Below are 56,627 nucleotides of genomic sequence, written 5' to 3'. Positions count from 1 at the left end.
GCGTCCCCGTGGCGATCTGCGCGGCGACCTCGCGCGCCGCCACCTCCGCCTGCAAGCCCGCCTGCTCCTGGAGATTGCCCCGCAGCACCAGCAACACTGCGGTACCCGCCGCGATCAGCGCCAGCGCCACCACCACGGTCGCCCCGGCCGCGGCCCTGGCCCGTACCGAACCCGGCACGCCGGGGCGCGCCCTACCCACCGGCCACCAGCCGGTACCCCGCGCCGCGCACCGTCACGATGTGCTCCGCACCGAGCTTGCGCCGCAGCGCGCTCACATAGACCTCGATGATGTTGACGTCGCCCTCGTAGGCGAAGTCCCAGACGTGTTCCAGGATCTCGGCCTTGGAGACCACCTCGCCCGGCCGCACCGCCAGTTGCTCCAGCACGGCGAACTCCTTGGCGGTCAGCGCCACTTCGACACCGTCCCGCTCGACCCGGCGGGCCCCCTGGTCGACGGCGAGCGGCCCCACCCGGAGCACCGGCGGCGCACTCCGCCCGCGGCGCCGCAGCAGGGCCTTCACCCGTGCCACCAGCACCACGTACGCGAACGGCTTGGTCAGGTAGTCGTCGGCCCCGGTGTCCAGGCCCTCGGCCTCGTCGTACTCGCCGTCCTTGGCGGTCAGCATCAGGATCGGCACGTCGTTGCCGGCCGCGCGCAACGTCCCGCAGACGCGGTAGCCGTTCATGCCCGGCAGCATGATGTCGAGCACGACCAGGTCGTAGCCGCCCGCACCCGCCCGGCGCAGCCCCTCCCGGCCGTCGTGCACCACGTCGACCGCGTACCCCTCGGCCGTCAGGCCCCTGGCCAGCGACAGGGCCAGCCGCTTCTCGTCCTCCACGATCAACAGGCGAAAGGGGCGGCCCGCAGGGCGGGACGGGTGGTGAGGGTGGGTGTCGGGTGGGCGCATGACAGTACCTTCGCAGGCCGAACCTGAAGGATTCTTCAGCCCCTTCAGCTTCCCTTCAGCCTCGGTCGGTCACGGTGTGGACACAGCGTTCGCACCACGCTGGCACCGCCAGCCGACCACAGGGGAGACACCACATGAAGCGCCACCTCGTCATCGCCACCGCCGCCGCGGCCGCGCTGATCGCCGGCACCGCCGTCACCGCCGTCGCGGTCGGCGGCGACGCCCCCCAGGGCGGACGGGCCGGCGTCCAACCGCGGGCCGCGGGCGACCACGACCGGGGCGACCGCGGCCAGGTGCGCGACACGGAGGACGCCCGGGAGGCCGCCGCCGCCCGGGTGACCGCGCCCGAGGCCGCGGCCGCCGCCCTGAAGGCCGTCCCCGGCACCGTGACCGGCCTCGATCTGGACCGGGACCGCCCCGGTCTGGTCTGGGACGCCGACGTGCTGGGCAAGGACGGCGCCCGGCACGAGGTCACCCTGGACGCGCGCACCGGACGGGTTCTGGACCGGCACACCGACCGCGGGGACGACGACGATCACGCCCGCGAGCGGGCCGCCCTGTCGTCCGCCCGCACCGACGCCGCGGGGGCCGCCCGGAAGGCCGCGGCACACGGCACGGTGACCTCCGTCGAGCTGGACGGCGACCACCGGGCCAGGGCCGTGTGGGAGGTCGAGACCGTCACCAGGGACGGCAGGGAGCACGCACTGCTGGTCGACCCGCAGTCCGGCGCGCTGACCGCCGCCCCGGCCCGTGACGCGGACGACGACGACAACGACGGCACGGACGACTGAGGCACGACGGACGGCTGAGGCACGACGACCGGCCGGGGGCCGCGCGAGCGGCCCCCGTGCCCCGGAGGGGTCCTCACCCCCCGTTCGTCAGGCCGTCCACCAGCTCGTCCGCCGCCCGGTACGGGTCCGTCTCGCCGGCGACGATGCGCTCGGCGAGGGCGTCCAGCCGGCGGTCACCGCTGAGGTCGCCGATCCGGGCCCGCAGCGCGGTCACCGCGATCGTCTCGACCTCGTGGGCCGCCCGGGCGCGCCGGCGCTCGGCCAGCACGCCGTGCTCCTCCATCCAGGCCCGGTGCTTCTCCAGGGCCTCGACGACCTCGCCGATGCCCTCGCCGCGGGCCGCGACCGTCTTCACGATCGGCGGGCGCCAGTCACCCGGGGCCCGGGACTCGCCCAGCCCCAGCATGTGGTTGAGCTCCCGGGCGGTGGCGTCCGCCCCGTCCCGGTCCGCCTTGTTCACGACGTAGACGTCGCCGATCTCCAGGATGCCGGCCTTGGCGGCCTGGATCCCGTCGCCCATCCCCGGTGCGAGCAGCACGACGCTGGTGTCCGCCTGCGAGGCGATCTCCACCTCGGACTGCCCGACGCCGACCGTCTCGACGAGGATCACCTCGCACCCGGCCCCGTCCAGGACGCGGATCGCCTGCGGCGCCGCCCAGGCCAGCCCGCCCAGGTGACCCCGGGTGGCCATGGAGCGGATGTAGACGCCGGGGTCGGAAGCGTGCTCGCTCATCCGCACCCGGTCGCCGAGCAGCGCACCGCCGGAGAACGGCGAGGACGGGTCGACGGCGAGCACGCCGACCCGTTTGCCCGCCTTGCGGTACGCCGTCACCAGGGCGGAGGTGGTGGTGGACTTTCCTACGCCGGGCGAGCCGGTGAGGCCGACCACATAGGCGTTGCCGGTGAGTGGCGCCAGCGCGGCCATCACCTCGCGGAGCTCCGGTGCCGCCCCCTCCACGAGGGAGATCAGCCGTGCCACCGCCCTCGGCCGGCCCTCCCGGGCCTGCTCCACCAGCTGGGGGACGTCCACCATTGCTGCCCGTCTCCTTCGGCTCACTCGTCAGCGCCCGGCCCGCCCGGGACGCGCTTACTTACCCGGTACGCGAATGATCAGTGCGTCACCCTGGCCACCGCCACCGCACAGCGCGGCGGCACCCACGCCACCGCCCCGCCGGCGCAGCTCCAGCGCCAGGTGCAGCACGATGCGGGCACCGGACATCCCGATGGGGTGGCCCAGTGCGATCGCACCGCCGTTGACATTCACCTTTTCCGGGGATACCCCGAGATCCTTCATTGACTGCACGGCGACCGCCGCGAAGGCCTCGTTGATCTCGATCAGGTCAAGATCCTCGACCGTCAGGCCCTCCTTGCCCAGCGCGTGGTCGATGGCGTTGGAGGGCTGGGACTGGAGCGAGTTGTCGGGGCCCGCGACGTTGCCGTGCGCGCCGATCTCGGCGATCCACTCCAGGCCCAACTGCTCGGCCTTGGCCTTGCTCATGACGACGACGGCGGCCGCACCGTCCGAGATCTGCGAGGACGTGCCGGCGGTGATCGTGCCGTCCTTGGCGAACGCCGGGCGCAGCTTGGCCAGCGACTCCACCGTGGTCTCCGCGCGGATGCCCTCGTCCTTGCTGAAGACGACCGGCTCGCCCTTGCGCTGCGGGATCTCCACGGGGGTGATCTCGGCCTCGAAGAGCCCGTTCTTCTGGGCGGTGGCGGCCCGCTGGTGGGAGCGCGCGGCGATCTCGTCCTGCTCCGGTCGGGCGATGCCCAGCCGGGTGTTGTGCTTCTCGGTCGACTCGCCCATGGCGATGCCTTCGAAGGAGTCGGTGAGGCCGTCGTGGGCCATCGCGTCGAGCATCTCGACGGCGCCGTACTTGTAGCCCTCCCGCGACTTGGGGAGGAGGTGCGGGGCGTTGGTCATGGACTCCTGGCCGCCGGCGACCACGATGTCGAACTCGCCGGCGCGGATGAGCTGGTCGGCCAGCGCGATGGCGTCCAGGCCGGAGAGACAGACCTTGTTGATGGTCAGCGCGGGGACACTCATGGGGATGCCCGCCTTCACGGCGGCCTGGCGTGCCGGGATCTGCCCTGCCCCGGCCTGAAGCACCTGGCCCATGATCACGTACTGCACCTGGTCGCCGCCGATCCCCGCCCGGTCCAGCGCGGCCTTGATGGCGAAGCCTCCCAGGTCGGCGCCGGAGAAGGTCCGCAGGGAACCCAGGAGCCGCCCCATCGGGGTGCGTGCGCCTGCCACGATCACTGAGGTGGTGCCGTTGGTTTCAGACATGCGATGCGGCCTTCCTTTGCAGGGAAGTTAACGAGGGTTCCCGTCAATGTACTGAGCGGTACCCGCCGGGTCACCGGGAAGCAGGTGTGATCGCGCGCACGTTGCGTAACCAGCCATGCGAGGGGTGCACTGGAGCCATGCTGACGCGTATCGACCACATCGGGATCGCCTGTTTCGACCTCGACAAGACTGTCGAGTTCTACCGTGCCACGTACGGCTTCGAGGTGTTCCACTCCGAGGTCAACGAGGAGCAGGGCGTCCGGGAAGCCATGCTCAAGATCAACGAAACCTCGGACGGCGGCGCCTCCTACCTCCAGCTGCTGGAGCCGACCCGGGAGGACTCCACGGTCGCCAAATGGCTGGCCAAGAACGGTGAGGGCGTGCACCACATCGCCTTCGGCACGGCCGACGTCGACGGCGACGCGGCGGCCATCCGCGACAAGGGCGTCCGGGTCCTCTACGACGAGCCCAGGACCGGTTCGATGGGCTCGCGGATCACCTTCCTGCACCCCAAGGACTGCCACGGCGTGCTCACCGAACTCGTCACCGCCGCGCCCTCCTCCGCGACGGACCACTGACCTTCACGTTCCCCGGCCGGTAGAGTGCAGCTTCGGCCGGGGTACGGGAGTGGGGCTCGGTCCATACTCTGCCGATGATCTGACACCATTTCTTCGGAAGGGTCGGCTCCAAAGGGTGCGAGACCGGTACGACGTGACGTGTACGGGACGACCGCCGCAGGACCGGAGCCGGCCGCCACCATGACCAGGGGACGGATGGGACCGCGCAGTGCGGGGCAACGAACGCCAGGAGCGTAAGTGGGCTGAGGCCGACCACCTCTCGCAGTTCGAAGCCGAGATGGAGCGGCTGAAGACCGAGCGGGACAAGGCCGTCCAGCACGCCGACGACCTCGGCTACCAGGTCGAGGTGCTGCGCGCCAAGCTGCACGAGGCGCGCCGCAACCTCGCGACTCGCCCTGCCTACGACAACCTCAGCCACCAGGCCGAACAACTGCTGCGCAATGCGCAGATCCAGGCCGACCAGCTGCGCTCGGACGCCGAGCGGGAGCTGCGTGAGGCGCGGGCGCAGACCCAGCGGCTGCTCCAGGAGCAGGCCGAGCGGCAGGCCCGGCTGGAGGGCGAGCTGCACGCCGAGGCGGTCGCCCGCCGCCAGCGCCTCGACGAGGAGCTCAACGAGCGCCGGCAGACCGTCGAATCGCACGTCAACGAGAACGTCGCCTGGGCGGAACAGCTGCGCGCCCGTACCGAGTCGCAGGCCCGCCGGCTGCTGGAGGAGTCCCGGGCGGAGGCCGAGCAGGCGCTGGCGGCCGCGCGGACCGAGGCGCAGCGGCTGGCCGAGCAGGCCCGCCAGCGACTCGGCACGGAGGCCGAAGAGGCCCGTACCGAAGCGGAATCCCTGCTGCGCCGGGCGCGCACGGACGCCGAGCGGCTACTGAACGCCGCCTCCAACCAGGCCCAGGAGGCCACCGATCAGGCCGAGCAGCTGCGCGCCTCGGCCGGCACCGAGTCCGAGGAGGCGCGCCGGCAGGCCGCGGAGCTGACCCGCGCCGCCGAGACCCGGGTCCAGGAGGCGGACGCCGCGCTGCGCGAGGCGCGCTCCGAGGCGGAGAAGCTGGTCGAGGAGGCGCAGCAGAGCGCCACCAAGCGGCTGTCGGCGGCCGAGTCGGAGAACGAACAGCGCACCCGTACCGCCAAGGCGGAGATCGCCCGGCTGGTCGGCGAGGCCACCAAGGAGGCCGAGGCGCTCAAGGCGGAGGCCGAGCAGCTGCGGGCCGACGCCCGCACGGAGGCCGAACGGCTGGTCTCCGAGGCGCAGGAGTCCGCCCGGTCGAGGGCGGCCGAGGACTCCGCGGCACAGCTGGCGAAGGCGGCGCGTACCGCCGAGGAGGTGCTGACCAAGGCGTCGGAGGACGCCAAGGCCACCACCAAGGCGGCGGCCGAGGAGGCCGAGCGGCTGCGCCGGGAGGTCGAGGCCGAGGCGGACCGGCTGCGCGAGGAGGCGCACGACACCGCGGCGCAGCTCAAGGGCGCGGCGAAGGACGACACCAAGGAGTACCGCGCCAAGACCGTCGAACTCCAGGAGGAGGCACGGCGGCTGCGCGGCGAGGCCGAGCAGTTGCGCGCGGACGCGGTCGCCGAGGGCGAGCGGATCCGCAGCGAGGCCCGCCGGGAGGCGGTGCAGCAGATCGAGGAGGCGGCCGGGACCGCCGAGGAGCTGCTGGTCAAGGCCAAGTCCGATGCCGAGGAGACCCGTTCGGGTGCGGTTTCGGAGAGCGAGCGGGTGCGCACCGAGGCCATCGAGCGGGCCTCGGCGCTGCGTCGGCAGGCCGAAGAGGCGCTGGAGCGGTCCCGCAAGGAAGCCGAACAGCTGCTGACCGAGGGCGCCGAGGCCGCCGAGTTGGTCACCACCGAGGCCGAGCAGGCCGCCGCGCGGCTGCGTGCGGAGGCCGAGGAGGCCGCGGAGGAGCGTCGCGCCGAGGCGCGGGCGGAGCTGGACCGGCTGCGCGGCGAGGCGGAGACCAGGGTCACCGCGGCCGAGGAGTCGCTGCGCGAGGCCCGCGCGGAGGCGGAGCGGCTGCGCCGGGAGACCCAGGAGGAGGCGGCCCGGCTCAAGGCCGAGGCCACCGAGCGGCGCCGGGCGCTCCAGCAGGAGGCCGAGGAGGAGGCCGAGCGGCTCCGTGCGGAGGCGTCGGCGGATGCCTCGACGGCCCGTTCCGAGGGCGAGTCGGTCGCGGTACGGCTGCGCGGTGAGGCGGCGGCCGAGGCGGAGCGGCTGAAGACGGAGGCGCAGGAGACCGCCGACCGGGTGCGCGCGGAGGCGGCGGCCGCCGCGGAGCGCACGGGTACCGAGGCCGCGCAGGCGTTGGCCGAGGCCCAGGAGGAGGCCGCGCGGCGGCGCCGGGAGGCCGAGCAGCTGCTGGGCGAGGCCCGCGAGGAGGCCCACCAGGAGCGCACCTCGGCGCGCGAGCAGAGCGACGAGCTGCTGGCCTCTGCCCGTACGCGGGTGAGCGAGGCGCAGACCGAGGCCGAGCGGCTGGTCGAGGAGGCGGACCGGCGCGCCGGCGAGCTGGTGGCGGCGGCCGAGCAGACCGCGCAACAGGTCCGGGACTCGGTCGCGGGGCTGCACGAGCAGGCCGGCGAGGAGATCGCCGGGCTGCGGTCGGCGGCCGAGCACGCGGCCGAGCGGACGAAGTCGGAGGCGCAGGAGGAGGCGGACCGGGTCCGCAAGGACGCCTACGACGAGCGGGAGCGTGCCTCGGAGGACGCGGCGCGGATCCGGCGCGAGGCGCAGGAGGCGTCGCAGGCCGCGAACTCCCTTGCCGAGCGGACGGTTTCGGAGGCCATCGAGGAGGCGGAGCGGCTGCGCAACGAGGCGGCCGGGCTGCTGGACGAGGCGCGCCGGGACGCCAACGGGGCGCGGACCGAGGCCGCCGAGCAGGCCGACCGGCTGGTGTCGGAGGCGACCGCCCAGGCCGACAAGCTGGTCACGGACGCCACGGCGAAGGCGCAGCAGCTGCGGACGGACGCCTCCGATGCGCTGGCGTCCGCCGAGCAGGACGCGGCCCGGAGCCGTGCCGAGGCGCGCGACGACGCCAACCGCATGCGTTCGGACGCCGCGGAGCAGGCCGACCGGTTGGTCTCCGAGGCCCGCGCGGAGGCCGAACGGATCGTCAACGAGGCCACCGAGCTGACCTCCTCGGCGCAGGACGACGCGGACCGTACGGTCGCCGAGGGCCGGGAGACCGCCGAGCGGCTGCGCGCCGAGGGCGAGCAGCAGGCCCGGGCGCTGATGTCGGAGGCCACCGACGCCGCCGAGCGGCTGCGGGCCGAGGCGGCCGAGGTGCTGGAGAGCGCGCGCAAGGACGCCGAGCAGACCAGCGACGAGGCGCGCACGGCGGCCAACAAGACCCGTTCGGACGCCGCTCAGCAGGCCGACGAGCTGGTCTCGGAGGCCGCGACCGAGGCGGAGCGGCTGCGCAACGAGGCGGCCGAGACCACCACGGAGGCCGAGCGGGAGGCGGACCGCACCCGGGCCGACGCCCGCGAGCAGGCGGACCGGATGATCGCGAAGGCCACCGCGGAGGCGGACCGGCTGCGGGCCGAGGCGGCCGAGACGGTCACCGCCGCACAGGAGCACGCGGGCCGCACCCGCAACGAGTCCTCGAAGATCAAGGAGGACGCCGAGGCCGCCGCCGAGCGGACCCGTACCGACGCCCAGGAGGAGACGGACCGGCTGCTGGACGAGGCCCGCAAGGACGCCGCCAAGCGCCGCGGGGACGCCGCGGAGCAGGCCGACCAGCTCATCGCCAAGGCCCAGGAGGAGGCCCTCAAGGCGGCCACCAACGCCGAGGAGCAGGCCGACACGATGGTCGGGGCGGCCCGCAAGGAGGCCGATCGGATCGTCGCGGAGGCCACCGCCGACGGCAACGCCCGGGTCGAGAAGGCCCGTACGGACGCGAACTCGCTGCTGGAGGAGGCCCGTGGGGACGCCACCGCCATCCGGGAGCGCGCCGAGGAGCTGCGCCAGCGCATCGAGTCCGAGGTCGAGGAGCTGCACGAGCGGGCCCGCCGGGAGTCCGCGGAGGCGATGAAGAACGCCGGCGAGCGGGTCGACAAGCTCATCGCGCAGGCCACCGCGCAGCAGGTGGCGGCCGAGGAGAAGGCCGACCGGATGGTGGCGGACGCGAACAGTGAGGCGAGCAAGGTTCGGATCGCGGCGGTCAAGAAGGCCGAGGGCCTGATCAAGGAGGCCGAGAACAAGAAGGCCGAGGCGGTGCGCGACGCGGAGCGGAAGCGCGGCGAGGCCGAGGCGGAGGCCGCCCGGATCGTGGAGGAGGGCAAGAGGGAGCTGGAGGTCCTGGTGCGCAGGCGGGAGGACATCAACACCGAAATCTCCCGCGTTCAGGACGTTCTGGAAGCCCTGGAATCGTTCGAGGCACCCGGTGGGGGCGCAGAAGGCAAGACCAACGGGGTGAAAGCGGGCGCGGGAGCCGGTGCAACTCGTTCGAGTGGCAAGTCCTCTGAAGGGTAGCCACTCAAATGAGGGGTCATTCTCCAGATCAAACGGGCAATGACTCGATGACACGCCGTTATGACCCCTAGGATTCTCCTTATCACCTCACCGGTCTCTTCGACAGGAACCCCATGAGCGACACTTCCTCCCCCTTCGGCTTCGAGCTCGTGCGGCGTGGGTACGACCGCGGTCAGGTGGACGACCGCATCACGAAGCTCGTCGCCGACCGCGACAGCGCGCTGGCCCGCATCACGTCGCTGGAAAAGCGGATCGAGGAGCTGCACCTCGAAACGCAGAACGCCCAGGCGCAGGTCAATGACGCCGAACCGTCCTACGCAGGCCTCGGAGCGCGGGTCGAGAAGATCCTCCGGCTCGCCGAGGAGGAGGCCAAGGACCTGCGTGAGGAGGCCCGCCGGGCCGCCGAGCAGCACCGTGAGCTGGCCGAGTCGGCCGCCCAGCAGGTCCGCAACGACGCGGAGACGTTCGCCGCCGAGCGCAAGGCGAAGGCGGAGGACGAGGGCGCCCGGATCGTCGAGAAGGCCAAGGGCGAGGCGTCCACGCTGCGGGCCGAGGCCCAGAAGGACGCGCAGTCCAAGCGTGAGGAGGCGGACTCCCTCTTCGAGGAGACCCGTGCCAAGGCCGCCCAGGCCGCCGCCGACTTCGAGACCAACCTCGCCAAGCGCCGCGAGCAGTCCGAGCGCGACCTCGCCTCCCGCCAGGCCAAGGCCGAGAAGCGGCTCGCGGAGATCGAGCACCGCGCCGAGCAGCTCCGCCTGGAGGCCGAGAAGCTGCGTACGGACGCCGAGCGCCGGGCCCGCCAGACGGTGGAGACCGCGCAGCGCCAGGCCGAGGACATCGTGGCGGACGCCAACGCCAAGGCGGATCGTATCCGCAGCGAATCCGAGCGCGAGCTGGCGGCACTGACCAACCGTCGCGACTCGATCAACGCGCAGCTGACCAACGTCCGCGAGATGCTGGCGACGCTGACCGGCGCGGCGGTGGCTGCGGCCGGCGCCCCCGGCGACGAGGAGACCATCTCCCGCGGCGTCCCGGCCCAGCAGACCCGCTGAGCCGTCGGAAGGTTTCACCTCCGTACGACCGCGCCCCCGTACCGCACTCCGCGGCGGTACGGGGGCGCGGTCGTACGGAGGTCAACCGGGCGGCCCCGCCCCGGTGGCACGGCCCATGGCCCGCACCTAGCGTGCCGTACATGATCGAGCTCGACGGTCTGACCAAGCATTACGGCGACAAGGTCGCCGTCGACCACCTCACCTTCACGGTGCGGCCCGGCATCGTCACCGGCTTCCTCGGCCCCAACGGCGCGGGCAAGTCGACGACCATGCGGATGATGCTCGACCTGGACAACCCGACCTCCGGAACGGTCCGGATCAACGGCCGGCACTACCACCAGTTGCACGACCCGCTCCGGTGCGTCGGCGCACTGCTGGAGGCGAAGGCGGTGCACGGCGGACGGACCGCCGCCAACCACCTCCTCTGCCTGGCGCAGAGCAACGGCATCCCGCACGGCCGGGTCGCCGAGGTCCTGCACACCGTGGGGCTCACCGCGGTCGCCCGGAAACGCGCCAAGGGCTTCTCCCTCGGCATGAGCCAGCGGCTCGGCATCGCCGCCGCCCTCCTCGGCGACCCCCAGGTCCTGCTCTTCGACGAGCCGGTCAACGGCCTCGACCCCGAAGGCATCCACTGGATCCGCAACCTGATGCGGAACCTGGCCGCCCAGGGACGTACCGTCTTCGTCTCCTCCCACCTGATGAGCGAGATGGCGCTGACCGCCGACCACCTGGTGGTGATCGGTCAGGGCCGGCTGATGGCGGACACGTCGATGAAGGACTTCATCCACCGGAACTCGCGGTCGTACGTCCGGATGCGCTCCCCCGAGCAGGAGAAGCTGCGCGACGCGCTGAGCGGAGAGGGCATCCACGCGGTGGCGGTCGGCAACGGATCGTTGGAGATCGACGGGGTGTCCGCGGAGCGCCTGGGCGAACTGGCCGCGGCCCATGACCTGGTCCTGCACGAGCTGAGCCCCCAGCAGGCCTCCCTGGAGGAGGCGTTCATGCGGCTGACGGCGGGGTCCGTGGAGTACCACGCGCACGACGACGACACCGTACCGGCACGGCCCGGTCCCGCCCCGAACGGCCGCCCCCGCCAGGCACCGCCGCCGACCGGGGCGCGACCGGGCGAGCCGCAGCCGACCGGCTGGGGCACGGACTGGCAGAGGAAGAAGGGCTGACGGATGGCGGTGGTCGGGCAGGTCATTCGGTCGGAGTGGACCAAGATCAGGTCGGTGCGATCGACGGTGTGGACACTGGGCGTCGCCGTCGTGGTCACCATCGGGTTGGGTGTGCTGATCTGCATCCTGGCTCGCAAGGACTTCGGCTCGATGCCGGCCAGCGAGCGGCTGTCGTTCGACGCCACGAACATCAGCTTCGCCGGGATGGGCCTGGGCCAACTCGCGATGATCGTCTTCGGGGTGCTGGTGGTCTCCAACGAGTACAGCACCGGCATGATCCGCGCCTCGCTCGCCGCCGTACCGCAGCGCGGCACCTTCCTCTTCTGCAAACTCGCGGTGGCCACCGCCCTGGTATTCGTCGTCGGACTGGCGACCAGCTTCCTCACCTTCTTCACCGGACAGGCGGCCCTCGGCGACCTCCGCGTCTACCTCGGCGACCCCGGCGTACTGCGTGCCGTGATCGGCGGCGGCCTCTACATGACCCTGATCGCACTCTTCTCGATGGCCGTCGCCACGATGCTGCGCAGCCCGATGCTCTCGCTGGGCATCCTGATGCCGTTCTTCTTCCTGATCTCCAACATCCTCGGCAACGTCTCGGCGACCAGGAAGATCGGCCGCTACCTGCCGGACCAGGCGGGCTCGAAGATCATGCAGGTGGTCCCCCGGGCCAGCGACGACGTGCCGTACGGACCGTGGGGCGGGCTGGCGATCATGATCGCTTGGACGGTGGTGGCGTTGGTGGGGGGGTATGTGGTTTTGCGGCGCCACGATGCGTAGCGCTGCGCTTGGCTGGCTTCCCACGTTGTTGGCTGTCCCGCCGTGGGGGTTTCTCGCCGTTGCGCCTGCGGCGGGCGTGGGTTGTCGGGTGCGGTGACGGTCCTCCGGGGCAGGGTTTCCGGACTGCTTCGCTTTACGTCCGGAAACCCTGCCCCTCCGGCCCGTCACCTCCCGTGAGTGGGAGGGAAAACGGTCGTGGGGGTGCAGACGGGTGGTCCGAGCCGGGGATTGGAGGGAACCGTCAACCGGGCGATAGCCTCCTAATCCTCACGGGGGTACGACGGCGGCGCCTCTGCCCCGAAACTTTTCGCGAGGGGCGGAGAATGATCGAGGCAGTCGGCCTGACGAAGCGCTACGGCGCCAAGACGGCCGTGTACAACCTGTCGTTCCAAGTGCGGCCCGGCACAGTGACCGGCTTTCTGGGGCCCAACGGTTCCGGCAAGTCGACGACCATGCGCATGATCCTGGGCCTGGACACACCGACGTCGGGGCACGCGACCATCGCCGGGCGGCCGTTCCGCAGCTCGCCCAACGCGCCCCGCCAGGTCGGTGCCCTGCTCGACGCCAAGGCCGTGCACGGCGGGCGCAGCGCGCGCAACCACCTGCTGTGCCTGGCGCAGCTCTCCGGCATCCCGGCCCGCCGGGTCGACGAGGTGCTCGGTGTGGTCGGTCTACAGGACGTCGCCGGCCGGCGCTCCAAGGGCTTCTCGCTCGGTATGGGCCAGCGCCTGGGCATCGCCGCGGCGCTGCTCGGCGACCCGCAGGTGCTGCTCTTCGACGAGCCGGTCAACGGCCTCGACCCGGAGGGCATCCTCTGGGTGCGCAATCTGATGAAGCAGCTGGCGGCCGAGGGGCGTACGGTCTTCGTCTCCTCGCACCTGATGAGTGAAATGGCGCTCACCGCCGAGCACTTGATCGTGATCGGCCGTGGCCAGCTGCTGGCCGACATGCCGGTCAAGGACTTCATCTCGGCCAACTCCGCCGATTTCGCCCGGGTCCGTACCCCGGACACCGAGCCCGAGCAGCGCGAGAAGCTGACCGCCGCGATCGCCGAGGCGGGCGGACAGGTGGCGCCGGAGGAGGACGGTGCGCTGCGGGTGACCGGGCTGCCGCTCCCCCGCATCAGCGACCTCGCGCACCAGGCCGACGTCCGGCTGTGGGAGCTGTCGCCGCACCAGGCGTCGCTGGAAGAGGCGTACATGCGGATGACGCAGGCCGCCGTGGACTACCGCTCGACCGCCGACCCCCGGGCCGGCTTGCAGCAGGCCCCCGCCGGGTACGCGCCGCAGGGGTACGGCGCGGGGTACGCGGGCGGTCAGCCCGGCGTTCCCGGCCAGGTCCCGGCCGGTGTGCCCGCCCAGGGGCAGCCGAACCCGTATGCGCAGCCGGCTCCGGGGGCGGGCTATCCGCCGCCCGCGCAGGGCCACCCGTACGGGGCACCTGCGCCGTACGGTGCGCCGAACCCGTACGGGCAGCAGCCCGCCGCGCCGATGCAGCCCGCGCCTTCCGCCGCCCCCGTCGACTCTTCCACGCCGCAGATCGAGGACGCCCGATGACCAGCCCTCAGCAGCCGCAGCCTGAGCGCGGACCGCACGACACCGGCGCCCAGCCGATGCCGTCGGCCGCACCGCCCATGCCGCCGACCGCGCCGGCACAGCAGCCCGGCGAGCAGCCGGTGCCCGCCCAGGAGGGCGGCACGATGATGCTCCAGGCCCAGGGACCGGCCGCGGCAGCGCAGCAGCCGCCGGCCCCGGCCCCCGCCCAGGCACCGGCACCGGCACCGGCACCGGCCAGGGAAGCCGGCACGATGATGCTCCAGGCCCAGCCGATGCCCGAGCCGCAGCCGCTCGCGGCGCACGGTCCGGGCAAGGACGCCGGCACGATGATGCTCCAGGCGCCGGTGCCGGCCGCCGCGGTAGCACAGCAGCCGCCCGCCCAGGCTCCCGTTCCGCCGCAGCCGGGCCCGATCAGCATGGGTGGTGCCGGCGGTTACGTATCGCCCATCCCGGTGCGCCCCACCCACCTCGGCCATGCGCTGACCTCCGAGTGGACGAAGATCCGCTCGGTGCGCTCGACGATCTGGACGCTGGGCGTGATGGCCGTCCTCGTCCTCGGCATCGGCACGCTGGTCGCCACGGGCGTGTCGAGCAGCGACACCATCGGCCGGGTTTCGCCGCTGTTCTTCGGGTTCTTCGGGATGCTGCTGGGCATCCTCTGCGTGCTGCCGCTCGGTGTGCTGGTGACGTCCTCCGAGTACGGCACCGGCATGATCCGTACGACGCTGACCGCCTGCCCCGCCCGGGGCAGGGTGCTGGCGGCCAAGGCGATCGTGTTCCTCGCGCTGACCTTCGTCGTCACCACCGTCGTCGCCGGGCTCGTCGCGGTCACCGACAACGGCATGCTCGGCGACCTCAGCACGGCGGAGGTCGGCGCCGGCGAGTGGCTGAAGTCGACCGTGGGGATCGGCCTCTACGTCTCGTTCCTGGGGCTGCTGGCGCTCGCCGTCGGCTCGCTGATCCGGCACTCCGCGGGCGCGATCACGATCATGATCGGTGTCGTCCTGCTGCCGTTCGTGCTGTCGATGTTCATGCTCACCGAGAGCCTGGACGACCTGCGGAACTTCCTGCTCGGCTACTCGATCCCCAACCAGCTCACGGTGATGTACGGCAACAAGTTCCCGTTCGTGGAGGGCGGCCCGTCCGGCTGGCAGCCGCTGTGGGTCGTGATGGGGCTCGCCGCCCTCGCCCTCGGCGGTGCCTACGCCGCGATGCGGCAGCGCGACGTGTAGACGCTCAGTACCTGGGTGCATTGCGGGACCGCTGGAGCCGTACGCTCCGGCGGTCCCGTGCGTTCCAGCACGCCTTGTGCCAGTGCCGGCGGTCATCCACCCCACCGTGCTGCGGCCAGGCGACGACATGCGGGACCCCCGGCGGGATCTCCTGGTCGCAGCCGGGGCAGCGGTAGTGCTTGGCCGCGCCGCCGCCCCCGACCTGCCGCACGACCCAGTCCTCGCCGCGCCACTCCGCGGTCTGTTCCAGGCCGTAGCGGCTGCCGCCCGTGCGGTCGACGGGCTTCTCACCGCGCTGGCGGTTTCGACGCGGGGACACAGAACACCTCGGGATGCGTACGGGGTCACAGGCCGTCACCAGCGTACGCGGCGCGCCCGAGGGGAAGCGCCGCTCGGCCAGATCCTGCGATCATCGGGAAATTTCGCAGCAGGCCGTGCCCTTGGCACGTGTCGACCGTTGTTGCCTATGAAGGGGAGTCGCGTCGGCTGCGAGGAGGCAGAAGAGCGATGCGCGTTGGGGCTTTCATCCTGGCCGCTCAATTCCCCGGTCAGGGACAGGGGGAGGCACTGCACCGCGCGGTGCGCGCCGCGGAGGTCGCGGAGGAGGCCGGGCTCGCCGATGTCTGGTTGGCGGAGCACCACTTCGTACCGTACGGCGTCTGCCCGAATGCGGCCACACTGGCCGCGCTGCTGCTGGGCCGCACCCGCCGGATCGGGGTCGGCACGGCGGTGAGCGTGCTGCCCACCCAACACCCCGTGGCGCTCGGCGAGCAGGCGGCACTGCTGCACCTCACCTCCAACGGGCGGTTCACGCTGGGGGTCGGCCGGGGCGGTCCCTGGGTGGACCTGGAGGTCTTCGGCTCCGGACTCGCCGCTTACGAGCACGGCTTCCCCGAATCGCTCGATCTGCTGCTCCGCTGGCTGCGTGAGCCGCGGGTCGGCGCACAGGGCGAGCGCTACGCGTTCCGGGAGGTGGCGGTGGTGCCGCGACCGGACCAGGCGCTGGGCGATCCGGACGATCCGTGCGCCGGCCCCCCGGGTCCGCCGGTGGTGGTGGCCTGTACGTCGCCCTCGTCCGTGCGGATCGCCGCCGAGCGCGGGCTGCCGATGCTGCTGGGCATGCACTGCGGTGACGAGGAGAAGGCGGAGATGGTCGCGCTGTGGCGGACGGCCGCCCGTGAGGCCGGCCGGGACGGCGACGAGATCGCCTCGGCCGGACATGTCTCGGCGGGCCTGGTGCAGATCGGGGACGACCGCGCCGGCGCCACGGAGACCCTGGCGAAGGCGATGCCCGGCTGGCTGCGGCAGGGCCTGGGCGCGCATGTGACGGTCGACGGCCGCTATCGCGCCATGCGCGATCCGGTGGCCTATACGGAGCTGTTGTGCGGGCTGCATCCCGTCGGCCCGCCGCAGCGTTGCGTGGACAGGCTGGCGGCGAGCGCGGAGCGTACCGGCATCACCCGCTTCGCGCTGCTGGTCGAGGGCTCCGGCGATCTCGCGGCGACGGAGGAGAACGTCCGCCGGTTGGGCACGGAGGTCCTGCCGCAGCTGGGGTGATCGCGCCCGGTGCGGCGGGCGGGGTGCGGGTACCCCGGTCGTGCGGTGGCGTGTGCGGTGCCGTGGTGTGCTGCCGCTGGCGCACCGTCGCGGAGCGCGCCCAACTCCCCGATACGCAGCGGCAGCAACTTCGTTCAGCAGTCGCGGAGTTCGGGCGACTGGTTCAGCAGCTGGCCCCGGATCGAGGTGAATCTGGCCAGGCGGTCGTCCACCGCCGGGTCGAGCGGGAAGACCGCGACCCGGTGGCAGTTCTGGAAGGCGAGCCGCACACCGAAGTGGCGCTCCAGGGAACCACGAATGGCGTCACTCGCCAGCGCACGCAGCAGCTGGCCGCGCGCCTGCTCGTCCGGCGGCGGCGTCTGATTGTCGGCGAACTCTCCGCCGTCCACCTTCAGCTGTGCCACCAGAGAGCTGATCATCCCCCATGCGTAGGGCAGGGAGTTCCGGACGCAGTCGACAAAAGCGGCTTCGTCGACCTCGCCTCGCTCGGCCTGTTCGAGGAGGGCCGGTGAGACGTCGAGCGACATGAGGTTCTCCTCTCGCGGCCCCGCCGGGACGGACAGGGCCTAGGGACGGGACTAGGGGTTCCGCGACGGAGCGTGTTCGCCTCACAACCCCCCGCTTCAACGGTATGCCGCGCAAGAGGCCCGCACCAGGAGATTGCACATACAACCGGCCAATGGTGAGCGCCTGGGGTGCGGGGATTTCCCCCGTAAAGGCACCCCGGTCCAGGGCGAATCGCGCGGTGGGCCTCCGGTCGAGTAGCGTGGCGCACCATGCGTCTCGTCATCGCCCGCTGCTCCGTGGACTACGCGGGCCGGCTCACCGCCCATCTCCCCTCCGCCCCTCGTCTGATCCTGGTGAAGGCGGACGGCTCGGTCTCCATCCACGCCGACGACCGGGCCTACAAACCCCTGAATTGGATGTCCCCGCCCTGCACCCTCAAGGAGGGTGACGGGGACGTGTGGACGGTGGAGAACAAGGGCGGCGAGAAGCTCATCATCACCCTTGAGGAGGTCATGCACGACTCCTCGCACGAGCTCGGTGTCGACCCGGGGCTCATCAAGGACGGTGTGGAGGCCCACCTCCAGGAGCTGCTCGCTGACCGGATCGAGACCCTCGGTGAGGGCTACTCCCTGATTCGGCGTGAATACCCCACTGCCATTGGCCCGGTGGATATCTTGTGCCGGGACGCCGACAACCAGACCGTTGCCGTCGAGATCAAGCGCCGTGGCGAGATCGACGGGGTCGAGCAGCTCACCCGCTATCTCGAACTCCTCAACCGCGACCCGCACTTGGCCCCGGTGAAGGGCATCTTCGCGGCGCAGGAGATCAAGCCGCAGGCGCGGGTACTGGCCACCGACCGCGGTATCGGCTGTGTCGTACTGGACTACGACGCGCTGCGCGGCATCGAGGACGACAAGCTCCGGCTGTTCTGACCCCCGGCCAACCCGGCGGACGGCACAACGACACAGCAGTACAACGGCGCAACGGCCCGGTCATCGCTGACCGGGCCGTTGCGCCGTTGTACTGCCGGGCGTCAGGCGGTGGGGGTGCTCTCCGTGCCGGAGGGCGTGCCCGCACCCTGCGAAGGGCTGCTGGCCGCGGACGCGGAGGTGCTCTGCGACGGGTTCTGCGTCGTCGGCTTGTCCGTGGGGTCGGAGGTCGGCGTGGGGTCGGTGGGCTCGTCGGTCGGGCCGGTCGGGGTCGGGTCGGTCGGCTCGTCGGTCGGCGGGTGAGTGGGCCGGGTCGGCCGACCGGTGGGGCTGGTCGGTCGGCCGGTCGGCTCGGTCGGGTCGGCCGTGGGGTCCGTCGGCCCGGTGCTCGGGCCGGTCGGCGAACCGCTGGTGGCGGGGCCGCTGCTGGACGGGGACGGGCTGCCGGAGCGGGCCGGGGTGCCGGGCTTGGCGGTGCCGGGGTGACCGGAGGGCCGGTCGGTGCCGCCGGGCTGTTCGGCCGGCAGGTCCGGGGAGCCGCCGTCGTCCGTGGTCTGCTCGGTGCTGACCTTGTTGTCGTGGGTGTCCCCGCCGCCGGACGTGGCGCCGAGGGTGACGATGGTGCCGAGGACGGCCACCAGCAGCGCGCCGGCGCCCGCCGCCACGAGGTTGCGGCGGGTGCCGCCGACGAACGCCCGCCTGACGCCCTTGTGGGACGCCGCTGCGGCGGCCGGGACGGCCGTGGTGGCGGCGGTCTGCGCGGCGCCCGGGGTGAGGACCGTCTCCGCGGTCGAAGCGGCCCCCGTTACCCGCAGTTTGGCCGTCGACACCGCGTCGGACGAGCCGGCGCGGTCCTTCGGGGCGTCCGGTTGCCGGGCGCCGGCGGCGGCGATCTGCGGCACGGCCGTGGTGACCGCCGAGGCCGCCCGCGAACGGTCGGTGACCAACGCCAGCGCCCGGCGGCCGGCCACCGCGCCGTTGCGGTCGGACAGCACCCCGCGCAGCCCGATGGACGCCTCCAGCTCGGCGCGGGCCCGGTCGAGGCTGCCGGTGCACAGCGCCAGTACGCCCAGCTCGTGGTGGAAGTAGGCCTCCTCGGCCACCTCGCCGGCCAGCCGCGCGGCCTCCTGGCCGTGCCGCAGGCTGCGCTCCCAGGCGCTCCAGTGCAGCGCCGCGGCGAACGCCGGAGCGGCCGTACGGGCGAGCAGCACGGCCGCGCTGGCGTGCCCGCTCTCCCGGCTGGAGGTCAGCGCGCCCATCGCGGCCAGCGCCACGTCGGCCTCGGCGGCGGCCCGCTCCGGGGTGACCGAGGGGTGGCCGGCCCACCAGGCGTAGTGCTGGGCGACGGTGTGCGCCCGGGCCGCGGCGCCCTCGGCGTAGCCGGCTCCGGTCAGCTGCTCCTGGACGGTGGCGGCCAGCCGGTAGTGGCCGCCCACGGGGCTGATCAGGCCGCAGGCGAGCAGCTCGCCGAGGGCGGCGTCGGCGTGGGTGTCCTCGGTGAGGGCCGGCAGATGGGCCTGGTGCGGCAGCTCGCCGCCGAGCGCGACGGCGAGGCGCAGCGTCTCCTTGGCGGCCTCGCCGAGCCGGGAGGCGAGCAGCGGGGCGGGTGCGGCGGCCTCGCCGAGCGACGGCAGCGGCAGCTCGGGCCGGTCGCCTTCCCCGTCCCCCTCCCCCTCTGAAGCGGCGTCCGCGTCCGGCGTCCCCTGCGTCTCCTCGGGGAAGAGCCCGTATCCGTCGTCCATGGCGCCGGGCAGGCCGTGCATCCGGTCGCGCTGTCGCAGCAGGGTGGCGGCCTGCACGAACCGCAGCGGCAGCCCCTCGGACTCGAACCAGAGGTCGGCGGCCCAGGCCTCCTCGTCGTCGGTGAGCGACCGGTCCACGGCGCGCTCCAGCAGCCGTACGCAGCCGGCCCGGCCGATACCGCCGAGGAAGATCTCTTCGAGGTGCGAGCCGGCGCTGGGGGCCGCGACGTCCGGGGTCGCGGCGATCAGGAAGGCACACTCGGGGGTGGCGTCGAGCAGTTCGTCCAGCGCGGCGCCGCCGAACTCCAGGTCGTCCAGGACGACGATCGCGCCGATCTCGGCGACCATGCGCAGCAGCTCGGGCCGGTCCGGGCGGTGCCGCGGGGCCCGATACACCGCGGCGAACAGCGCGTACAGCAGGTCGGTGGCGGTGCGGTGGTAGCCGGAGAGCCGGACCACGCCGTCGGGGGCGAGGTCGGCGCAGGCGGTGGCGACGGCGTCCAGCAGCCGGGTGCGACCGGAGCCGGCGGGGCCGGTGAGGCGCACCGAGCGGCCGCGGGAGAGCAGCCGGACCAGGCGCTCGGTGTCCTCGGTGCGCTCTTCGAGCGGGGCCTCGTGGCCGGCGAAGCCGGGCGGTCCCGAGGGGAGCGGGGGCGCGGCGGCACGGGCGGCCTCGGCGCGCTCCTGCGGATCGAGCTTGTCGGGGGCGGCGGGGCGCTCTCCGGGCGGGCAGGGTTCTATCTCGCTGCCGTCGACGGGGTTGACGGTGACGAGGTAGCTGCCGGAGACCAGCCGGACGACGCGGGCCAGCCCGCCGGAGCCGCCCTGCGCGCCGCCGAACGCGGGGGCCGGGGGCTGGACGGGCTCGCCCTGCTCGCCGTACTCCTCAGGTCCCCGGTGGGTGTTCGGGTCCATGCTGCAAGCTCCCAGAGATGTGCTGTGCCGAATGCGCTCCGGCCGTCCGCACTCCGCCGGCTACGGCGGGTCGCCCTCAGCCGTCGCGTCTGGTCCGGTGCCCGCCGCGGATGATGGCATACGGGCGGGAACCGAACCTTAGACCTGGGGAGCGGGGCGTCGCACCGGCGGGGGCGGGTGCTGACCGGAACTTCCTTGATTGGCCGGAATCACGTGGTTTACGACATTTCCAGCGGCCCGGCCGACCCCACCGGGTGACCATGGTCGCATCGTTCCCGCTGCGACCAGGGGACACCCCGGTCCCGTGCACGGCCTTGGGGCGGCCGCAGCCCGTGTCTCACACGCGAGGAAGCGATTCCGCTTCGATACCGCCCTCGATGGCGAGGATGCGGTGGAGCCGGGTGGCGACCAGCAGGCGCTGCATCTGGGGCGGCACGCCGCGCAGCACCAGCCTGCGGTTGACCCGGCCGGCCCGGCGATGTGCGCCCATGATCACGCCGAGGCCGGTGGCGTCCCAGGAATCCAGCTCGGTCAGGTCCAGCACCAGATCGCCCCGACCGGAGTCGACGGCGGTGTGCAGGGCCGTGCGGGCGTCCGCCGCGCTGCGGACGTCGAGGCGGCCCTCGACGACCAGCTCGGCGTGGTCGCCCCTGATGTGCATATGCGCTCCCCTGTGTCATGGGTTCGTGCATGGACGTCTACAGATCTGACTGCCTCTCATGCGGCGAAGTTGCCGCCTGTAAGCGAACCGACACCGCATTTCACCCCGCAGGGTGATCCGTTCGGGCCTATCGCCCCTGACGCGGTATCAGTGCTCGTAGAACCCTTGCCCACTCTTGCGTCCGATATCGCCCGCGTCGACCATGCGCCGCATGATCTCCGGCGGCGCGAACTTCTCGTCCTGGGACTCGGTGTAGATGTTGTCGGTGGCGTGCAGCAGGATGTCGATGCCCGTCAGGTCGGCGGTGGCCAGCGGTCCCATCGCGTGGCCGAAGCCCAACTTGCAGGCGGTGTCGATGTCCTCGGCGCTGGCCACACCGGACTCGTAGAGCTTGGCGGCCTCGACGACCAGCGCCGAGATCAGCCGGGTGGTGACGAAGCCGGCCACGTCGCGGTTGACGACGACGCAGGTCTTGCCGACGGACTCGGCGAACTCCCGGGCCGTGGCGAGGGTTTCGTCACTCGTCTTGTAGCCGCGGACCAGCTCGCACAGCTGCATCATCGGCACCGGCGAGAAGAAGTGCGTGCCCACCACCCGCTCGGGACGGGAGGTGGCCGCGGCGATCTTGGTGATCGGGATGGCGGAGGTGTTGGAGGCCAGCACCGCCTCGTCCTTGACGAGCTTGTCCAGCGCCTGGAAGATCTCCCGCTTGACCTCGATCCGCTCGAAGACCGCCTCGACGACGATGTCGGCGTCGGCCGCGGCCTCCAGGTCGGTCGTGGTGGTGATGCGGGCCAGCGCCTGCTCGGCGTCGGACGCCGCCAGCTTCCCCTTGGAGACGAACTTCTCGTACGAGGCCTCGATGCCGCCCTTCCCCCGGGCCAGCGCCTCGTCCGTCACATCGCGGAGGACCACGTCCCAGCCCGCCTGGGCGGAGACCTGCGCGATGCCGGACCCCATCAGTCCGGCTCCGATGACGGCGAGCTTCTTTGCCACTGCTGTCCCCTCACACCCTGTGCATTTGAACGTCCGTTGGTCTTCGGGTGACGTTAGCGGTCGTTGGCGATCCTTTGGTGGGTAAGAGATGCGCGTCACTTCTCAAATGACGGACATCACACCCATGGGCCGCCGGACGTCAGCGCCCCGCCCTCAGCCGGCCGGTCGTACGGCGTAGTTGAGGACCCTCCCGCCGAGCAGTCCCTCCGCCTCGTCCAGCAGGACGAGGGCCGCACGGGAGACCTCGGCGGGCTTGCGGCCGGCGATCATCTCCTGGGCGAGGGCGGTCATCAAGGCCTGGTGGGCCCAGTTGATCTGGCCGCCCATCAGCCCGGGCGCCGGGGCGTCGTCCGCGGCGCCGGATCTCCTCCCGGAGGGTGGCCTCCAGGTTCCCTTACCGCTCCCGCTGCACATGCCACAGGCGGGCCCGGAGGGTCGGCGAGCCCTGGACGACCTCACAGAGAAGTGTCGGCGAGCCGTGGACGACCTTCATAAAACGGTCGTAGCCCTCGATGAGGCCCACCCGGGGCGAACACCTCCTCGGCCCTGCTCCACGGCGTCCTGGTGGCGGTCGCCTTCCACGCGCTCGCCGTGACGTTCGGCACGCGCCTTCCGGAAGGCCGCGGCGTAGGCTCGGCCCCATGGTGAATCTGACGCGCATCTACACCCGTACGGGTGACAAGGGCACCACCGCGCTGGGCGATATGAGCCGTACCGCGAAGACCGATTCGCGGATCGCCGCGTACGCGGACGCCAACGAGGCCAATGCGGCGATCGGCGTGGCCCTGGCGCTCGGCTCGCTGCCGGAGGAGGTCGCCGCGGTGCTGCTGCGGGTGCAGAACGACCTCTTCGACGTCGGCGCGGACCTGTCCACGCCGGTGGTGGAGAACCCGGAGTTCCCGCCGCTGCGCGTCGAGCAGAGCTACATCGACAAACTGGAGGCCGACTGCGACCGGTTCCTCGCGGAGCTGGAGAAACTGCGCAGCTTCATCCTCCCCGGCGGCACCCCCGGTGCGGCCCTGCTCCACCAGGCCTGCACGGTCGTCCGCCGCGCCGAGCGCTCCACCTGGGCCGCCTTCGAGGAGCACGGCGAGACGATGAACCCGCTCACCGCCACCTACCTCAACCGCCTCTCCGACCTGCTCTTCATCCTCGCCAGGACCGCGAACAAGGACGTCGGCGACGTGCTGTGGGTACCGGGCGGGGAGCGCTGACCCGGGACGGACCGGCGCCCGACCGGGGAACCGGGCGGGCGCTACGGGCGGGACTCAGCGGAGGCTGCCGGGTCGGGCCGGCTCCTCCACGGTGGTGGTCCGCCCCCGGTCCGGGTCCTTCTTCTGCCAGATGAGGTAGGACACCGCGATCACACCGTGGATGATCAGGATCTTCAGCGAGGTGCCCTGCCAGCCGCGCAGCGAGGCGGTGTCGCCGTCGTCGCCGACGTACCAGATCGCGATTTGCAGCAGCGCGGCCGAGACGGCCACCCACAGCACCGTGCGCAGCCAGAGCATCCCCTCGTGCTTGGCGCGGGCCATGCCGTAGCGCGGCGGCTTGACCGGTGGCGGGCCGCCCGCGAAGCGGTGGGAGAAGTGCCCGTCGACCCAGGTGATCGTGTAGTGGCCGTAGGCGACGGTGTAGCCGATGTAGAGGGCCGCCAGGCCGTGTTTCCAGTCCGCGGAGGCGCCGTTCTTGAGGTCGATCGCGGTGACGATCAGCAGCACCAGCTCCAGCACCGGTTCCATCAGCAGCACCGCCGCTCCGGTGCGCGGCATCCGTGCCAGGTAGCGCAACCCGAGGCCGGCCGCCAGCAGCACCCAGAAGCCGACCTCGCAGGCGATGATCAGCGTGACGACCACGACTGTCTCCTTTCAGGACCCTCCATCGAACACCTCCAGGCTCCCAGCCGATATCGCCCGGAACGTCGTCGCACGTGACGATCCGGCACTGCATCTTTTGATGTAGCCCGCGCCGTGCGCGGATGACGTGGACGTGGACGCAGCAGGGCCCGGCGCCGTGTTTGATGGAGGGGTGACCGCCAGATCCCTCGCCGCCGTCGGCCGGCCGCATCGACTCGATGTGCTCATCGCGGGTGGCGGGCTGCTCTGCGGGCTGCTGCTCTGGTCGTTGGATCTGCACGGCGGACCCCCGCAGCTGGGGTTACCGCCCTCGCTGACGCTGGTCTCGCTCACCGCGATGTCGGGCGCGGAGCTGCTGCGCCGTACGGCCCCGATGACGGCGCTGGCCGTCGCGGTGCCGGCGCTGGCGCTGGACATCTGCGCCGGCACGCTCGTCGCCACCGTCCTGATGTTCACCGACGTGCTCTATGCGGCGGTGCTCTACGGCCCGGCCGGCGCGGCCCGACGGATCCCGCTGCACTCGGTCCTGGTCACGGTCGTGGCTGCCATCGCGCTCACCGCGCTCTGGCAGAACCCGCAGGTGGTGATGGCCGTCATCGGCATCGCCCTGATCACCATCGCCCCCGCCTGGACCGGCATCATCACCCGCAACCACCGCGACGCCGCGCAGTCCGCCCGGCTGCGGGCCGAACAGATCGCGCTGCTGGCCGAGATGGACCGCGCCCAGGCGGTGGCCGGCGAGCGCGCCCGCATGGCCCGCGAGCTGCACGACATGGTCGCCAACCACCTGTCCGCCATCGCCATCCACGCCACCGCCGCACAGTCCATCGACGACCCGGCGGCGACCCGCGAGGCGCTCGGGGTGATCCGCGAGAACAGCGTGCAGGGGCTGGCCGAAATGCGCCATCTCATCGGGCTGTTGCGGGACCCGAAGGCGACGGAGTACGCGGAGGAGCCCGCCGCGACCCCCAGTCTGGCCGGGCTGGACGCGCTGATCACCCAGGCCCGGACGAACGGCGGCAGCAGCGGACTGACCTTCGTCCTGGACGACGCCCGGGGCCCGGAGGGGCCGGCGGACGAGCCCGGCCCGGCGTCCCCGGCCGAGCTCGCCGCGTACCGCATCGTCCAGGAATCCCTGACCAATGCGCTCAAGCACGCCGCACCGGGCGAGGTGCGGGTGCGCCTCGCCCATGAGCGCGGTGGCGCGCTCACCGTCACCGTCCGCAGCCCGTACGCCGACCGGCCCGGCCCCCGGGCCCCCGGCTCCGGCACCGGCCTGGTCGGCATGCGGGAGCGGATCGCCCTGCTGGGCGGGGCATTCGAGGCCGGTCCGGAGAGCGGGCCGGCCGGCAGAGTCTGGCTGGTGCGGGCAGCGCTGCCCGCGGCCGAGGAGGAAGAGCAACGATGACAGGCGCCGACGCGCAGCCGATCCGGGTTCTCGTCGCCGAGGACCAGTCCGCCGTACGAGCCGGGCTGGTCCTCATCCTGCGCTCCGCCCCCGACATCGAGGTCGTCGGGGAGGCGGAGGACGGCGAGGAGGCGGTGCGCCTCGCCCGCGAGCTGCGCCCCACCCTCGTCCTCATGGACATCCAGATGCCCCGCCTCGACGGGGTCTCCGCCACCCGGCGGGTGGTCTCCGAGAAGCTGGCGGACGTCCTGGTGCTGACCACGTTCGACCTGGACGAGTACGTCTTCGGGGCGCTGCGGGCGGGCGCCGCGGGCTTCCTGCTCAAGGACAGCGACGCGGCCGCGCTGCTGACCGCGGTGCGCACGGTGGCGTCCGGGGAGGGCCTGATCGCCCCGGCGGTGACCAGGCGGCTGATCGCCGAGTTCGCCAGCCCCCGTACGGCGGTGCGGCCGGCACGCCACGCGGACGCGCCGGACCCGGCGGTCCTGGACGCGCTGACGCCGCGCGAGCGGGAGGTGCTGGGCTGTCTGGGGCGGGGCCTGTCGAACGCCGATATCGCCCTACGGCTGGCGATGGCGGAGGCCACCGTGAAGACGCATGTCAGTCGGCTGCTGGCGAAGCTGGACCTGCGCAGCCGGGTGCAAGCGGCCGTGCTGGCACAGGAGTTGGGGGTGGACGGGCCGTAGGACTGGGCGGGCCGTGGGGGTCGGCAGGCCGTCGGGGGTGGGCCGTAGGGGGTGGTCGAACGGATCCCGTAGGGGTTACGCGCGCCCCCTGCGGGGCCACAACGTGGCGGGAGCCGGGGCTATTCCGGGAGCCGGGGGCATTCCGGGAGCCCCGCGGATCAGACCACGTTCCCCCACTCCCCCTCCCCCAGACTTCGTCCGGGGCACCCCTATCCAACGAGAACGCCCTGTTCACGCCACATTGACGCGTTGGCCGGGCGGCGCCGCCTCCAGCCAGGCGAGGAAGCCGGTGAGCGCGTCCTCGCTCATCGCCAGCTCCAGACGGGTGCCGCGGTGCCGGCAGGCCAGCACGATGGAGTCGGAGAGCAGCGCCAGCTCCTCCTCGCCCTGGGGCGTGCGGCGCTCCAGGACCTCGATGGCGGAGCGCTCCAGCAGGCGCCGGGGCCGGGGCGCGTACGAGAACACCCGGAACCATTCGATCCGGTCCCCGTTGTACCGCGACACGCCGTAGATCCAGCCCTTGCCGCCGGTCTCGGTCTCCGGCACGTTCCAGCGCAGGCTGCAGTCGAAGGTGCCTCCGGACCGCTGGATGAGCCGCCGTCTCAGTCCGAAGACGAACAGCCCCAGCAGCACCAGCACCACGACCGCGCCGCTCACAAGCAGAGCGAGGACCATCCCGACCGACCTCCTCGCCTCGATGGGGGTCCCCCCGCGCCGTGCCGGCGTGGGAGAGGGAAACGCACCTGCATTGCCTCAGCCGCGGGTTGCTCCGGAGAATTCCGGGCAGCCCGCGGCTGAGGATCGATCTCGTCGGTGACGGCGCTCAGTGAACGCCCGTCACCGCACGCAGCCGGACATCGGCGCGACGCTCGGCGGCCGCATCAGCGTCCGACTTCGCTCGCTCCAGGGCCCGCTCCGCGCGCTGGACATCGATCTCGTCCGACAGCTCGGCGATCTCCGCGAGCAGAGACAGCTTGTTGTCGGCGAACGAGATGAAGCCGCCGTGCACGGCGGCGACGACGGTGCCGTCCCCGCTCTCGCCGGTCGTACGAATCGTCACCGGGCCCGACTGCAGCACGCCGAGCAGCGGCTGGTGTCCGGGCATGACGCCGATGTCGCCCGACGAGGTGCGCGCGACGACCAGGCTGGCCTCGCCGGACCAGACCTGACGGTCCGCGGCGACCAACTCGACGTGCAGCTCAGCCACGATGGCTCCTCGGGTCTCCACCTGCCTGGCGTGGCAGATGTTGGGTCAAATACTAGTGGTCGTACGGACCGGGGGCGGCCAGGACCGCCCCCGGGACCGCAGCCGGGGTCAGGAGACGCCCAGCTCCTTGGCATTGGCCTTCAGGTCCTCGATGCCACCGCACATGAAGAACGCCTGCTCGGGGAAGTGGTCGTAGTCACCGTCGGCGATCGCGTTGAACGCCGAGATGGTCTCGTCCAGCGGGACGTCCGAGCCGTCGACACCGGTGAACTGCTTCGCCACGTGGGTGTTCTGCGACAGGAACCGCTCGATACGACGGGCGCGGTGGACGGTGAGCTTGTCCTCCTCGCCGAGCTCGTCGATACCCAGAATCGCGATGATGTCCTGGAGGTCCTTGTACTTCTGCAGGATCGTCTTGACGCGCGAGGCGCAGTCGTAGTGCTCCTGCGTGATGTAACGGGGGTCCAGGATCCGGGACGTCGAGTCCAGCGGGTCCACCGCCGGGTAGATGCCCTTCTCCGAGATCGGGCGCGACAGAACGGTGGTCGCGTCCAGGTGGGCGAAGGTGGTGGCCGGCGCCGGGTCGGTCAGGTCGTCCGCCGGGACGTAGATCGCCTGCATCGAGGTGATCGAGTGACCACGGGTCGAGGTGATGCGCTCCTGGAGGAGACCCATCTCGTCGGCCAGGTTCGGCTGGTAACCCACCGCGGAGGGCATCCGGCCGAGCAGGGTCGACACCTCGGAACCGGCCTGGGTGAAGCGGAAGATGTTGTCGATGAAGAACAGCACGTCCTGCTTCTGCACATCGCGGAAGTACTCCGCCATGGTCAGACCGGCCAGCGCGACCCGGAGACGGGTGCCCGGCGGCTCGTCCATCTGGCCGAAGACCAGCGCGGTCTTGTCGATGACGCCGGAGTCCTGCATTTCCTCGATGAGGTCGTTGCCCTCACGGGTGCGCTCACCGACACCGGCGAACACCGACACACCGTCGTGGTTGTTGGCCACGCGGTAGATCATTTCCTGGATCAGAACGGTCTTGCCGACACCGGCACCACCGAACAGACCGATCTTGCCGCCCTTGACGTACGGGGTCAGCAGGTCGATGACCTTGACGCCGGTCTCGAACATCTCGGTCTTCGACTCGAGCTGGTCGAAGGACGGGGCCTTGCGGTGGATCGCCCACCGCTCGGTGACCTCGGCCTCGGCCTCCGGCTTGTTCAGGATCTCACCGAGGGTGTTGAACACCTTGCCCTTGGTGATGTCACCGACGGGCACGGTGATGCCCGCACCGGTGTTGGTCACCGAGGCCTGGCGGACCAGACCGTCGGTGGGCTGCATGGAGATCGCACGGACCAGGCCCTCGCCCAGGTGCTGGGCGACCTCGAGGGTCAGGGTCTTCGTGGCACCGGCCTGGGCCGGGTCCGCGACCTCGACGGTCAGCGCGTTGTAGATGTCCGGCATCGCGTCGACGGGGAACTCCACGTCGACGACCGGGCCGATGACCCGGGCGACGCGGCCCGTGGCAGCGGCCGTCTCAACAGTGGTGGTCATAGTTGTCAGTCACTCCCCGCGGTCGCGTCGGCCAGTGCGGCACTGCCGCCGACGATCTCGCTGATTTCCTGGGTGATTTCGGCCTGGCGGGCCGCATTGGCAAGCCGCGAGAGCGACTTGATGAGCTCTTCTGCGTTGTCGGTCGCCGACTTCATCGCGCGCCGCGTGGCGGCGTGCTTGGAGGCGGCGGCCTGCAGAAGCGCGTTGTAGATCCGCGACTCGACGTACCGCGGCAGCAGGGCGTCCAGGACGTCCTCGGCCGACGGCTCGAAGTCGAACAGCGGAAGGATCTCGCCCTTGGACGTCTCCGCCGACTCCGCCGCGGCCTTGTCGAGGCTGAGCGGCAGCAGACGGTCGTCGAGCGCCGTCTGCGTCATCATCGAGATGAACTCGGTGAAGACGATGTGGAGTTCGTCGACCCCGCCCTCGGCGGTGTCCCGCTGGACGGCCTCGATCAGCGGCGCGGCGATCGCCTTCGCGTCCGCGTACGTCGGGCTGTCGGTGAAGCCGGTCCACGACTCCACGACCTTGCGCTCGCGGAAGCCGTAGTACGACACACCCTTGCGGCCGACGATGTAGACGTCGACCTCCTTGCCCTCGGCCTTGAGCCGCTCGGTGAGCTGCTCCGCGGCCTTGATGACGTTGGAGGAGTAGCCGCCGGCCAGACCGCGGTCGCTCGTGACGAGCAGCAGCGCGGCGCGGACCGGGGTCTCCGCCTCGGTCGTCAGCGGGTGCTGGGTGTTCGAGCCCGTGGCAACCGCCGTCACCGCGCGGGTCAGCTCACTCGCGTACGGCGTCGACGCCGCCACCTGGCGCTGCGCCTTGACGACGCGCGAGGCGGCGATCATCTCCATCGCCTTGGTGATCTTCTTGGTCGCGGTGACGGAGCGGATGCGACGCTTGTAGACCCGGAGCGTGGCTCCCATGGATCAGGTCCCTTCCGTCGTCACTTGCTGGTGCCGGCCGGGGCGTCCTCGCCGAGCAGCTTGCCGTCCGAGGTCTCGAACTGCCGCTTGAAGCCGTCGACAGCGTCGGAGATCGCTCCGATGGTGTCGTCGGACATCTTGGCGCCCTCGCGGATGCTGGTCAGGAGGTCCTTCTTCTCCCGGCGGAGGTGGTCCAGGAGCTCCCGCTCGAAGCGGCGGATGTCCTCGACCGGTACGTCGTCCATCTTGCCGTTGGTGCCGGCCCAGATGGAGACGACCTGGTCCTCGACCGGGTACGGGTTGTACTGGCTCTGCTTGAGCAGCTCGGTCATGCGCTTACCGCGCTCCAGCTGCGCCTTCGAGGCCGCGTCCAGGTCGGAACCGAAGGCGGCGAACGCCTCCAGCTCGCGGTACTGGGCGAGGTCCACGCGGAGGCGGCCGGAGACCTGGCGCATGGCCTTGTGCTGGGCGGAACCACCGACACGGGAGACGGAGATACCGACGTTCAGCGCCGGACGCTGGTTGGCGTTGAACAGGTCCGACTCCAGGAAGCACTGGCCGTCGGTGATGGAGATGACGTTGGTCGGGATGAACGCCGACACGTCGTTCGCCTTGGTCTCGACGATCGGCAGACCGGTCATCGAACCGGCGCCCATGTCGTCGGAGAGCTTGGCGCAGCGCTCCAGCAGACGCGAGTGCAGGTAGAAGACGTCACCCGGGTAGGCCTCACGGCCCGGCGGACGACGCAGCAGCAGGGACACGGCGCGGTAGGCGTCGGCCTGCTTCGAGAGGTCGTCGAAGATGATCAGGACGTGCTTGCCCTGGTACATCCAGTGCTGGCCGATGGCCGAGCCGGTGTAGGGCGCCAGGTACTTGAAGCCCGCCGGGTCGGACGCCGGGGCGGCGACGATGGTGGTGTACTCCAGGGCACCGGCCTCCTCCAGCGCACCGCGCACGGACGCGATGGTGGAGCCCTTCTGGCCGATGGCGACGTAGATGCAGCGGACCTGCTTCTTCGGGTCGCCCGACCGCCAGTTGTCGCGCTGGTTGATGATCGTGTCGACGGCCAGGGCGGTCTTGCCGGTCTGGCGGTCGCCGATGATCAGCTGACGCTGGCCACGGCCGATCGGCACCATCGAGTCGACGGCCTTGTAGCCGGTCTCCATCGGCTCGTGCACCGACTTACGGACCATGACGCCCGGAGCCTGGAGCTCCAGGGCGCGGCGGCCGTCGGTCTCGATCTCGCCGAGGCCGTCGATCGGGTTGCCCAGCGGGTCGACGACGCGGCCGAGGTAGCCCTCGCCCACGGCGACCGAGAGCACCTCGCCGGTGCGCTGCACCGGCTGGCCCTGCTCGATGCCGCTGAATTCACCGAGGATGACCGCACCGATCTCGCGCTCTTCCAGGTTCAGCGCAAGACCGAGCGTGCCGTCCTCGAACTTCAGCAGCTCGTTCGCCATCACCGAGGGAAGACCCTCGACGTGTGCGATGCCGTCACCGGCATCGCTGACCGTGCCGACCTCTTCGCGCGAGGCCGCGTCCGGCTTGTACGCCTGGACGAAGTTCTCCAGCGCGTCCCGGATCTCCTCCGGCCGGATCGTGAGCTCCGCCATCTGGGTTCCCTGCTCTCCTTGTTGGGCCCGAAGTTACTTGCGGGGGGCTGGGGACTGTCCCCAGCGGGTTTCCGCTTACGGCCCAACTCGGGCCGCCGTCATGCTTGTGCTGGTCCCCGGTGCTTTCTCCGGACCGCAGCCGGACCTGTGGTCCGGCCGGCGTGTCCGGCGACTGGCCGCCGGTTGTGCAGCTCTTGAGTTGGTGGCTGGGTCAGCCGGCCATCCGCTGGGACACCTGGTCGAGGCGCTCCGCGATGGTCCCGTTGATGACCTCGTCGCCGATCCGGACCTGGACGCCGCCGAGGACCTCGGGGTCCACGTCGAGGTTCAGGTGGATCTGCCGTCCGTACAGCTCGGTCAGGGCGGCGCCCAGGCGCTGCCGCTGCCCTTCACTGAGGGGCACCGCGGAGGTGACCACCGCGACCATCCGGTCACGGCGGGTCGCCGCCAGCTTGGAGAGGGCTTCGAGCCCCGCTTCCAGGCTACGGCCCCGCGGCTGTACGACAAGACGGATCACGATCCGCTCGGTGACCGGGTTGGCCCGGCCGCCCAGCAGGGACCGCAGCAGCTCCGTCTTGGCCGCGGCCGAGGCGTTCCGGTCGGTCAGCGCGCGACGCAGCTCGCCGTTGGACGCGACGATCCGGCCGAACCGGAACAGCTCGTCCTCGACGTCGTCGAGCGTGCCGGCCCGCTGGGCCGCGACGAGGTCGGCGCTGTAGGCCAGCTCCTCGATCGCGTCCGGCAGGTCACGCGAGCGCGACCAGCGGGAGCGGACCATGTCGGACACCAGGGCGACGGCCGAGCCGCCGATCTGGCTGCCGAGCAGCCGTCCGACCAGCTCGGCGCGGGCCTCGCCGCCCTGCGCCGGGTCGGTCAGGACCCGACGCAGCGACACCTCGCGGTCGAGCAGAGCGGTGACGGCAGCCAGCTCCTCGGCGAGCTTCGCGGCGTCGACGGAGGTGTCGTCCGTCAGCGCGTTGAACCGCTCGCGTGCGGAGGTGAGTGCCTCGCGGCTCGCTCCGTTCATCGGCCGGCCTCAGCCTTCGTCGCGTCCGACGCCGCCTTGGCCTCGACCTCGTCGAGGAAGCGGTCGATGGTCCGGCTCTGTCGGGCGTGGTCCTCGAGGGACTCGCCGACGAGCTTGCCGGCCAGGTCGATGGCGAGCGTGCCCACGTCCTGACGCAGCGACTGCGCAGCGGCCTTGCGGTCCGCCTCGATCTGGGCGTGGCCGGCAGCGATGATCTCCTCACGCTGCCGCTGCCCCTCGGCGCGCATCTCAGCAATGAGAGTCGCGCCCTGCTCCTGCGCCTCCTGACGCAGTCGCGCGGCCTCGTGGCGGGCGTCGGCCAGCTGTGCCCGGTAGTCCGCGAGCACCTGCTGGGCCTCGGTCTGAGTCGCCTCGGCTTCCTCCATGCGGCCTTCGATGAGCGTCCGGCGCTCTTCCAGAACCTTGTTGATGTTCGGGAGGAGCTTCTTGGCCAGGAAGCCGAAGACGATGAAGAAGGCGACCAGGCCGATGACCAGCTCTGGAATCGGCGGGATCAGGGGGTTCTCGGGAACCTCCGCCGCCATGTTCACCAGGGCGTTCACATCAGTGCCTTCCGTCTGTCAAGGGGTTGAAGCGGTCCGTCAGGCCCTGAAGAGGAAGCCCATGACGATACCGATCAGGGCGAGCGCCTCACAGAAGGCGAAACCCATGATCTGGTTGGTGCGGATCAGACCGGCAGCCTCGGGCTGACGGGCCAGCGCCTGGGTGCCGTTACCGAAGATGATGCCGACGCCGACGCCGGGGCCGATCGCGGCGAGACCGTAACCGATCGAACCGAGGTTGCCGGTGACGCCGGCGGCCAGGTTGACACTCTCGAGAGCAGCGGACATGCCGTTACTTCCTTCTCTTTCACGGACCGGTGGGGGTTGGCCACCGGGCGTCTATAGGGGCTGGGAAAGCGGGGGCTCAGTGGTGCTCGGCGAGCGCGCCCTGGATGTAGTTCGCGGTCAGGAGCACGAACACGTACGCCTGCACGGCCTGGATGAACATCTCGAATGCCGTCAGAAGGACGGTCATCACGAAAGAGGCGCCGGCGTAGACGACACCGATGCCGTTCAGCAGGTACCAGCTGCCGATGGTGAACATCAGCAGCAGCAGGTGACCGGCGAACATGTTCGCGAAGAGTCGAACCGCGTGGGTGAAGGGCCGGATGATCAGGTGCTGGAGCAGCTCCAGCAGCATGATCAGCGGCAGAATCCAGCCGAGTGACTTGTCGTAGCCGCTCAGGTTCTTCAGCGCGCCGACGAAGCCCTGCTTCTTGAACGTCAGGAACATCCACGTGATGTAGACGATCGCGGCGAGACCGGCGGGGAACGCAATGATCGACGTCACCGGGAACTGGGCGATCGGGATGATCGACCAGAGGTTCATGATCCAGACGAAGAAGAACAGCGAGACCATGAAGGGGACGTACTTCTCGCCCTCCTTCTTCCCGAGGGCGTCATAGACGATCCCGCGGCGTACGAAGTCGTAGCCCGCTTCGCCGATCATCTGCAGCTTGCCCGGGACCACCTTGGCCTTGCCGAACGCCGCCCAGAAGAATCCAATGACCACGACGGTGCTGAGCAGCGCCAGCAGCATGATCTTGTTGAACTCGAAGCCGTTGATGGTGAACAGCGGCTGGAAGACGAACGAATGAAGCCCGGGAGCAGGGAAGCCGCACCCGGAAAAGATGTGGCAGTCGGTCTCGGAGGCGAGCATCGTTTCAGCACTCACCGCGAGCTCCTTCAGCGTGGCGCATGGGTACGGCAACCTCGTTGTGTCGGCGCGGCATTGAGCCACGGAGCGGCACTGGACTGGTCTTACGGATTAGGGGGCGGCTGGCGGGCGCGGGGCCCGGCCTCAATACCGGCATCGGCCGCGAGAACTGCCCGTTCCTTCTCGTGGGATTCGGGAGCTCAGCCGCCTGCGCCAACTGTGCCGCAGTTGGCACCGGACGATAGCAGGCCCGCATGAGGGCATTTATCTCGGCCCTACGCGTCACGTCGGCGACCCCGCCGTCTCCGCCTTCTTGGACTCGGCGGAGTCGGGATCCACGTACAGAATCTTTGCCTTCATATGACCGCGGGTCTGCGCCGCGATCCACACAAGCGTCGCGCCCAGCAGCGTGAGCGCAAATGCCTTGGTGTCGAAGAGCGTTGTGTCCTTGAACGCGATCAGGAAGACCAGCACGAACAGGATCTGCGTCGTATAGAGCAGCAGACCCATCATCTGGAACAGCTGCGGCAGGTTCTTCGCGGTCTTCTGTAGGACGAGCAGGCCGGCCCCCATCACGAGCACCACCAGGGCGGTGCCGACGACAGCTCCGATCGCTCCCGCTGCGCCGGCGACCACTGCACTCACGGCAACGGCGATGACACCGATGGCGAGCGTGGGCACAACGGCGTGAAGGAGTAGTCGGGCGTCATTCGACTGCATGGCGGCGCTCCGGCAAGGGGTGGGGGTGTGTCGTCAGGGACGAGCGTAGACCCGGCCTGAGGCGGAACCTGAGGGCCCAGGACCGTCGCACTACGGTCCTTCGGCCCTGTCGCCGGGTTTCGTGAACGGTATCACAAACTATTTGATGAGGTCTTTACCTGGTTCGTGTGGACCCTGTCACACCTGAGCGTGAACCTGCGCGTTGGTGCACTGACGGCCAGCTTTTTGTCTGGTATGGGGTCAACAAGCCCGATTTCCGATGCCCGTTCGGGCGATCGAAACGCGGTATCAACGGTGACTGCCCGCCCTCCTGCGGTCCACGAAGCGTGACCGGTCGCCGATCGCGGTGGCCCCGTGGATGCCCGCCGGAACCGGCTCGCGCTCCTCCTCGAACTCCCCGGCGGGGCCCTCGGCGGTCGCCGCCGCCACCGCCGGCCGGGCGGTCCTGCGGTAGCGCGGCGGCACCATCCGCTCGGCCCAACGCGGCGCCCGCGGGGTGAAGCGCGGCAGCAGGAGCAGCACCAGACCGACCGCGCTCAGCAGGACGATGCCCAGCACGATCCACATGCTGGCGTTGTTCGCCGAGTAGGCGACCGCGCCGAACGCGATCAGCGCCGACCAGAAGTACATGATCAACACGGCCCGGCTGTGCGAGTGGCCGATCTCCAGCAGCCGGTGGTGCAGGTGGCCGCGGTCGGCGGCGAACGGCGACTGGCCCTTCCACGTGCGCCGCACGATGGCCAGGATCAGGTCGGCGACCGGCACCGCGATGACCGTCAGCGGCAGCAGCAGCGGGATGTAGACCGGCACCATCGCGTGGGTGGCCTCGCGCAGGCCGCCCGCCTTCTGGCCCAGCAGGTCCGGGTCGACCTGGCCGGTCACCGAGACCGCCCCGGCCGCCATGACCAGGCCGATCAGCATCGACCCCGAGTCGCCCATGAAGATCCGGGCCGGGTGCATGTTGTGCGGCAGGAAGCCCAGGCACATGCCCATCAGGACGACCGAGAAGAGGGTTGCGGGGGCGGCCGCCTCGATGCCGTAGCCGAACCACATCCGGTACGCGTACATGAAGAACGCGGCGGCGGCGATGCACACCATGCCGGAGGCCAGACCGTCCAGGCCGTCCACGAAGTTCACCGCGTTGATCGTGATCACGACCAGTGCGACGGTCAGCAGCGTGCCCTGCATCGGGGTCAGTGAGACCGTGCCGACGCCGGGGATCGGGATCCACAGGATCGTCAGGCCCTGAAGCACCATCACGCCCGCGGCGATCATCTGGCCGCCCAGCTTGACCAGCGCGTCCACGCCCCACTTGTCGTCCAGCACGCCGAGGATCCAGATCAGCGCGGCACCCGACAGCAGCGCCCGCGGCTCGTTGGAGTTGGCGAAGACGGACTTGAGGTTGGTCAGGTGCGAGGCGACCAACAGACCGGCGCACAGCCCGCCGAACATCGCGATTCCGCCGAGTCGCGGTGTCGGCTCGCGGTGCACGTCACGCGCGCGGATCTCCGGCATCGCGCCGGCCGCGATCGCGAACTTCCGCACCGGCCCGGTCAGCAGATAGGTCACCGCGGCCGTGACGCACAGCGTCAGCAGGTATTCACGCACGGGCTGCCCCATTGGTATAGCTGGCCATCACAGCCCCACACCCTATGCGTGTCCGCCCCCTGGCCGTGAATACAGGAGATGACGCCTCGCGCCGGCGGACGGTTCCCCGCCTCACCCGCGGTCGGGATACGGCGGAAAGGCGTGGACCAGGGCGACGGTCCCGGAGCGGGTCGCACCGTCCCCCCGCAGCGCCGCGACCATCAGGTCGGCGACCGTCCGCATCTCCGCCTCGCCCATCCCCTGGGTCGTCACCGCAGCGGTGCCCAGCCGGAGGCCGGTCCGGCGGTTGCCGCCCGTATCGGCGCAGGGCAGCGCACAGGTGTCCAGCACGATCCCGGCCGCCGCCAGCCGGCCGCGGGCCGTGCGCGCGTCCAACCCGAGGGGCGTGGGGTCGGCGGTGATCAGATGGGTGTCGGTGCCTCCGGTGGTGATCGTCAGGCCCTGCCCGGCCAGCGCCTCGGCGAGCGCCCCGGCATTGGCCACGACCTGGTGGGCGTACGCGCCGAACGCGGGTGTGGCGGCCTCCCTGAAGGCGACGGCCTTGGCGGCGATCGAGTTCATCTGTGCACCCCCTTGGGTGAACGGGAACACCGCACGGTCGATCCGCTCGGCGAGCTTGGCGCCGCACAGGATCAGCCCGCCGCGCGGGCCGCGCAGCACCTTGTGGCTGGTCCCGCACACCACGTGCGCGTACGGGACGGGGCTGGGCGCCGCTCCCCCGGCGATCAGCCCGAGCGGGTGCGCGACGTCCGCGATCAGATACGCGCCGATCTCGTCGGCGATGTCGCGGAAGGCCGCGTAGTCGATGTGCCGGGGGTAGGAGATCGAGCCGCAGACGATCGCCTTGGGCCGGTGGGCGCGCGCCAGGTCGCCGATCGAGTGGTAGTCCAGCAGCCCGGTCTCCTCGTCGACGCCGTAGCCGACGAAGTTGAACCACCGGCCGGAGAAGTTGGCGGGCGATCCGTGGGTGAGGTGTCCGCCGTGCGGCAGGGACATGGCCAGAACGGTGTCACCAGGACGCAGCAGGGCGGCGTAGGCGGCCAGAACGGCCGAAGACCCGGAGTGGGACTGGACGTTGGCGTGTTCGGCGCCGAAAAGGGCCTTGGCGCGCTCCACGGCGATCCGCTCGGCGAGGTCGACGATCTCGCACCCGCCGTGGTGCCGGGCACCGGGATAGCCCTCGGCGTACTTGTTGCCCAGCGGGGAGCCGAGGGCGGCCAGGACGGCCGGCGAGGTGAAGTTCTCCGCGGCGATCAACTGGAGCCCGTCCCCCTGCCGGGCGCTCTCGCCGAGCAGGACGCCGGCGATCTCCGGGTCCTGGCGCAGCAGGGCGGCGAAGTCCGGCGCGCCGGCCGGTCCGCTGACGCCGGCCCGCGCGGCGGCCCGGGCCCGTTCCTCGATGGTCTCGGACTCGCCGCCGGCTCCGTAGGCCGGCTCGGTGGCCGGGGCGGGACCGTCCGGGGACTCGCTGCGGGGTGACGCGGTGGTGGCGGGCATCGCTGGCTCCGGGCCTCGTACGGGACGCGTAGTCCCAATGTAGGCGCGGCACGGCGATCGGGCGCGGCGTGCGCGGCCCGCAGAGGGCCGCTGGCGGCCCGTGACCACGCCCGGGGCGGCCCGGGGCGCCCGGAACGGCTACGCCCGCGCCGGGACCCCTGTGAGGGCCGTGACGACCGGGTCCAGCGCCTGGTTGATCTCGTCGCCGATGGACCGGAAGAAGGTGATGGGGGCGCCGTAGGGGTCGTGGACCTCGTCGGACTCCGGATTGGGCGCCAGCAGCCAGCCGCGCAGCGCCGCGGCGGCACCGACCAGCGCACGGGCCCGCTCGACCAGCCCGCCGTCCGGCAGGTACGGGTCGGGCTCGGGCAGCGTGGCGGGGTCTATGGCCCGCACCAGCCGGTTGAACTCCTTGAGCGTGAACGTGCGCAGCCCGGCGGAGTGGCCCATCGAGATGACTTGCGCGCGGTGGTCGCGGGTCGCGGTGAGCACCAGGTCGGCGCGGATCACGTGCTCGTCCAGCAGCTCGCGGCCGATGAAGCCGGCCGGGTCGGCGCCGTAGTCGGTGAGCACCGTGGCGGCGTGCGCCTCCATCGGGGCACCCTCATGGCCCCAGGTGCCGGCGCTCTCCACGAGCAGTCCACCGCTGTGGGGCCCGCCGAGCCGCCGCTGAAGGGCATGGCGGTGCAGCCGCTCGGTGATCGGCGAGCGGCAGACGTTGCCGGTGCTGACGTGGAGGATCCGGAAGACGGACGCAGGGGGTACCGGGGGGTTGTCGTCGCCTGGTCCCGCTATGCCACGCCCCAGGGGCGCCATCAATTGGCCACCTCAAGCTCGGGTACCACCTTGCGCAGCTCGTCCGCGCTGATCGCGCCCTCGCGCAGCAGCACCGGGACCGTGCCGGTGACGTCGACGATCGACGACGGTACGGCGGCGGGCGTCGGGCCACCGTCGAGGTAGACGGAGACCGAGTCGCCCAGCATCTCCTGCGCGGCGTCGCAGTCCTGCGGGGACGGGTGGCCGGTGAGGTTGGCACTGGAGACGGCCATCGGGCCGAACTCGGTCAGCAGCTCGATCGCGACGGGGTGCAGCGGCATCCGCACCGCGACCGTGCCCCGGGTCTCGCCCAGGTCCCAGGTCAACGACGGCTGGTGCTTGGCGACGAGGGTGAGCGCACCGGGCCAGAAGGCGTCGACCAGCTCCCAGGCCTGCTCGGAGAAGTCGGTGACCAGGCCGTGCAGGGTGTTGGGGGATCCGACGAGGACCGGGGAGGGCATCCCGCGGCCGCGGCCCTTGGCCTCCAGCAGGTCGGCGACCGCCTCCGCGCTGAAGGCGTCCGCGCCGACACCGTAGACGGTGTCGGTCGGCAGCACGACCAGCTCACCGCGGCGGACGGCCGAGGCGGCCTCGCGCAGACCGGTCGCGCGGTCGGTCGCGTCGCTGCAGTCGTATCGCCGTGCCATTAGCGGTCCTCCTGGTGCCGAACGGTTGGGGGGTTCATCGGGGCGGTGGGCGTCATGGCGTCGCCCGGCGCGCGGTGGCGAAACGGGGCCTGTTGTTGAGGTCGGGGTGGTCGGCCGCATCGGCCCAGCCCCGCTCCTCGGTGAAGATCCACGGCACCTGCCCGCCCTGGGTGTCGGCGTGCTCGACGACGACCACGCCGCCGGGCCGCAGCAGCCGGTGTGCGGTCCGTTCGATGCCGCGGATGGTGTCCAGGCCGTCCTCGCCCGAGAACAGCGCGAGCTCGGGGTCGTGGTCGCGTGCCTCGGGTGCGACGTACTCCCACTCGGTCAGCGGGATGTACGGCGGGTTGGAGACGACCAGGTCGACCTGCCCGTCCAGTTCGGGAAGCGCGGTCAGCGCGTCGCCGTGGTGGAGAACGACGCGGGACCCCTCGACGTTCTTGCGGGCGTACTCCAGGGCCGCCTCGGACAGCTCCACGGCGTGCACCCTCGACCGGGGCACCTCCTGCGCCAGCGCCAGCGCGATGGCACCGGAGCCGGTGCAGAGGTCGACGATGAGCGGTTCGACGACGTCCATGGCCCGTACGGCGTCTATCGCCCAGCCGACCACCGACTCGGTCTCCGGCCGGGGCACGAACACCCCCGGCCCGACGTGGAGTTCGAGGTAGCGGAAGAACGCCCGGCCGGTGATGTGCTGGAGCGGCTCACGCGCCTCGCGGCGGGCGATCGCCTCCCAGTAGCGGGCGTCGAAGTCCGCGTCGGGGACCGTGTGGAGCTGACTCCGCTTGACGCCGTGCACATGCGCGGCGAGCTCCTCGGCGTCGAAGCGCGGGGAGGGCACACCGGCGTCGGCCAGCCGCTGGGTGGCCTGGGCCACCTCGGCGAGCAGCAGGTTCACGCTCTTCCTCCAGCCGATACGTACGGGGTCTGACGGGTCTGACAGGTCTGACGGCTCACATGCCGTGGGGGCTCATTGGGCGGCGGCGAGCTTGGCCGCCGAGTCGGCGTCGACGCACGCCTGGATCACCGGGTCCAGCTCGCCGTCGAGCACCTGGTCCAAGTTGTACGCCTTGAAGCCGACGCGGTGGTCCGAGATGCGGTTTTCCGGGAAGTTGTACGTCCGGATGCGCTCGGAGCGGTCGACCGTGCGGACCTGGCTGCGCCGGGCGTCGGACGCCTCGCGCTCGGCCTCCTCCTGGGCGGCGGCCAGCAGCCGGGAGCGCAGGATGCGCATCGCCTGCTCCTTGTTCTGGAGCTGGCTCTTCTCGTTCTGGCAGGAGACGACGATGCCGGTGGGCAGGTGGGTGATGCGCACCGCGGAGTCGGTGGTGTTGACGGACTGGCCGCCGGGGCCCGACGAGCGGTAGACGTCGATCCGCAGGTCGTTGGCGACGATCTCGACCTCGACCTCCTCCGCCTCGGGCGTGACCAGCACGCCGGCCGCGGAGGTGTGGATGCGGCCCTGCGACTCGGTGGCGGGCACGCGCTGCACGCGGTGCACCCCGCCCTCGTACTTCAGTCGGGCCCAGACGCCCTGTCCGGGCTCGGTGGCGCCGCCCCCGCCCTTGGTCTTCACGGCGACCTGGACGTCCTTGTAGCCGCCGAGGTCGGACTCGTTGGCGTCGAGGATCTCGGTCTTCCAGCCGACCCGCTCGGCGTAGCGCAGGTACATCCGCAGCAGGTCGCCGGCGAACAGCGCGGACTCCTCGCCGCCCTCGCCGGCCTTCACCTCGAGGATGACGTCCTTGTCGTCGCTGGGGTCGCGCGGGACGAGCAGCAGCCGCAGCTTCTCGGTGAGCTCCTCGCGGCGGGCGTCGAGCTCCTTGACCTCGTCGGCGAAGTCCGGGTCGTCCTGGGCGAGTTCACGCGCGGTCTCGATGTCCTCGCCGGTCTGCTTCCAGTCGCGGTACGTCGCGATGATCGGGGACAGCTCGGCGTAGCGCTTGTTGAGCCGCATGGCTTCGCGCTGGTCGGCGTGGACCGCGGGGTCGGCCAGCCGCTTTTCGAGATCGGCGTGCTCGCCGATCAGTTCTTCGACCGCCTCGAACATCGTGGCTTCCTCTGCTGGCTGGCTGTGACTACCGGTGGGGACGACGAAACAAAGACGCCGGTCCGGTCCCCCCTGGGCAGGGGCGACCAGGAACCGGCGCCTTGAGGGTCGCTACTTCTTGGCAGCGGCGGCCTTGCCGAAGCGGGCCTCGAAGCGGGCCACGCGACCGCCCGTGTCCATGATCTTCTGCTTGCCGGTGTAGAACGGGTGGCACTCGGAGCAGATGTCGGCGCGGATGCTGCCGCCGGCAACGGTGCTACGGGTGGTGAAGGACGCGCCACAGGTGCAGCTGACCTGGGTCTCGACGTACTCCGGGTGGATGTCGCGCTTCAAGGGATTCTCCTAGGTTCGGGAGTGCACCGGGTCGTGTCGCGGGTTACGTCACGTGAACCGGGGCCGACGGTCCAGTCTGCCAGGACTAGCCGTATCTCCCAAAACCGGGGTACCCGCGCAGCTATTCCCGGCCCCCTCCCAGCCCCTCCCCGAGGCCCGTCGGACCCCGGGGACGTACGGTCCCGCCGCCCCGCGGACCGGGCGGAGCGGCGGCCCGGTCCGGCTACTTGACGTAGCGGCCGGTGCCGCCCTGGTCACCGGCCGAGCCCTTGATCGCGGACTTGGGGATGTCCCGGTCCGTGCGCAGCGCGTTCCAGACCTGCCGGGACTGTCGGGTCAGCGGCACCACGCGGTCCGGGTTGGCGGTGTCGTAGGTGACCGGCAGCGTGACCATGTCGATGTTCTGCGAGCCGATGCCGCCCAGGCTCTTGGCCAGGCCGGTCAGCTCGCTGACCGAGTTGAGGTCGGTGTCGGTGGTGATGGCCTTGGTGGCCGTGTCGGCGATGTCGTAGAGCTTGGTGGGGCTGGTGAGCACCCCGACGTTCTTGACCTGGTTCATCAGGGCCTTGAGGAACGTCTGCTGGAGCTGGATGCGGCCGAGGTCGCTGCCGTCGCCGCCGGGGACGCCGTGCCGGGTACGGACGAGGCCGAGCGACTGCTCGCCGTCGAGGGTGTGCTTGCCCGGCTGAAGGTGCAGGTGGCTCTTGTTGTCGTCGATCGGCTTGCTGGTGGTGATGTCCACCCCGCCCAGCGCGTCGATGAGTTTCTTGAAGCCGGTGAAGTCCACCTCGATGAAGTGGTCCATCCGGATGCCGCTGATCGCCTCGACGGTCTTCACGGCGCAGGCCGGCCCGCCGACCTCGAACGCGGTGTTGAACATCGCCCGCCGCTCACCGGGGACGGTCTTGCCGTGGTCGGTGCAGTCGGGCCGGGTGATCAAGGTGTCGCGCGGGATGCTGACGACGCTGGCCTTCTTGTGGCCCTTGAAGACGTGCACGACCATCGCGGTGTCGGAGCGGGCGCCGCCCTCGTCCCTGCCGTACTCGCCGTTCTTGCCGGCGCGCGAGTCGGAGCCCATGACGAGGATGTCCATCGAGCCGTCGTCGACGTTCTTGGGCCGGTCGTGGCCGAGGGCGGCGTTGATGTCGACGCCCTTCAGGTTGCCGTTGAGCTTGAAGTAGACGTAGCCGAGCCCGGCGCCACCGAGAAGTACGGCGCTGACCAGCGCACACAGGGTGATGGTGAGTACGCGGCGGCGCCGGCTGGGCGCCTTGCGCCGACGGCCCGTGGCGCGTATGCCGCGGGAACGACTTTCGGCCGTCGCGGTCCCGTTGGTGTCCGCCATCTGCTCCTCAGTCCTCGTTCGCTCGGCTACTCCTCGCCGTCACCGTGCTGCGTGCCGTCACGGCTGTTGCTCCTTGTCAGACGGGAGGTCGACGGGAAGGGTTGCACAGCGAGTGGTGAGCGAATTCTTAGAAACGCCCCCCTCTGTTCACCGGCCGCGTCCCGACTTCGCCCCTCCCACCTGGACGTTCGTCCCGTTTTCAGCCATGGCCGGAAGGTTGCCCCGGATCGGGATCTGTGCGGAACGTCTCAGGCCGGACGGCGGGCCGGCCCTCCGGGCGGCGGCACAGGTCACAGATCATCCGGCGGCGCGCACGCCGTACGGGGCACACAGCACACGGCCCCCCTCACCCATATGGGCGAGGGGGGCCGTGTTCTCCCGGCTCAGGCCGGGAGGTGCTCAGACGAGGAGCGGCGTCGGGGGCGTCAGTCGTTGCCCGCGGTCGGCGTCGTCTTCTGGATCTGGAGCAGGAACTCCGCGTTGGACTTGGTCTGCTTCATCTTGTCCAGCAGCAGCTCGATGGCCTGCTGCTGGTCCAGGGCGTGCAGCACCCGGCGGAGCTTCCAGACGATGGCCAGCTCGTCGCTGCCCATCAGGATCTCTTCCTTACGGGTGCCGGACGCGTCCACGTCCACCGCCGGGAAGATGCGCTTGTCGGCGAGCTTGCGGTCGAGCTTGAGCTCCATGTTGCCGGTGCCCTTGAACTCCTCGAAGATCACCTCGTCCATCCGCGAGCCGGTCTCGACCAGCGCGGTGGCCAGGATGGTCAGCGAGCCGCCGTCCTCGATGTTGCGCGCCGCACCGAAGAACTTCTTCGGCGGGTAGAGCGCGGTGGAGTCGACACCACCGGACAGGATGCGGCCCGAGGCCGGGGCGGCGAGGTTGTACGCACGGCCCAGTCGGGTGATCGAGTCCAGCAGGACGACCACGTCGTGGCCCAGCTCCACCAGGCGCTTGGCGCGCTCGATGGCCAGCTCCGCGACCGTGGTGTGGTCCTCGGCCGGGCGGTCGAAGGTCGAGGAGATGACCTCGCCCTTCACCGACCGCTGCATGTCGGTGACCTCTTCCGGACGCTCGTCGACGAGGACGACCATCAGGTGGCACTCGGGGTTGTTGCGGGTGATCGCGTTGGCGATCGCCTGCATGATCATGGTCTTGCCGGTCTTCGGCGGGGCCACGATCAGACCGCGCTGGCCCTTGCCGATCGGCGAGACCAGGTCGATGATCCGGGTCGTCAGCGCGCCGGACTCGCCCTCCAGGCGCAGCCGCTCCTGCGGGTAAAGGGGCGTCAGCTTGCCGAAGTCCGGCCGTCCGCGGCCCTGTTCGGGCGCCACGCTGTTGACGGTGTCGAGTCGGACCAGCGCGTTGAACTTCTCGCGCCGCTCGCCGTCCTTGGGCTGCCGGACCGCACCGGTGACGTGGTCGCCCTTGCGCAGGCCGTTCTTGCGGACCTGGGCGAGCGAGACGTAGACGTCGTTCGGACCGGGCAGGTAGCCGGAGGTCCGGATGAACGCGTAGTTGTCCAGGATGTCCAGGATGCCGGCGACCGGGATCAGGACGTCGTCCTCGGCGATCTGCGGCTCGTTGCCGAACTCCTCACGACCACCACGGCGGCCCCGGCGGTCGCGGTAGCGGCCGCGACGGCCGCGCCGACCGCCCTCGAAGTCGTCGTCGTCATCCCGGCGGTCCCGCTGGCGCTGGCCGCCCTGGCCGCCCTGGCCGCCGTCGCCGGCGTCGCTCTTGCGGCCGCGGTCACCGCGGTCCTGTCGCTCGCCGCGCTCGCCGCGCTCGCCGCGGTCGCGCTGGCGGCGCTCGCCCTTCTGGCCGCGGTCCTGACGGTCGCCGCGGTCCTGGCGCTCGCCCTTGCCGGGCCGACCCTCGCCGGCCTCCTGCGGCGCCACCGCGGTCTCGGTCCTGGCCTCCGTCTTGACCTCGGTCTTCGCCTCGACCTTGGTCTCGGTCTTGAGGTCGCCCGCGGGCTCGGGGCTGCCCGCGGCGGCGGTGGCCCGGCGCCGACGGCGCTCGCCGGCCGGCTGCTCGAGCAGGGAGGTGCCCCCCTCCGGCTGGCCGGGGATGTCGATCTGCTGCTGGGTGCCGGCCTGGTCCGCGGCCTTGTCGGCCTTGGCGCCCCGCTCGGCCTTCGCCGCCTTGGCGGCGGCCGGCGCCGCGCCGTCCTCGCCGGTGCGGGCCTTGGAGGTCGTGCGGCGCTTGGGCTTGGTCTCTGTGTCGGCGGGCGCGTCGGCCTTGGCCGCCGTGCCCGAGCCCCCAGCCTGCCTCTCCTTGATGACCTCGATCAGCTGGCTCTTGCGCATCCGCGCGGTGCCCTTGATACCGAGGCCGGAGGCGACCTGCTGCAGCTCTGCCAGGACCATGCCGTCAAGGCCGGTGCCGGAACGGCGGCGCCGCGTGGTTGCAGGCGCGGCGGGAGCGTCCGTGGCGGGCGTGGTTGCACTGCCATCGGTGCGCGCGCCCATCAGATCGGTGGTGTCGCTCACGAAGGGTCCTTCCCTGGAGCGGGCGTCGGCCTGTCTGGCTCGGCGACCGGTTGTGCTGTCCGGCTGGGTCCTGAGAGTTTTCGCGGACCGGGCCGGGGCGGTGGTCCCGCCGGAAGTGGCGGAGAGATCAATTCATGGCTTCGGCGTGAAGAGATGCAGAGTGACCCATGTCGTCACGCCGATTCCGGAGCGTGCTCACTTCTGCTCAGGCCATTGCTCCAAGCAGTTTGGGAGGCTCCCGGAAGAAAGTGGTCCCGATGGGGGACACGAAGCACCGCGCCACACAGGCGCCGAGTACTGACTTGAGGTTAACACTACCGGATCCAACAAACATTCCCCCTCTCTAAGACCGGCAATCGTCGATCACCCGCGTGATCACCCGGCGAGCGGCAGCACGCACGCTCCTGCCGCGTCGAGGGTCAGCCGGTTGGCCGCCCACCCCTCACCCGCCAGTGCCGCGACCTTCTCGGCCGCCGCGTCGTCCACCAGCGCGAGCACCGTCGGGCCCGCACCGGACACGACTGCGGGGACGCCGTCCGCGCGCAGTCGGTTCACCAGGGCCATGCTCTCCGGCATCGCGGGGGCGCGGTACTCCTGGTGAAGTCGGTCCTCGGTCGCGGCGAGCAGCAGCTCGGGGCGCCTGGTCAGGGCCTCGACGAGCAGTGCGGCGCGGCCGGCGTTGGCCGCGGCGTCCACGTGCGGGACGGTACGCGGCAGCAGTCCACGGGCGGTCTCGGTGAGCACCGGCTTTCCGGGCACGAAGACCACCGGAACGATGGAATCGACGGGATCCATCCGGATCGCCCGGGCGCTCCCGGTGTCCATCCAGGCGAGCGTGAAGCCGCCGAGCAGACAGGCGGCGACGTTGTCGGGGTGGCCCTCGACCTCGGTGGCCAGCTCCAGCAGCGCGGCGTCGTCGAGCTTCTGCTCCCCGCCTATCGTCACCGCGCGGGCGGCGACGATGCCGGCGCAGATGGCGGCGGAGGAGGAGCCCAGGCCACGGCCGTGCGGGATGCGGTTGGCGCAGACGATTTCCAGACCGCGCGGCTGTCCGCCGAGCAGCTCGAAGGCGGTGCGCATCGACCGTACGAGCAGGTGGCTCTCGTCACGCGGCAGGGTTTCAGCCCCCTCACCTGCGATGTCGATGTGCAGCCCGGAGTCGGCGACGCGCACCACGACATCGTCGTACAGGCCCAGGGAAAGACCCAGGGCATCGAAGCCGGGACCGAGATTGGCGCTGGTAGCGGGGGTGCGCACCCGGACGGCGGCGGCGCGGAACGCGGGACCGGCCATCGCTCGATGACTCTCCTTGATTGATGCTGCGGTACTGCCCCGGAGCGCCGCGGCACCGAGGTGCCCGGCCGGCTCATGGGGTCTGTTCTGACCTGCCCTGAACACCACTGCGTTATGCCGTGGGGAGGGGAGTTGGCTGCCAGCCTATCGAAGGAAGGTTCTGTCGCGACATAGGGCGCACAGGAGGCGCACGATGCGTGTCGCGCGCCGCCTGTGCCCCAGGCCCTGCCTTCGCCGGACTTTGCAGCCTTTGCACAGTTTGCTGTACAGGAGGTGACGGGGCATGTGCCGCCCCGTCACCGTGTGCCGTCTGCGCAGGTCAGCGCCTACGGCTGGGGACGTCTCAGGCGAGGCCGAGGTGCTCGGCCGCGACGTCCGCGTCGATCGGGACCGTGACCGGCTGCGGCGCTCCGGCCACCGCCCAGTCCGGGTCCTTGAGGCCGTTGCCGGTGACCGTGCAGACGATCCGCTGGCCCGGGTCGACCTTGCCCTCCTCGGCGGCCTTGAGCAGACCGGCCACCGAGGCGGCCGAGGCAGGCTCCACGAAGACGCCCTCCTGCGCGGCCAACAGCCGGTAGGCGGCCAGGATTTGACGGTCGGTCACCTCGTCGATGAAGCCGCCGGACTCCTCCCGCGCGCGCTCCGCGTACGCCCACGAGGCGGGGTTGCCGATGCGGATCGCGGTGGCGATGGTGTGCGGATCCTTGACGACCTCGCCGCGCACGATCGGCGCACTGCCGGACGCCTGGAAGCCCCACATGCGCGGGGTACGGCCGGCGATGCCGTCGGCCGCGTACTCCTGGTAGCCCTTCCAGTACGCGGTGATGTTGCCGGCGTTGCCGACCGGCAGCACGTGGATGTCCGGCGCGTCGCCGAGCATGTCGACGATCTCGAAGGCGGCGGTCTTCTGCCCCTCGATGCGCACCGGGTTCACGGAGTTCACAAGTGCGACCGGGTAGTTCTCGGACAGCCCACGGGCCAGCGTCAGGCAGTCGTCGAAATTCCCGTCGATCTGAAGGATCTTTGCGCCGTGCACCAGCGCCTGGCCCATCTTGCCGAGCGCGATCTTGCCCTGTGGGACGAGCACCGCGCAGACCATGCCGGCCCGGACCGCGTAGGCGGCGGCCGAGGCGGAGGTGTTGCCGGTGGAGGCGCAGATGACGGCCTTGGCGCCGTCCTCCTTGGCCCGGGTGATGGCCATCGTCATGCCCCGGTCCTTGAAGGAGCCGGTGGGGTTGGCACCCTCGACCTTGAGATGCACCTCACACCCGGTGCGCTCGGAGAGCACCTGCGCCGGTACGAGGGGCGTGCCGCCCTCCCGGAGGGTGACGACCTCGGTCGTTTCGCTGACCGGAAGCCGGTCGCGGTATTCCTCGATGATTCCGCGCCACTGACTGCTTGTCGTGGTCACAGTGGACTTGGCAGACATGGGTTCCTTTACTCCCCTTCGACCCGCATGATGCTGGCGACACCGCGGACGGTGTCCAGCTCGCGCAGTGCCCCGACGGTCGACGACAGCGCCGCGTCGGCCGCCCGGTGGGTGACGACGACGAGGGAGGCCTCGCCGTCCTTGCCCTGCTGGCGCACCGTATCGATCGATACGCCGTGTTCGGCGAAGACCGTCGCCACCTGCGCGAGAACGCCGGGCTTGTCGGCCACGTCGAGACTGATGTGGTACCGCGTGACGACCTCGCCCATGGGGCTGACCGGCAGTCGCGTGTACGCGGACTCGCCCGGGCCGGTGGCGCCGGCGAGCTTGTTGCGACAGACCGCCACGAGGTCGCCGAGGACCGCGGAGGCGGTCGGCGAACCGCCGGCCCCGGGGCCGTAGAACATCAGCTGGCCGGCCGCATCGGCCTCGACGAAGACCGCGTTGTAGGCCTCGCGCACGGAGGCGAGCGGATGCGTCAGCGGGATCATCGCGGGGTGCACCCGGGCGGTGACCGACGCGCCGTCCGCCGCCCGCTCGCAGATGGCCAGCAGCTTGACCGTGCAGCCCATCCGCTTGGCCGAGGCGATGTCGGCCGCGGTGACCTCCGTCAGGCCCTCGCGGTGCACGTCGTCGATGGTCACCCGGGTGTGGAAGGCGATACCGGCCAGGATCGCGGCCTTGGCGGCGGCGTCGAAACCCTCGACGTCGGCGGTCGGGTCGGCCTCCGCGTACCCCAGCGCGGTCGCCTCGTCCAGCGCCTCGCTGTAGCCGGCACCGGTCGAATCCATCTTGTCGAGGATGAAGTTGGTGGTGCCGTTGACGATGCCGAGGACCCGGTTGACCTTGTCGCCGGCCAGCGACTCGCGCAGCGGTCGCACCAGCGGGATCGCCCCCGCGACGGCCGCCTCGTAGTACAGGTCCGCGCCGTTGGACTCGGCCGCCGCGTGCAGCGCCGCGCCGTCCGCCGCGACCAGCGCCTTGTTCGCCGACACCACGCTGGCGCCGTGCTCGAACGCGGTGGTGATCAACGTCCGGGCCGGCTCGATGCCGCCGATGACCTCGATCACCACGTCGATGTCGCCGCGTTTGACGAGCGCCGTCGCATCGGTGGTGACCAGCTCGGCCGGTACGCCGTCGCGCACCCTGTCGGGGCGGCGTACGGCGATCCCGACGAGCTCCACGGGCGCGCCGATGCGAGCCGTGAGGTCGTCCGCGTGCGTCGTCATGATGCGCGCCACCTCTGAGCCGACAACACCACAGCCCAGGAGCGCCACCTTCAGCGGACGCGTACGCATCATTCGACCTCTGCTTCTCATCGATCAGCGATTTTCGACTTGCTCTTGCACAAGTCTCACCCACCGGACGGCAGATTCCGTCTGTCGTCCAGATGCCGAGACATTTATTTCATCCGGGCCGGGAGCCCGACGATCCGGCCCTACCCGACATCCAACCGCAGGAGATCTTCCTCCGTCTCACGCCGGACGATCACCCTGGCCTCGCCGTTCGCGACGGCCACGACCGGCGGCCGCAGCGCGTGGTTGTAGTTGCTCGCCATGGACCGGCAGTACGCGCCGGTGGCCGGTACCGCGAGCAGGTCGCCCGGCGCCACGTCGGCCGGCAGGAAGGCGTCGCGGACGACGATGTCCCCGCTCTCGCAGTGCTTGCCGACCACCCGGGAGAGCATCGGCTCGGCGTCCGACGTCCGCGACACCAGCGCCACGCTGTACTCGGCGTCGTAGAGGGCCGTGCGGATGTTGTCGGACATCCCGCCGTCCACGGACACGTACGTCCGCAGCCCTTCGAGCTCCTTGACCGTGCCGACCTCATAGAGCGTGAAGGCCGTGGGCCCCACGATGGCCCGCCCCGGCTCGACCGACAGCCGCGGCACGCTCAACCCCGCCGCCGCGCACTCCCGGGCCACGATGTCGCCCAGCGCCTTGGCGATCTCGTGCGGCTCGCGCGGATCGTCGTCCGAGGTGTACGCGATGCCGAGCCCACCACCGAGGTCGATCTCCGGCAGCTCGATGCCGTGCTCGTCACGCACCTCGGTCAGCAGCTGCACCACGCGCCGGGCGGAGACCTCGAAGCCCGCCATGTCGAAGATCTGCGAGCCGATGTGGCTGTGGATGCCGATGAGTTCGAGCCCGTCCAGCTTCAGGGCGCGCCGCACCGCCTCGGCCGCCTGCCCGCCGGCCAGCGCGATGCCGAACTTCTGGTCCTCGTGCGCGGTCGCGATGAATTCGTGCGTATGCGCCTCGACACCGACGGTCACCCGGATCTGCACGCGCTGCCGCTTGCCGAGCTTCTCCGCGATGTGCGCGACCCGGACGATCTCCTGGAACGAATCGAGCACGATCCGCCCCACACCGGCCTCGACGGCCCGGGTGATCTCCTCCGTGCTCTTGTTGTTGCCGTGCAGCGCGATCCGCTCCGCCGGCATCCCCGCACCGAGGGCGGTCGCCAGCTCGCCCCCGGAGCAGACGTCGAGGTTGAGCCCCTCTTCGTTCAGCCAGCGCACGACGGCCCGGGACAGGAACGCCTTGCCGGCGTAGAAGACGTCGGCCCCCGGCCCGAAGGCGTTCTTCCAGGCCCGGCAGCGGGCCCGGAAGTCCTCCTCGTCCAGGAAGTACGCCGGCGTGCCGAACTCCTCCTTGAGCGCGGCGACGTCCAGTCCGCCGACGGTGACCACGCCGTCGGCGTTGCGCCGGACCGTACGGGACCAGACCCGTGGGTCAAGGGTGTTGAGATCGGCGGGCGGCCCGGCGTAATGCCCCTCGGGCAGCACGTCAGCATGCCGGGGCCCGGCGGGGTGCGCGGAACGACTCATGGCGTGGAGATCCCCTCAAAGTCTTTCATCAGAGGTGTTCGGGAGCGGAGATGCCGAGCAGGCGCAGGCCGTTGGCGAGCACCGTCCCGGCGGCCTCGGCAAGGGCCAGCCGGGCGCGGTGCACGGCCAAGGGTTTCTGCTCCCCTACGGGCAGCGGCGGTTGGACGTCATGCCACCGGAAGTACGCGTCCGCCGTCGCCTCCAGATGCCGCACCACCCGGTCCGGTGCCCGCCGCCGTGCGGCGACCTCGACGACGGACGGGTAGGCGGCGAGGTGGGCGTGCAGGACGTCGGCGGCGGACTCCCCCGCAGGCGCCTCGACAGTCGACTCCCCCACGTCCCCCGGCTCGGCCGCGAACCCCAGCTCATCCGCGTTGCGCACCAGCGCCCGGCTGCGCGCGCAGGCGTACTGCACCCGGAACCGCGGATTGCTCTCCCGCTGCACCGGCCGCTCGGGCACCTGCACCCGGTCGTGCGCGGCGGGACGCAACAGCACCCAGCGCGCTTCGTCGACACCGAGGCGGGCGATGAGCGTGCCGAGGTCGTACGGAGCGGGGACGTGGGCGGGGCGGTTGTCCGTCCGGTGATCGGCGGGACGGCCGTCGGTCCGGTGATCAGCGCGGCGGTCGTCGGCTCCTCGGCCGTGCGGAAGCCCCGCCGCCGCCTCGATCCGCGCCAGCGCCTCGGCCACGACCGCCTCACGGACGCCGGCACCCGCACCCGCGTCGGCACTCGCATCGGCATCGGCACCAGCCGCCGGCTCGTGCCCGACGGGTAGAACACGCGCCACGGGGTCCCGCCCCGCCGCACGGTCCCCGTACCCGTCGCCCTGCGCCAGCACCTCCCGTACGAGCGCGACCTGCGCCCCGTCCCCCAGGGTGAAGTTCAAGAACCCCGGCCCGGCGATCTCGACCCGGGCGATCCCGGCACTGTCGACCAGCCGCTTGCGCAGGATCTCGGCGACCTCCCGGGCCGGCCGCCCAGCCGGTCCGGCGAGCTGTAGCGCGACGTTGGAGGCGTAGTCCCCGCAGCCCGGCCGCGGCGGCTGCTGCACGACGATCCGCGCCGGCACGGGCACGGAGAGCTCCTGCTCCGCCACGGCACCGCGCACGGAGCGCAGGACGGTACGGGAGAGCTCAGCGGGGGTCACGGGACAAGCGTATGGGAGAACAGGGGCATCCACGCGACCCGGTTTCGCCCTGTGGACACTCCCCGTACCCACACCACGACCGCCCGCACCCTCGCGACGAGCGCCCCGCGCCCACCGCCGCCCCGGCTCGACACCCCGGACGCCAGACCAGCCGCCCTCGGCCCGTCCCCTCGGACCGCCTCACGGCGCCAGCTCCAGGCCCCGGGCCCAGCCCCACGAAGCCCGACGCGGCTCATCCTGCGGGTCGCACCATGGAGTGCGTCACGGACGCCCCCACCCCACCCCGTTCACCCGCCCCGCCCCGGTCGCTCTCCCCGTCCTCTCCCCCGCCGCCCTCGTCGTCCGCCCCGCCTTCGGGCCCACGCTCCCGCTGCCGCCCCTCGCGTACCAGCTTCCCCACCGTCCGCACCAGCTCGGTCGGCTCGAACGGCTTGGCCAGGAACGCGTCGATCCCCACCGACGCCCCGTTGTCCACCTCGCCCTGGGTGCATGCGCTGACGATGGCGATCGGGATGTCCCACGTCCGAGGATCGGACCGCAGCCGCGCCGCGGTGTTCAGACCGTTGAGCCGCGGCATCACCACATCAAGGGTCACGACGTCGGGTCTTACGTGGTGCACAACGTCCAGACATTCGGCACCATCAGCCGCGGTCACCACCTCGAAGCCTTCCAGTTCGAGATTGACCCTGATCAACTGCCGGATCACCTTGTTGTCATCCACAACAAGGATCCGACCGGACAAGCCAGGCACACCATGAGACTAGGGGCCCACCTGCGGCGCCGTCCCGGTTTTGCCCACTTCCGCCCCCATGCGGGGGACCTTTCCCCGACCACCGCCGGCACACCCCCCACATGCGCTAGGGACAGCCCCCAGGGGCCCTCTCCCCACCCCTCTCCCGCCGGCCACTCGACTCGCGCCCCCTCCCGCCCTCCTCACCCCAAACCTGTTCATGAACACCCCATCAGAGCTGGTAGGGTTCTACCCGTCGCCAAGGAAAACGGCGGCAACGCCCCCGTAGCTCAGGGGATAGAGCAACGGCCTCCGGAGCCGTGTGCGCAGGTTCGAATCCTGCCGGGGGCACTCGCCTGGGAACAGCAGAAATCACACGCTGACCATGGCGGATGCCGACATGGAAGAGCGGGAGACAGTCTCACTGTCTCCCGCTCTTTCTCGTTGTTGCGCACCCATCACGCGTGAGGAGCGTGTGAGCCACACAGCCGCCGGCCGCCACGCTTCCTCGTGGCTCCCCGCTGGATCCGCACGGGTGTGACGCGGGGAGCTGCTGATCCGTAGCGACCCTTGCTGCCCTCCTCAGCGGCGCTACCGCGGTTCCCGCATGCGGTGATCAGTGGTGAATGCATGCGACCGATGCCCGGAATGCGCCCTATATCGCAGATAATCCGTGTGTGGCAATATGTCAAGTGTGGCTTGTGCTGAAGGCAAGCGAGAGGAGTGAATCATGATCGCCAAGCTGCTCGGCAAGCTGTCCTTCACGCGCCACTACGGCGCGTACGGGATCCACGAATGGGATGCGTACGCCGGCGACGAGTAGGACTGACCGGACTGACGGCGGGCGCCCTTGGGCGCCCGCCAGTTCCCAGCCACGCTGCCGACGACATCGGCCTGGACAGGTACGAGAGCCAGGGACGATCTCATGGGCCGAAGGAATGAGCCGCCGCGGTTGCCCGAAGGCAGCTACGCGGCCTGGAGCCGCGACCGGCTGGCATTGGCTCGCCGTGGCGCTGAAGAGTGTGGGGACGTCTGGCAGTTGGAGCCGGGTGTCTACGTAGCCGCTGCGGCCGGGCCGTGTGAAGCAGTCCTGCGCCGCGCGCAGGACTTCCCCAAGGCACCCTCGCCTCTCTTCCCGCCGCTGAAGTGGTCGAGCGGGGCACCAACACCCGAGGAGCGTGCCTACGCTCACGCCGCCCGCATGCGCGGACTACGTGCGCAGGCGGTCGCGGCCCGGATCGGTGAGATTGCGCCCCGGACCGCTCGATTCGCCGACCAGTGGCCCACGGGCCAGGACGTCGAGATTCTGCCCCCGGTCCGGCACGCCCTGGCAGAGGTCGGCGTGAGCTACCTCTTCTCCGAAGACGCTCCCACCCTGCTGCCCTATGCCTCACAGCTCTTCCTGGCCCGGGAGGTGCTCGTACGCCCCTCGCGTTGGGTATGGCCGCGCTGGATCCCCACACCGGCACGGCGGTTCCGCGCACGGCAGCAAGTCGCCTTCACCGACGCTTTGCGGCCCATCGTCCACCGGCGTCGTTCATCGGGCCAGCTCGGTGAAGACATGCTGGGACAGATGCTCCGGCCCTCCCCCCACTACGGCCTCCTGCCGGAAGAGGCCATCCTCGACACTCTCCCCGGAATCACCGTCGCCACCTTCGAGACCCCTTCCCGGGCAGCCGGATGGATCCTGCTCCACCTGGCCCGGCACCCCCAGGCAGCGGACCGCGTCGCGGCCGAAGCCGCCTCGCTGCCCGCGGACCCGGCCGCGACGACCAGCACCCACCTCGGCGGCCTGCAATACACCCGGGCACTGGTAAGTGAGGTGCTCCGGCTGTACCCCCCGAGCTGGCTACTGACCCGGCACGCCCCGCGACAGACTCAGCTCTCCGACTACACCATCGACGCCGGGTCCACCGTTCTCGTCTGCCCTTACACCGCCCACCGCGACGCACGGGAGTATTCCGAGCCGGACCGGTTCCAGCCCGAGCGCTGGCTCGATGATGCGGGCTCGTCGGCGAAACCCGGAGTCTTCCTCTCTTTCGGTACCGGGCCGCATGGCTGCGAGGGAGCCTCTCTGGCCATGGCGATGCTGACGCTCCTGACTGCGCAGACCGCCCGCTGCTACCACTTGAGCGAGCCGCCCGGACCGGAGCCCAGCTACCAGGTCACCACCCTCGAAGGTCTCGCGACTGTCGGCTTGCGCCTGCGCGCCACCTCGCGCGGCTGAGGGCAGTCCTGCTTTCGGTGGCAGACCGCCGCCGCCAGCAAACCGCGGACGTCGACGACGTTCGAGTGCCGTTCCGCACACGCCTGGACGACCAGCTCATGGTTCGCCGATCGTGTGTCGCCGGTCGAACTCGTCGGCGAGCATGCCCATCATGACGAGGTCGTGGTGCCGGCCGGCGAAGAAAACGTGTTCCCGCAAGCGCCCCTCCTCGGTGAAGCCGAGCCGACGAAAGAGTGCCAGCGATGCCTCGTTGTGGGCGAAGATCGCTGCTAGGCATTTGTGATAGCGCCGCTCGGCAAACATGAAGCGCAGCAGCAGCACCACGGCTTCTGTCGCATAGCCCTTGCGCCGGTGGTCGGCGCCGATCGTGACGTCGAGCTCGAACCAGCCCGAACGAGGGCCGGTGCGATGCGAGCCGACCGCGCCGACCAGCTCTCCCGTGGCCGTCGCTTCGACTGCCAACCGGAAGCGGTCGTCATCGCACTTGGCAACGGATTGCTCCTTCGCCCAGGCACGGTAGCTCTCGGCGGACCGCGGCAGATCCAGCCGGCTCCCTCGCCGCCCGTCATCGTCGGCGAAGCGCATGAACGCTGTCCAGTCGTCGGGCTCGACAGCGCGTAGGCGTACCCGATTTCCAGTCCAGGACGATGCCATGCCCTATTTGATCACGCTGCTGTGCGCGCGAGGCCGAGAGGCACACCGAGGCAGGTGTTGCCTGCCATGCTCTGTCTCACCGCTGATCCCGGGCGAGTGCCCCCGTCAGCCGAAGAAGTGCAGGGCCGGGTCTCTGGCCTGCGGCCATCTGATCGATCAACGCCGGACTCGCCGGTATCGGTGCCGCTGTTACGCTGATTCTCTGACGTTGTTCCGGCGCACCGTGCCACACGGTCTCCGTCGAAACGGCAATCCAAAAGAGCGCCGCTTACGTAACCAGAGTGCAGCCGCAACCAGGGATACGTCCGTCCCCAGTCAGGCGCCGATCGCCTTAGCCGCGATGATCGATTCTTTCCATGGAGACCCGACGAGCGCGGTGCATCCCCTCGCACGTCGCAGGGGTGGGCAGCGGCCGGATCCTCCCTCGTTGCGCGCCGGAGTGGCGCCGACTTGAGGGTCTGCAACTCCCACTCCCTGTGGAGGTCGGGGTGAAAGTCGTCGTTGATCTTTCCCGATGTGCGGGGTATGCGCAGTGCGCGTTCCTGGCTCCGGAGGCGTTCCGGATGCACGGTGAGGAAGCGCTGATGTACGACCCGAACCCCGACGACGCCCAGCGCGACCAGGTGCTGCGCGCCGCGGCGGCCTGCCCGGTCCAGGCGATCCTGGTCGA

At 71.0% G+C, this 56,627-nt stretch carries 53 protein-coding genes and 1 tRNA gene (1 of these 54 running past the window's edge); 16 read left to right on the top strand and 38 right to left on the bottom strand.

Features of this window, described 5'->3' with window-relative positions; genetic code table 11:
* Both AB0C96_RS18915 and AB0C96_RS18910 read right to left on the bottom strand, forming a co-directional pair.
* On the bottom strand, positions 1-178 hold the beginning of the coding sequence (locus AB0C96_RS18915; protein ID WP_362918783.1) for a HAMP domain-containing sensor histidine kinase. 1,418 nt of this gene lie to the left of the window's left edge; the window shows 178 of its 1,596 coding nt (coding positions 1-178); the start codon lies at positions 176-178; its stop codon lies off the left edge, out of view.
* A 13-nt stretch (positions 179-191) separates the two neighbouring features.
* Positions 192-908: a response regulator transcription factor gene (locus AB0C96_RS18910; RefSeq protein ID WP_362918782.1), complete on the bottom strand. Its 717-nt coding sequence runs from the start codon at positions 906-908 to the stop codon at positions 192-194.
* Between the two features lie 134 nt (positions 909-1,042).
* On the opposite strand from AB0C96_RS18910, the gene AB0C96_RS18905 reads away from it, so the two are divergent.
* Positions 1,043-1,699 (top strand): PepSY domain-containing protein, encoded by a 657-nt coding sequence (locus AB0C96_RS18905; protein WP_362918781.1) that lies wholly within the window; start codon positions 1,043-1,045, stop codon positions 1,697-1,699.
* Between the two features lie 73 nt (positions 1,700-1,772).
* Here AB0C96_RS18905 and meaB read toward each other — a convergent pair whose 3' ends face one another.
* Together meaB and AB0C96_RS18895 are read right to left on the bottom strand one after the other, a co-directional pair.
* Entirely contained in the window at positions 1,773-2,732 is a 960-nt protein-coding gene (gene meaB / locus AB0C96_RS18900; protein WP_362918780.1) for a methylmalonyl Co-A mutase-associated GTPase MeaB, read from the bottom strand.
* A gap of 54 nt (positions 2,733-2,786) precedes the next feature.
* Entirely contained in the window at positions 2,787-3,989 is a 1,203-nt protein-coding gene (locus AB0C96_RS18895; RefSeq protein ID WP_362918779.1) for an acetyl-CoA C-acetyltransferase, read from the bottom strand.
* Positions 3,990-4,126: 137 nt separating this feature from the next.
* On the opposite strand from AB0C96_RS18895, the gene mce reads away from it, so the two are divergent.
* The 7 genes from mce to AB0C96_RS18860 all read left to right on the top strand — a co-directional run bounded on the left by mce (position 4,127) and on the right by AB0C96_RS18860 (position 14,833).
* A complete protein-coding gene (gene mce, locus AB0C96_RS18890) occupies positions 4,127-4,567 on the top strand; it encodes a methylmalonyl-CoA epimerase (RefSeq protein ID WP_362918778.1) in 441 nt (146 codons plus the stop codon).
* A 208-nt stretch (positions 4,568-4,775) separates the two neighbouring features.
* On the top strand, positions 4,776-9,038 hold the full coding sequence (scy, locus tag AB0C96_RS18885; protein ID WP_362918777.1) for a polarized growth protein Scy: 4,263 nt from the start codon (positions 4,776-4,778) through the stop codon (positions 9,036-9,038).
* 113 nt (positions 9,039-9,151) lie between these two features.
* Positions 9,152-10,090 carry a cellulose-binding protein gene (locus tag AB0C96_RS18880; protein ID WP_362918776.1) on the top strand — a complete coding sequence of 313 codons (939 nt, stop codon included), beginning with the start codon at positions 9,152-9,154 and terminating at the stop codon, positions 10,088-10,090.
* A gap of 140 nt (positions 10,091-10,230) precedes the next feature.
* Positions 10,231-11,268 carry an ATP-binding cassette domain-containing protein gene (locus AB0C96_RS18875; protein ID WP_362918775.1) on the top strand — a complete coding sequence of 346 codons (1,038 nt, stop codon included), beginning with the start codon at positions 10,231-10,233 and terminating at the stop codon, positions 11,266-11,268.
* A gap of 3 nt (positions 11,269-11,271) precedes the next feature.
* Entirely contained in the window at positions 11,272-12,045 is a 774-nt protein-coding gene (locus AB0C96_RS18870) for an ABC transporter permease (RefSeq protein WP_362918774.1), read from the top strand.
* Positions 12,046-12,368: 323 nt separating this feature from the next.
* Positions 12,369-13,601, top strand: a complete 1,233-nt coding sequence (locus AB0C96_RS18865) for an ATP-binding cassette domain-containing protein (RefSeq protein ID WP_362918773.1) — start codon at positions 12,369-12,371, stop codon at positions 13,599-13,601.
* A complete protein-coding gene (locus AB0C96_RS18860; RefSeq protein ID WP_362918772.1) occupies positions 13,598-14,833 on the top strand; it encodes an ABC transporter permease in 1,236 nt (411 codons plus the stop codon). The genes AB0C96_RS18865 and AB0C96_RS18860 overlap by 4 nt, the downstream gene beginning before the upstream one ends.
* Before the next feature lie 4 nt (positions 14,834-14,837).
* Here the strand turns inward: AB0C96_RS18860 and AB0C96_RS18855 are convergent, their stop codons facing one another.
* Positions 14,838-15,152 carry an ATP/GTP-binding protein gene (locus AB0C96_RS18855; protein WP_362918771.1) on the bottom strand — a complete coding sequence of 105 codons (315 nt, stop codon included), beginning with the start codon at positions 15,150-15,152 and terminating at the stop codon, positions 14,838-14,840.
* 188 nt (positions 15,153-15,340) lie between these two features.
* Here AB0C96_RS18855 and AB0C96_RS18850 point away from each other — a divergent pair, with 188 nt between their 5' ends.
* Positions 15,341-16,390 (top strand): LLM class flavin-dependent oxidoreductase, encoded by a 1,050-nt coding sequence (locus tag AB0C96_RS18850; protein WP_362918770.1) that lies wholly within the window; start codon positions 15,341-15,343, stop codon positions 16,388-16,390.
* 134 nt (positions 16,391-16,524) lie between these two features.
* Here AB0C96_RS18850 and AB0C96_RS18845 read toward each other — a convergent pair whose 3' ends face one another.
* Positions 16,525-16,917, bottom strand: a complete 393-nt coding sequence (locus AB0C96_RS18845) for an SCO5389 family protein (RefSeq protein ID WP_030815472.1) — start codon at positions 16,915-16,917, stop codon at positions 16,525-16,527.
* A gap of 249 nt (positions 16,918-17,166) precedes the next feature.
* On the opposite strand from AB0C96_RS18845, the gene nucS reads away from it, so the two are divergent.
* Positions 17,167-17,829, top strand: coding sequence for an endonuclease NucS (nucS, locus tag AB0C96_RS18840; RefSeq protein ID WP_362918769.1), 663 nt, complete (start codon positions 17,167-17,169; stop codon positions 17,827-17,829).
* Between the two features lie 101 nt (positions 17,830-17,930).
* Here the strand turns inward: nucS and AB0C96_RS18835 are convergent, their stop codons facing one another.
* The 5 genes from AB0C96_RS18835 to AB0C96_RS18815 form a co-directional block, all read right to left on the bottom strand.
* Positions 17,931-20,483: an ATP-binding protein gene (locus AB0C96_RS18835; RefSeq protein WP_362918768.1), complete on the bottom strand. Its 2,553-nt coding sequence runs from the start codon at positions 20,481-20,483 to the stop codon at positions 17,931-17,933.
* 337 nt (positions 20,484-20,820) lie between these two features.
* A complete protein-coding gene (locus AB0C96_RS18830; RefSeq protein WP_362918767.1) occupies positions 20,821-21,144 on the bottom strand; it encodes an STAS domain-containing protein in 324 nt (107 codons plus the stop codon).
* 147 nt (positions 21,145-21,291) lie between these two features.
* Positions 21,292-22,140 (bottom strand): 3-hydroxyacyl-CoA dehydrogenase family protein, encoded by an 849-nt coding sequence (locus AB0C96_RS18825; protein WP_362918766.1) that lies wholly within the window; start codon positions 22,138-22,140, stop codon positions 21,292-21,294.
* A 153-nt stretch (positions 22,141-22,293) separates the two neighbouring features.
* Entirely contained in the window at positions 22,294-22,467 is a 174-nt protein-coding gene (locus AB0C96_RS18820; RefSeq protein ID WP_362918765.1) for a hypothetical protein, read from the bottom strand.
* A 67-nt stretch (positions 22,468-22,534) separates the two neighbouring features.
* Positions 22,535-22,663 carry a hypothetical protein gene (locus AB0C96_RS18815; protein ID WP_362918764.1) on the bottom strand — a complete coding sequence of 43 codons (129 nt, stop codon included), beginning with the start codon at positions 22,661-22,663 and terminating at the stop codon, positions 22,535-22,537.
* A 118-nt stretch (positions 22,664-22,781) separates the two neighbouring features.
* Between AB0C96_RS18815 and AB0C96_RS18810 the strand changes: the two genes are divergently transcribed.
* Positions 22,782-23,354 carry a cob(I)yrinic acid a,c-diamide adenosyltransferase gene (locus AB0C96_RS18810; RefSeq protein WP_362918763.1) on the top strand — a complete coding sequence of 191 codons (573 nt, stop codon included), beginning with the start codon at positions 22,782-22,784 and terminating at the stop codon, positions 23,352-23,354.
* A 54-nt stretch (positions 23,355-23,408) separates the two neighbouring features.
* Here the strand turns inward: AB0C96_RS18810 and AB0C96_RS18805 are convergent, their stop codons facing one another.
* On the bottom strand, positions 23,409-23,996 hold the full coding sequence (locus AB0C96_RS18805) for a hypothetical protein (protein WP_362918762.1): 588 nt from the start codon (positions 23,994-23,996) through the stop codon (positions 23,409-23,411).
* A gap of 172 nt (positions 23,997-24,168) precedes the next feature.
* Here AB0C96_RS18805 and AB0C96_RS18800 point away from each other — a divergent pair, with 172 nt between their 5' ends.
* The gene (locus AB0C96_RS18800; RefSeq protein ID WP_362918761.1) at positions 24,169-25,404 is read left to right on the top strand and encodes a histidine kinase; all 1,236 of its coding nucleotides are present in this window, start codon (positions 24,169-24,171) and stop codon (positions 25,402-25,404) included.
* Entirely contained in the window at positions 25,401-26,090 is a 690-nt protein-coding gene (locus AB0C96_RS18795; RefSeq protein ID WP_362918760.1) for a response regulator transcription factor, read from the top strand. Before AB0C96_RS18800 ends, AB0C96_RS18795 begins: the two co-directional genes overlap by 4 nt.
* 231 nt (positions 26,091-26,321) lie before the next feature.
* Here the strand turns inward: AB0C96_RS18795 and AB0C96_RS18790 are convergent, their stop codons facing one another.
* The 25 genes from AB0C96_RS18790 to AB0C96_RS18670 all read right to left on the bottom strand — a co-directional run bounded on the left by AB0C96_RS18790 (position 26,322) and on the right by AB0C96_RS18670 (position 53,088).
* The gene (locus AB0C96_RS18790; protein WP_362918759.1) at positions 26,322-26,765 is read right to left on the bottom strand and encodes a DUF2550 domain-containing protein; all 444 of its coding nucleotides are present in this window, start codon (positions 26,763-26,765) and stop codon (positions 26,322-26,324) included.
* 148 nt (positions 26,766-26,913) lie between these two features.
* The gene (locus AB0C96_RS18785; protein ID WP_018087383.1) at positions 26,914-27,297 is read right to left on the bottom strand and encodes a F0F1 ATP synthase subunit epsilon; all 384 of its coding nucleotides are present in this window, start codon (positions 27,295-27,297) and stop codon (positions 26,914-26,916) included.
* 108 nt (positions 27,298-27,405) lie between these two features.
* A complete protein-coding gene (gene atpD, locus AB0C96_RS18780; protein WP_362918758.1) occupies positions 27,406-28,848 on the bottom strand; it encodes a F0F1 ATP synthase subunit beta in 1,443 nt (480 codons plus the stop codon).
* A 5-nt stretch (positions 28,849-28,853) separates the two neighbouring features.
* The gene (locus AB0C96_RS18775) at positions 28,854-29,774 is read right to left on the bottom strand and encodes a F0F1 ATP synthase subunit gamma (protein ID WP_362918757.1); all 921 of its coding nucleotides are present in this window, start codon (positions 29,772-29,774) and stop codon (positions 28,854-28,856) included.
* 20 nt (positions 29,775-29,794) lie between these two features.
* Complete coding sequence (atpA, locus tag AB0C96_RS18770; RefSeq protein WP_362918756.1) at positions 29,795-31,387, bottom strand: F0F1 ATP synthase subunit alpha; 1,593 nt, start codon at positions 31,385-31,387, stop codon at positions 29,795-29,797.
* A 211-nt stretch (positions 31,388-31,598) separates the two neighbouring features.
* Positions 31,599-32,414: a F0F1 ATP synthase subunit delta gene (locus tag AB0C96_RS18765; RefSeq protein ID WP_362918755.1), complete on the bottom strand. Its 816-nt coding sequence runs from the start codon at positions 32,412-32,414 to the stop codon at positions 31,599-31,601.
* Positions 32,411-32,977 carry a F0F1 ATP synthase subunit B gene (locus AB0C96_RS18760; protein ID WP_362918754.1) on the bottom strand — a complete coding sequence of 189 codons (567 nt, stop codon included), beginning with the start codon at positions 32,975-32,977 and terminating at the stop codon, positions 32,411-32,413. Before AB0C96_RS18760 ends, AB0C96_RS18765 begins: the two co-directional genes overlap by 4 nt.
* A 39-nt stretch (positions 32,978-33,016) precedes the next feature.
* Entirely contained in the window at positions 33,017-33,265 is a 249-nt protein-coding gene (atpE, locus tag AB0C96_RS18755) for an ATP synthase F0 subunit C (RefSeq protein WP_351271107.1), read from the bottom strand.
* 76 nt (positions 33,266-33,341) lie between these two features.
* A complete protein-coding gene (gene atpB, locus AB0C96_RS18750) occupies positions 33,342-34,136 on the bottom strand; it encodes a F0F1 ATP synthase subunit A (protein WP_362918853.1) in 795 nt (264 codons plus the stop codon).
* A gap of 279 nt (positions 34,137-34,415) precedes the next feature.
* Positions 34,416-34,853 (bottom strand): hypothetical protein, encoded by a 438-nt coding sequence (locus AB0C96_RS18745; RefSeq protein WP_362918753.1) that lies wholly within the window; start codon positions 34,851-34,853, stop codon positions 34,416-34,418.
* Positions 34,854-35,141: 288 nt separating this feature from the next.
* The gene (locus tag AB0C96_RS18740) at positions 35,142-36,473 is read right to left on the bottom strand and encodes an MraY family glycosyltransferase (protein ID WP_362918752.1); all 1,332 of its coding nucleotides are present in this window, start codon (positions 36,471-36,473) and stop codon (positions 35,142-35,144) included.
* 99 nt (positions 36,474-36,572) lie between these two features.
* Positions 36,573-37,958 carry a serine hydroxymethyltransferase gene (glyA, locus tag AB0C96_RS18735; protein WP_362918751.1) on the bottom strand — a complete coding sequence of 462 codons (1,386 nt, stop codon included), beginning with the start codon at positions 37,956-37,958 and terminating at the stop codon, positions 36,573-36,575.
* A 138-nt stretch (positions 37,959-38,096) separates the two neighbouring features.
* Positions 38,097-38,774, bottom strand: coding sequence for a protein-tyrosine-phosphatase (locus AB0C96_RS18730; protein WP_362918750.1), 678 nt, complete (start codon positions 38,772-38,774; stop codon positions 38,097-38,099).
* On the bottom strand, positions 38,774-39,421 hold the full coding sequence (locus AB0C96_RS18725; protein ID WP_362918749.1) for an L-threonylcarbamoyladenylate synthase: 648 nt from the start codon (positions 39,419-39,421) through the stop codon (positions 38,774-38,776). The genes AB0C96_RS18730 and AB0C96_RS18725 overlap by 1 nt, the downstream gene beginning before the upstream one ends.
* A gap of 52 nt (positions 39,422-39,473) precedes the next feature.
* Positions 39,474-40,319 carry a peptide chain release factor N(5)-glutamine methyltransferase gene (gene prmC, locus AB0C96_RS18720; RefSeq protein ID WP_362918748.1) on the bottom strand — a complete coding sequence of 282 codons (846 nt, stop codon included), beginning with the start codon at positions 40,317-40,319 and terminating at the stop codon, positions 39,474-39,476.
* 72 nt (positions 40,320-40,391) lie between these two features.
* The gene (gene prfA, locus AB0C96_RS18715; RefSeq protein ID WP_362918747.1) at positions 40,392-41,471 is read right to left on the bottom strand and encodes a peptide chain release factor 1; all 1,080 of its coding nucleotides are present in this window, start codon (positions 41,469-41,471) and stop codon (positions 40,392-40,394) included.
* 111 nt (positions 41,472-41,582) lie between these two features.
* On the bottom strand, positions 41,583-41,804 hold the full coding sequence (rpmE, locus tag AB0C96_RS18710) for a 50S ribosomal protein L31 (protein ID WP_136742604.1): 222 nt from the start codon (positions 41,802-41,804) through the stop codon (positions 41,583-41,585).
* 223 nt (positions 41,805-42,027) lie between these two features.
* Positions 42,028-43,149, bottom strand: a complete 1,122-nt coding sequence (locus tag AB0C96_RS18705) for an LCP family protein (protein ID WP_362918746.1) — start codon at positions 43,147-43,149, stop codon at positions 42,028-42,030.
* A 425-nt stretch (positions 43,150-43,574) separates the two neighbouring features.
* Complete coding sequence (gene rho / locus AB0C96_RS18700; protein WP_362918745.1) at positions 43,575-45,644, bottom strand: transcription termination factor Rho; 2,070 nt, start codon at positions 45,642-45,644, stop codon at positions 43,575-43,577.
* A 375-nt stretch (positions 45,645-46,019) separates the two neighbouring features.
* On the bottom strand, positions 46,020-46,937 hold the full coding sequence (gene thrB, locus AB0C96_RS18695; RefSeq protein WP_362918744.1) for a homoserine kinase: 918 nt from the start codon (positions 46,935-46,937) through the stop codon (positions 46,020-46,022).
* A 343-nt stretch (positions 46,938-47,280) separates the two neighbouring features.
* A complete protein-coding gene (thrC, locus tag AB0C96_RS18690; protein ID WP_362918743.1) occupies positions 47,281-48,366 on the bottom strand; it encodes a threonine synthase in 1,086 nt (361 codons plus the stop codon).
* Between the two features lie 8 nt (positions 48,367-48,374).
* Positions 48,375-49,667 (bottom strand): homoserine dehydrogenase, encoded by a 1,293-nt coding sequence (locus AB0C96_RS18685; protein WP_362918742.1) that lies wholly within the window; start codon positions 49,665-49,667, stop codon positions 48,375-48,377.
* 137 nt (positions 49,668-49,804) lie between these two features.
* A complete protein-coding gene (gene lysA / locus AB0C96_RS18680) occupies positions 49,805-51,196 on the bottom strand; it encodes a diaminopimelate decarboxylase (RefSeq protein ID WP_362918741.1) in 1,392 nt (463 codons plus the stop codon).
* Positions 51,197-51,224: 28 nt separating this feature from the next.
* Positions 51,225-52,346, bottom strand: a complete 1,122-nt coding sequence (gene nrtL, locus AB0C96_RS18675) for an ArgS-related anticodon-binding protein NrtL (RefSeq protein WP_362918740.1) — start codon at positions 52,344-52,346, stop codon at positions 51,225-51,227.
* Between the two features lie 232 nt (positions 52,347-52,578).
* Positions 52,579-53,088: a response regulator gene (locus AB0C96_RS18670; RefSeq protein ID WP_362918739.1), complete on the bottom strand. Its 510-nt coding sequence runs from the start codon at positions 53,086-53,088 to the stop codon at positions 52,579-52,581.
* A 267-nt stretch (positions 53,089-53,355) separates the two neighbouring features.
* Between AB0C96_RS18670 and AB0C96_RS18665 the strand changes: the two genes are divergently transcribed.
* Both AB0C96_RS18665 and AB0C96_RS18660 read left to right on the top strand, forming a co-directional pair.
* Positions 53,356-53,427 (top strand) — tRNA-Arg (locus AB0C96_RS18665).
* Between the two features lie 850 nt (positions 53,428-54,277).
* Positions 54,278-55,303 (top strand): cytochrome P450, encoded by a 1,026-nt coding sequence (locus AB0C96_RS18660; protein ID WP_362918738.1) that lies wholly within the window; start codon positions 54,278-54,280, stop codon positions 55,301-55,303.
* A 96-nt stretch (positions 55,304-55,399) separates the two neighbouring features.
* Here the strand turns inward: AB0C96_RS18660 and AB0C96_RS18655 are convergent, their stop codons facing one another.
* Positions 55,400-55,957: a GNAT family protein gene (locus AB0C96_RS18655; RefSeq protein ID WP_362918737.1), complete on the bottom strand. Its 558-nt coding sequence runs from the start codon at positions 55,955-55,957 to the stop codon at positions 55,400-55,402.
* 488 nt (positions 55,958-56,445) lie between these two features.
* Between AB0C96_RS18655 and AB0C96_RS18650 the strand changes: the two genes are divergently transcribed.
* Positions 56,446-56,627 (top strand): ferredoxin (locus AB0C96_RS18650; protein ID WP_362918736.1); only part of this gene is annotated, 182 nt, incomplete at its 3' end.

Origin of the sequence: Streptomyces sp. NPDC048506 (genome assembly GCF_040651315.1) — a bacterium.
Classification (GTDB): domain Bacteria; phylum Actinomycetota; class Actinomycetes; order Streptomycetales; family Streptomycetaceae; genus Streptomyces.
The sequence above is the reverse complement of the archived record's forward strand: the minus strand, read 5'-3'. Positions and strand labels throughout refer to the sequence as shown.

Bases quoted from the DNA above. Each gene is read 5' to 3' on its own strand.
- lysA (WP_362918741.1), bottom strand. From the start codon at position 51,196: ATGAGTCGTTCCGCGCACCCCGCCGGGCCCCGGCATGCTGACGTGCTG.
- AB0C96_RS18660 (WP_362918738.1), top strand. From the start codon at position 54,278: ATGCGCGGACTACGTGCGCAGGCGGTCGCGGCCCGGATCGGTGAGATT.
- AB0C96_RS18705 (WP_362918746.1), bottom strand. From the start codon at position 43,149: ATGGCGGACACCAACGGGACCGCGACGGCCGAAAGTCGTTCCCGCGGC.
- AB0C96_RS18860 (WP_362918772.1), top strand. From the start codon at position 13,598: ATGACCAGCCCTCAGCAGCCGCAGCCTGAGCGCGGACCGCACGACACC.
- atpD (WP_362918758.1), bottom strand. From the start codon at position 28,848: ATGACCACCACTGTTGAGACGGCCGCTGCCACGGGCCGCGTCGCCCGG.
- AB0C96_RS18820 (WP_362918765.1), bottom strand. From the start codon at position 22,467: ATGGGCGGCCAGATCAACTGGGCCCACCAGGCCTTGATGACCGCCCTC.
- mce (WP_362918778.1), top strand. From the start codon at position 4,127: ATGCTGACGCGTATCGACCACATCGGGATCGCCTGTTTCGACCTCGAC.
- AB0C96_RS18910 (WP_362918782.1), bottom strand. From the start codon at position 908: ATGCGCCCACCCGACACCCACCCTCACCACCCGTCCCGCCCTGCGGGC.
- atpA (WP_362918756.1), bottom strand. From the start codon at position 31,387: ATGGCGGAGCTCACGATCCGGCCGGAGGAGATCCGGGACGCGCTGGAG.
- AB0C96_RS18830 (WP_362918767.1), bottom strand. From the start codon at position 21,144: ATGCACATCAGGGGCGACCACGCCGAGCTGGTCGTCGAGGGCCGCCTC.
- AB0C96_RS18775 (WP_362918757.1), bottom strand. From the start codon at position 29,774: ATGGGAGCCACGCTCCGGGTCTACAAGCGTCGCATCCGCTCCGTCACC.
- meaB (WP_362918780.1), bottom strand. From the start codon at position 2,732: ATGGTGGACGTCCCCCAGCTGGTGGAGCAGGCCCGGGAGGGCCGGCCG.
- glyA (WP_362918751.1), bottom strand. From the start codon at position 37,958: ATGCCCGCCACCACCGCGTCACCCCGCAGCGAGTCCCCGGACGGTCCC.
- AB0C96_RS18725 (WP_362918749.1), bottom strand. From the start codon at position 39,421: ATGGCACGGCGATACGACTGCAGCGACGCGACCGACCGCGCGACCGGT.
- AB0C96_RS18740 (WP_362918752.1), bottom strand. From the start codon at position 36,473: ATGGGGCAGCCCGTGCGTGAATACCTGCTGACGCTGTGCGTCACGGCC.
- AB0C96_RS18850 (WP_362918770.1), top strand. From the start codon at position 15,341: ATGCGCGTTGGGGCTTTCATCCTGGCCGCTCAATTCCCCGGTCAGGGA.
- nucS (WP_362918769.1), top strand. From the start codon at position 17,167: ATGCGTCTCGTCATCGCCCGCTGCTCCGTGGACTACGCGGGCCGGCTC.
- thrC (WP_362918743.1), bottom strand. From the start codon at position 48,366: ATGTCTGCCAAGTCCACTGTGACCACGACAAGCAGTCAGTGGCGCGGA.
- AB0C96_RS18895 (WP_362918779.1), bottom strand. From the start codon at position 3,989: ATGTCTGAAACCAACGGCACCACCTCAGTGATCGTGGCAGGCGCACGC.
- atpE (WP_351271107.1), bottom strand. From the start codon at position 33,265: ATGTCCGCTGCTCTCGAGAGTGTCAACCTGGCCGCCGGCGTCACCGGC.
- AB0C96_RS18685 (WP_362918742.1), bottom strand. From the start codon at position 49,667: ATGATGCGTACGCGTCCGCTGAAGGTGGCGCTCCTGGGCTGTGGTGTT.
- AB0C96_RS18905 (WP_362918781.1), top strand. From the start codon at position 1,043: ATGAAGCGCCACCTCGTCATCGCCACCGCCGCCGCGGCCGCGCTGATC.
- AB0C96_RS18875 (WP_362918775.1), top strand. From the start codon at position 10,231: ATGATCGAGCTCGACGGTCTGACCAAGCATTACGGCGACAAGGTCGCC.
- thrB (WP_362918744.1), bottom strand. From the start codon at position 46,937: ATGGCCGGTCCCGCGTTCCGCGCCGCCGCCGTCCGGGTGCGCACCCCC.
- AB0C96_RS18655 (WP_362918737.1), bottom strand. From the start codon at position 55,957: ATGGCATCGTCCTGGACTGGAAATCGGGTACGCCTACGCGCTGTCGAG.
- AB0C96_RS18730 (WP_362918750.1), bottom strand. From the start codon at position 38,774: ATGGCGCCCCTGGGGCGTGGCATAGCGGGACCAGGCGACGACAACCCC.
- AB0C96_RS18865 (WP_362918773.1), top strand. From the start codon at position 12,369: ATGATCGAGGCAGTCGGCCTGACGAAGCGCTACGGCGCCAAGACGGCC.
- atpB (WP_362918853.1), bottom strand. From the start codon at position 34,136: ATGCTCGCCTCCGAGACCGACTGCCACATCTTTTCCGGGTGCGGCTTC.
- AB0C96_RS18835 (WP_362918768.1), bottom strand. From the start codon at position 20,483: ATGGACCCGAACACCCACCGGGGACCTGAGGAGTACGGCGAGCAGGGC.
- AB0C96_RS18745 (WP_362918753.1), bottom strand. From the start codon at position 34,853: ATGCAGTCGAATGACGCCCGACTACTCCTTCACGCCGTTGTGCCCACG.
- prfA (WP_362918747.1), bottom strand. From the start codon at position 41,471: ATGTTCGAGGCGGTCGAAGAACTGATCGGCGAGCACGCCGATCTCGAA.
- AB0C96_RS18845 (WP_030815472.1), bottom strand. From the start codon at position 16,917: ATGTCGCTCGACGTCTCACCGGCCCTCCTCGAACAGGCCGAGCGAGGC.
- AB0C96_RS18810 (WP_362918763.1), top strand. From the start codon at position 22,782: ATGGTGAATCTGACGCGCATCTACACCCGTACGGGTGACAAGGGCACC.
- AB0C96_RS18765 (WP_362918755.1), bottom strand. From the start codon at position 32,414: ATGAACGGAGCGAGCCGCGAGGCACTCACCTCCGCACGCGAGCGGTTC.
- AB0C96_RS18880 (WP_362918776.1), top strand. From the start codon at position 9,152: ATGAGCGACACTTCCTCCCCCTTCGGCTTCGAGCTCGTGCGGCGTGGG.
- AB0C96_RS18790 (WP_362918759.1), bottom strand. From the start codon at position 26,765: ATGGTCCTCGCTCTGCTTGTGAGCGGCGCGGTCGTGGTGCTGGTGCTG.
- AB0C96_RS18870 (WP_362918774.1), top strand. From the start codon at position 11,272: ATGGCGGTGGTCGGGCAGGTCATTCGGTCGGAGTGGACCAAGATCAGG.
- AB0C96_RS18795 (WP_362918760.1), top strand. From the start codon at position 25,401: ATGACAGGCGCCGACGCGCAGCCGATCCGGGTTCTCGTCGCCGAGGAC.